Here is a 43773-nt window from a genome sequence, read left to right as displayed (position 1 = left end):
AAGATGATCATCGAGAAGTGCAACAAAGCCCGCAAAGTGGTCATCACCGCCACCCAGATGCTGGACTCCATGATCAAGAACCCGCGTCCGACCCGCGCCGAAGCCGGCGACGTGGCCAACGCCATCCTGGACGGTACCGACGCAGTGATGCTGTCCGGTGAGTCCGCCAAGGGCAAGTACCCGCTGGAAGCCGTGACCATCATGGCCACCATCTGCGAGCGTACCGATGCCGTGATGCCGTCCAACCTGTCCGCTGCCAACGACAGCAACAAGCTGCGCATCACCGAAGCGGTTTGCAAAGGCGCGGTAGAGACCTCCGAGAAGCTGGACGCCCCGCTGATCGTGGTTGCCACCGAAGGCGGCAAGTCTGCCAAGGCCATCCGCAAGTACTTCCCGAAAGCCTGGATCCTGGCCATCACCACCAACAAGAAGACCGCTGCCCAGCTGGTGCTGACCAAGGGTGTGGTTGCTCACGTGGTTGACTCCATCGCCTCCACCGACGACTTCTATCGCATCGGCAAAGAAGCCGCGCTGGCCAGCGGCATGCGTCTGAAGGGTGACGTGGTTGTCATGGTCTCCGGTGCCCTGGTACCGAGCGGTACCACCAACACCGCCTCCGTTCATATGCTCTGAGCATCTTCTAATCACCAAGATCCTCCGATGTGGTACATCGGGGGTTCTGTATATCGGGGGTAATATGGTCTCCCTAGCTGTGATCTCTCTGCAGGTTGTTCACTCGGGGCATTACCGGAGAATTGGAGGCGCCAACCAAACTAATCGTCGGAGATGTGCGAGTGAACAACCATAAAAATGTCCACTTAACCGTCTTTGGTCGACAGCTTCTTGTCCGGCGCGTCCTTGAACAGGGCCTGCGTGTTGAAGAGGCGGATCACGCTGCCGAGTCACTATCCGAGCAACTGACAAGTGGCTCACTCGATATCGCAAGGAGGGACCTGATGGCTTGCTCGGTCACTCTTCTTGCCCCCATGCCATTGATGACCAGCGCCAACAGGGATTATCGAACTGCGCAAGCATCAACAAACCTATCGACCCATCAGTCATGGGCTGGTGGTGCTAGCCTGCGTGTAAATGTAAACCATCATGCCGCATCAATCGTGCCATCGGGCGTTTCCCACAGGTCTCACCCATCTCTCGCAGCTAAGCGTAAGAACTAGCTAGGCAGGATGTGGCGGAAGCGCCATTTGGTGTTTCTGGCATGGGGTCGACCCGGCAAGCGGCGAGATATTGTTCGGTCTATTGCTGGGCCGGGATGGCCGAATGCGGTTGGTCTATGGGCTGTTGATTGGTGCTTTCTACAGAGATGAGCATTGAGGACTCGTTTGGTTTTGTTTGAATTCTACTGCAATGCATTGAAATATAACTACAAATTGAACTTCTTCTGTTTATGGTCACGAACTTCTGCATGTTGTGTTTCACATATGAAACAGCGGACTGGCTTTACTGGTTTTTTTGCGGCCAAAGCGGATGAAGTCCTGACCCTTCAGTTACTCACACGAACAGCGTTGCTATCTGTAGCAATGCCCTCAAATTTCACCATGTCCCAATTGTGTACCAAGCTCACCGGCATTAAAGCCATAAGCCCATGCAAATCAAAGTATTAAAAAAGAGGTATTGCAAAACGTGGAAATAGAACGTGGGCCCGCTGGCCGGGTGCGCTGATGTGCTCATGTTGCTCGAAAGGAGTATCCGATGACGGCGGCGCCTGGCGCCTGGGTGGGGGTGCCATGCACCGCAATGGCCTGCATGGTAAACCATCGCGCTGGCAGAGCGAAGTCCGGGGCGTTCGCCTGGCGCTTTAATGGGCAGTGGGCGTTGTCCGTGAGCCTGGTCATCCCATCGGTCCGGCTCAGGGCTGGGGAAAGTGAGGAGTCAGGGTATTGAGGTCCAGCAGGGTGAAGTAGCCGCCCTCCTCGGGATACCAGCCGCCGGTGTCGATGTAGTGGACGTTGCCAAGGCGCACCGGCACCCTCACCGGGGTGTGGCCCACCACCAGGGCGGCGAGATCCGCGACCCCGCTCTCGTCCAGCCGTTCGATACGGCGCCTTGACCAGAGGCAGACGTTCTTGATGGCCCGAAGCCGTCCGCCGCTCACCCCGGCATCGAGTTGGTCCAGCAGCCCCTGCCAGGAGGAGAAGGGGCAATCGGCGTGAAGCAGCCCAACGGGGCCGGCCGGGGTGGCCACCTCGATGGCCAGGGGCAGGCTGCGGTAGTGGACGGCGAACGCCGCCTGCTCGGCAGGGGTCAGGTGCTGAAACCAGCCGCCGCCGTTTCGGATCCAGTTCTCCCGATCGCAGCTCTCGTAACGGCAGACGTAGTCGTCGTGATTGCCGCAGACCGGGTGAAACCAGGGCCTGGCCAGCCAGTGGATCACCTCGCTGCACTCGGGCCCGCGATCCGCCAGATCCCCGACGCTGAAGAGACGGTCCCGGGCGGGATCAAAATCCAGGGTGTCGAGGGCCTGCTGCAACAGGGCGAAGTGGCCGTGGATGTCGCCGACGGCCAGATCGCGCCCCTGGGCGTTTTGGGGGAAGCGTCTTATCAGGGGGGAGGGTGTCATGGCGTCTCCTGCCTCTATCCCGGACGGGGATGTTTTGTCTGCCTGTACATAAGGTTACAGAAGAAAAGTGGCGAGCGGGCAGGGCCTGGTAAATCATAGGATTGCCCCCGTGAACGTGCGGCGTCACGCGCCGCCTGTGGGGGAGTCACTCCGGGAGGGCGCCTTGTCCGCCCGCTTTCGGAGGCTCTCTTTCTCCACGCTTTTTGACAGGAATCTTGAATGCGGCGTCAGCTGTTGATCTGGATAGGCCCCCTGTGCAGCCTGCTGCTGCTGGGGGCGGCCTTGACCGTCCTCTATCATTTGACCCACCTGTGGCACTGGCACGACATCCGCCAGGCCATCTGGTCACAACCCTTGCCGCAGTTGGGGGGCGCCCTGCTGCTCACCCTGCTCAGCTATGGCTGCCTCTGCTGCTACGATCTGCTGGCCCTGAAGGTGCTGGACAAACGCCTGCCCTGGCAGCAGGTGGGGATGACCTCCTTCATCGCCTACACCTTCTCCAACACCCTGGGCTTTGCGCTGCTCACCGGCTCCTCGGTACGCTACCGGCTCTACTCCTCCCTGGGGCTTGGCACCGGAGAGGTGGCCAGGGTAATCCTCTTTTGCTCCATCACCTTCTTCCTCGGTCTGCTGGGCTGGGGGGGCAGAGCCCTGCTGCTGGGGCAGGGGGCGGCCCTGCTGGTGGACTGGCCCCGCTGGGCGACCGGGTTGTTGCAACTGGCGGGGGGCCTGGCCCTGCTGACGGTGCTGGCGTATCTGGTGTGGCCGGGGGCAGCCCTGGTCTGGCGCGGGCACCCGCTGTTCCTGCCGCGCATCAGATACCGCCTGCTGCAACTGCTCATCGCCCTGCTCGACTGGATGGCCGCCGCCGCCGTGCTCTATGTGCTGCTGCCATCGGGCAGCGTGCCCTATCCGGTACTGCTCAGTGCCTTCGTGCTCTCCAGCCTGCTCGGGGTGCTGGCCCATGTGCCGGGGGGCATCGGGGTCTTCGAGGCGAGCATGAGCCTGCTGCTCACCCACTATCTGCCGGTGGACAAGCTGCTCGCCTCCCTGCTTATCTACCGCTGCACCTACTACTTCCTGCCCTTCCTCTGTGCCCTGCTGCTGTTCGCAGGTCAGGAGCTGCTGCAACAGCGGGCCCGCCTACACCGGTTGCAGGGAGTGATGATGGCGACCCGGGAGTTTGTGCCCGCCCTGGTGAGCATGGGCACCTTCGCGGCGGGCACCCTGCTGCTCTGCTCCGGGATGATCCCGACCATGAAGGGGCGCATCGAAGCCTTCCTGCAGGTGCTGCCCCTGCACCTGCTGGAGCTCTCCCATGTGCTCGGCAGCGTCAGCGGCGTGTTGCTGCTGTTGCTGGCCCACAGCCTCTACCGCCGTCATGACGGGGCATTCAGGATCACCCAGTGGCTGCTGGGGCTTGGCATGCTGTTCTCCCTGTTCAAGGGGTTTGACTGGGAGTCGGCCCTGCTGCTCGGGGGCTTCTTGCTCATCATCACCCCCTGCCGCCCTCTCTTTTATCGCAAGGGTTCCCTGCTTCACGCCCGGTTCACCCCTTCCTGGCTGATGTCGGTGGGGGCCGTGCTGCTGGGGGCCTTGTGGTTGCTGCTCTTCTCCTACCGCCATGTGGAGTACGACCCCTCCCTCTGGCTGCACGTCTCGGCCCACGGGCCCGGGGCCGCCTCCCGCGCCCTGCGCGCCATGGGGAGCGCCATCGGGGTGCTGGCGGTGGTCGGGGTGGCCCATCTGCTGGCTCCCTTGCGCCTGGCCGTCGGCAAGCCGGATGCCGAGGCGCTCTCCCGTGCCCATGGGCTGGTGATGCGGGCAGGGGGAGGCCACGGCTACCTGGCCCAGCTCGGGGACAAGTCCCTGCTGTTCCACCCAAGCGGCGAGGCCTTCCTCATGTACGGGGCCGAGGGCAGCAGCTGGATAGTGATGGGGGATCCCGTCGGTCAGCCCTCCCTGGTGGAGGAGCTGCTCTGGCAGTTTCGCGAGCGCTGTGACGAGCACGACGTCAGCCCGGTCTTCTACCAGGTGTCGGCCCGTTATCTGCCTGTCTTTCTGGATCTCGGGCTCATCCCCTTCAAGCTGGGGGAGGAGGCCATCGTGGATCTGCCGAGCTTCGATCTCGCCGGCAGTCGCCTGCGCAACCTGCGCCAGAGTCACGCCAAGGGCAAGCGGGAAGGGCTGCGCTTCGAGGTGGTGGCACCCGGTGAGATTGCCGCCTTGCTACCCGAGTTGAAGGGGATCTCCGACAGCTGGCTGCACAGCAAGCAGGGCAGGGAGAAGGGCTTCTCCGTGGGCAGTTTCGATCCCGCCTACCTCACCCTCAACCCGATGGCGCTGGTGCGGCGCGAGGGGCAGATCGTCGGGTTTGCCAACCTATGGACCAGCGACAACAAGGAGAGCCTCTCCATCGATCTGATGCGCTACAGCCTCGACACAGGGGCGGCGCCGGTCATGGATTTCCTGTTTGTCGAGCTCCTGCTGTGGGGCAAGCAGGAGGGTTATGCCAGCTTCAACCTGGGGATGGCCCCCATGTCGGGCTTCAACGACAATCCCCTCGGCGGTTACTGGGCCCGCCTTGGCAACACCCTGTTCACCCGGGGCAGCCGTTTCTACAACTTCCAGGGACTGCGGCGTTACAAGGAGAAGTTCGGCCCAAGGTGGGAGCCCCGCTACCTGCTCTGTACCGGTCATCTGGTGCTGCCCCGCACCCTGACCCATCTCGTCTCCCTCATCAGTCGCGGCCCCTTCGGGCTCATGAAGAAATAGGAGTTGGCCCATGAGAGCCATGTTGTTGCTGTTGATTTGCTGTTTCGTCTCTTCGTTCACCTTGCCGGCGGTGGCCGCCCAACCGGGGCGGGTCGGCGCGGATCTGGGGCTGGTGGAGTTGCCCGTGGCGCAAGCCTCGTCTTCCCCCATGGTGGTCTTCATGAGCGGGGATGGCGGCTGGGCGGCGCTGGACAAGGGGCTCAGCGCCCAGTTGCAGGCCCACGGCATGCCGGTGGTGGGTTGGAGCTCGCTCTCCTATTACTGGAAGAAGAAGACGCCGGAGCAGGCGACGGCGGATCTGGTGCGCATCCTCACCGAGTACCAGTCCCGTTGGGGGCGCCAGCGCTGGTTGCTGGTGGGTTTCTCCTTTGGTGCCGAGATAGTGCCCTACGTCATCAATCGTCTGCCGCCGGCCTATCGCGACAGCCTGGCGGGGGCCGTGATGCTCTCCCCCTCGACGGCGTCGGATTTCGAGATCCACGTCAGCGACATGGTGGTGCACGACAAGGGGGGCCGCTATCCCACCCTGCCGGAGGTGACACGGATCCAGACTCTGCCGCTGCTCTGCGTGCAGGGCGCGGAGGACGACTCCCCGGTCAAACTCTGTCCGCGCTTGCAGCAGCCGAACGTGACGACGATGACCCTGCCGGGTTCCCACCACTTCGACGACAACTACCAGACCCTGTACCAGCAGATTGCCGGGCACCTGGGCCTGGCCCAATAACGGCGAGAGGCCGGGAAAACGACACAGGGCGGCCAATGGCCGCCCTGTTGCCGTGGCCCCTTGCAACTGTCCAGGGGGCCGGCATGCCGGGATCAGAGCAGATCTTCGAGCTGGTACTTCTTGAGCAGGGAGTTGAAGGTGCCGTCGGCCTTGACGCTCTCGATGGCGGCATCGAAGCGGGCCTTGAGCTTGTCATCGTGCTTGCGAAGGGCCACCGCCACCCCTTCTCCCAGGATCTTGTCCTGGGTGCCGTTGAACTGGGGACCGACGAAGGCGAACTGCTTGCCCATCTCCTTGTCGAGGAAGCCCACCTTCAACTGCACCATGTTGCCGAAGGTGTAGTCGGCGCGGCCGGACTGCAGATCCAGCATGGGGGACTGGGCATTGACGTAGCGCTTGATCTTGGCCACCTCACCGTAGCGGGCGGTGATGAAGTTGTCCTGGGGAGTGCCCTCCTGCACCGCGATCACCTTGCCCTTGAAGTGGGCCGGATCGTCTGCAAAGTCGGCCGCCTTGTCGCTGCGCCCCACGAAGCGGTTCTGCATCATGTAGTAGACCTGGCTGAAGTCCACTTTCTGGCGCCGCTCGTCCGTGATGTTCATGGAGGACATGATGGCGTCGTACTTACGCACCTGCAGTCCCGGCAGCAGGGCATCCCAGGGCTGGTTGATCACCTCGCACTCGGTCTTCATGGCCGCGCACAGGGCATAGGCCAGATCGACCTCGAAGCCGCCGAGCTTGCCGTTGCTGTCGACCATCTCGAAGGGGGGATAGGTGGCATCGGTGGCGATCACCAGGGGTTTGGCGGCGGCCTGGCCGGCGGTGGCCAGGGCCATCAGCATCATCAGTGTGTTGAGTTTCATGGTCAGTCCCTTGAAGTGTGGTGTCATTCCTAGCGTGCTAAAGGGTGCCGGCCTCAAGGGCCGACGGCTATCTTGCGATGGGTGAGGGCCGGCAACTGGCTGCGCACCGTGCGCTGCGCTGCCAGATCCAGGGTGGCGATGGCCATGCCCTGACCCTCCTCTACCTGGGCCAGTATCCGGCCCCAGGGATCGATGATCATGCTGTGGCCGAAGGTGCGCCGCCCACCGGGGTGGTGTCCCCCCTGGGCACTGGCAAACACGAACGCCAGGTTCTCTACCGCACGGGCCCGCAGCAGCAGCGTCCAGTGCGCGAGCCCGGTGGTGTGGGTGAAGGCCGCGGGCAGGGCGATGAAATCGGGGGCGGGCCCCAGGCGAAACAGCTCCGGGAAGCGCAGGTCGTAGCAGATCCCGAGGCGCAGCACGCCCCAGGGCAGGGGATGGCTCACCACCTCCCGGCCCGGGGTCATGGTCGCGGCCTCATCATACTGCTCCTGCCCGGTGCAAAAGCCAAACAGGTGCAGCTTGTCGTAGCGGCTTGCGAGCTGCCCTTGCGGGTCGATGAGCAGGCTGCTGTTGTGCATCTTGCCGGGCTCGTGGCTGGCAAGCGGCAATGTGCCGGCCAGGATCCAGACGCCGAGCTCCCGGGCCAGCCCCTGTACCCAGGCAAGCAGGGGGTGATCGTCAACGGGGGCGGCCAGGGCCACCCGCGCCCGCTCATCGACCGGCATCAGGTAGAAATATTCGGGCAGCAGTGCCAGCTCGGCCCCCTCGGCCGCGGCCTGACGCAGCAGCGCCTCGGCCTGGGCCAGGTTGTGGTCAAGGTCATCCCCGGAGACCATCTGGAGGACGGCAACGCGCAGTGAATTCATGGTGCCCCCTAGACGGTGCACAGGCGCTCGGCGCCCGCCAGCAGGGTGTCGTCATCCTTGGAGAAGGAGAGGCGGATGACCCGCTGATCCGTGCCGTCGTGATAGAAGGCGGAGACCGGAATGGTGGCGACCCCGTGATCGCGGATGAGCCGCTGCACGAAGAGGCTGTCCGGCTCGTCGCTTACCCGCTCGTAGCTCGCCAGCATGAAGAAGCTGCCCGCCGAGGGGAGCAGGGTCAGGCGCGAATCTGCCAGGGCCGTGGCGAGCAGGTCGCGCTTGCGCTGGTAGAAGGCTGCCAGCCCCTGATAGTGGGCCGGTTGCTGCAACAGGTGAGCGAAGCCGTACTGCATGGGGGTGTCGGCGGCGAACATGGCGAACTGGTGCACCTTGCGGATCTCCTCCATCAGGGGGCGGGGCGCCACGCAGTAGCCCACCCGCCAGCCGGTGACGTGGAAGGTCTTGCCGAAGGAGAAGACGGCGACGGAGCGCTCCACTAGCTCCGGATAGCGGATGACGCTCTGGTGCAGGGCGCCGTCGAACACCACGTGCTCGTACACCTCGTCCGAGAGGATCAGGATGTCGGTGCCGCGCACCAGGCGGGCGAGGCGCTCCTGATCCCCTGCCTGCCAGACGGTGCCGGTGGGGTTGTGGGGGGTGTTGAGCACTATCATGCGGGTGCGGGGGGTGATGCGGGCGGCCACCTCGTCCCAGGGAATGGCGAAATCCGGCGCCTTGAGGGCGATCACCACAGGGGTGGCTCCCTGCAACTGGATCATGGGGCGGTAGCTGTCAAACGCCGGCTCGAACATGATCACCTCGTCGCCGGGGTGAACCAGGGCGGTGATGGCGCAGAACAGGGCTTCGCTGGCGCTGGCGGTGATGGTGATTTCCTCGCCCGCGTCATAGTGATGGCCGTAGCTGGCTGCAATCTTGGCCGCCAGTTGTTCGCGCAGGGCAGGCAGCCCCGTCATGGGGGCGTACTGGTTTTCACCGGCCAGCATGGCCTCGTGGGTCACCCGGATGAGCTCGGGATCGCAGGGGAAGCTCGGCGCCCCCTGGGAGAGGTTGATGCTGGGGTGGCGGGCGGCCAGATCCCCGATCACGGTGAAGATGGTGGTGCCCACCTGGGGCAGTTTGCTGGAAACCTGGGGGATGGACATGGGGCCGTCACCTGCGTGTGTGAAAGAGGTCCCTTTTTAGCCCCCCCAAGGCTTGCCGGACAACGGATTATTCGGCATGGTACGCATGAGTTTTTCTCAAGCATGGAGGCTTGTCATGTTGTCTACCCAGCCGCGTACTCAGTTGCCTCTCTATGGCCTGCAGGTCTTCGAGTGTTCTGCCCGCCACCTGAGTTTTACCCTGGCTGCCGACGAGCTGTGCGTGAGCCAGGGGGCGGTGAGCAAGCAGATCGCCCAGCTGGAGGCGCGCCTGGGCCACCTGCTGTTCGTGCGCGGCACCCGTTGTCTCACCTTGACCCCCGCCGCCGAGCGGCTGCTGCCTTTCGTTCGTGAAGGGCTGGCCCGCATGGGGGAGGGGCTCAGCGCCTTGCAGGCCCTGCCCCACGAGCAGGCGATCAGCATCAAGGTGCCCTCCTGCGCCAGCCGCTGGCTGCTGCGGCGGTTGCAGGCGTTCGAGGGGGAGGCGGTGGAGGTGCGTGGCAGCCACAGCCATGGCATCGACTTCTCCCGGGAGCCCTTCGATCTCGCCATCGTCTACCAGCCCTGCCTGGGGCGTTATTCCCACAGCCAGCCCCTGTTTCGGGAACGGTTGACCCCGGTCTGCGCCCCGGCGTTTGCTGCCAAGCATCGTCTGTTCGAGCGCGACCTGAACGAGCTGCCCCTGCTGCCCCTCATCCATGCCAGCGCCGATAGGCGGGACTGGCGCAACTGGTTTGCCGCCTTCCTCGACATCCCCTGGCAGCCCCAGGGGGGGCAGCTGTTCGATACCCTGGACTTGGCGATGAATGCCGCCTTGCAGGGGTTTGGCCTCTCTCTCGGGGATCCCACCATAGTGGCCGAGGAGCTGGAGAGCGGCGCCCTGGTCGCTCCCTTTGCCCCCGTGCTGGAGACGGATCACGAATACGCCCTGCTCGCCCGGCCCGACAGCCAGCGCCACGGGGTGCAGCGGGTCTGTCACTGGCTGCTGGAGGGGGAGGGTCATCCCTGAGGGGACGCGAAATGAAACAGCCCCGCGGGCGGGGCTGTTGTCATGGTGATGGCCGCTGGCCGATTAAAGGGTCACTGGCAGATCTTGTAGTAGACCTCGTTCCAGCGCAGTTGCTCCTTGAGCGCGGGGATGCGGGTGTGCTCGTCGATGACCACAAACTCGATACCCATGATGTCGGCGAAGGTGCGCAGCTGCTCGATGTCCACCGCCTGGGTGAACACCGAGTGGTGGGCGGCGCCCGCCAGGATCCAGGCCTCGGCGCTGGTCTGCAGGTCCGGCAGGGGTTTCCACAGGGCGCTGGCCACCGGGAGTTTCGGCATGGCCTCTGGCAGGTCCACCACTTCCAGCTGATTGACCACCAGGCGGAAGCGGTTGCCGAGATCGATGAGGCTGGCGTTGACCGCCTTGCCCGCCGGGGCCGCGAACAGCAGGCGGGCCGGATCGGCCTTCTTGCCTATGCCTAAGTGCTGGGCGTCCAGCACGGGTTTGCCTGCGGCGATGGAGGGGCAGACCTCCAGCATGTGGGCCCCCAGCACCAGGTTGTTGCCCGCTTCCAGATGGTAGGTGTAGTCCTCCATGAAGGAGGCGCCCCCCGCAAGGCCATATCCCATCACTTTCAGGGTGCGCAAGAGGGCCGCGGTCTTCCAGTCCCCTTCTGCCCCAAAACCGAAGCCTTGCTCCATCAGGCGCTGGCAGGCGAGGCCCGGCAGCTGGTGCAGACCATAGAGATCTTCAAAGGTGGTGGTGAAAGCGCCAAAACCACCGTCGGTGAGGAACTTCTTCATCCCCAGCTCCTGGCGCGCCGCCTCATACAGGGAGGCACGAAGCCCCCCACCCGCCTGCACCGCCTCGGTCAGGGTGTAGGTCGCCTCATACTCGGCCAGCAGCGCCTCGATGTCGCTCTCGGGCACGGCATCGATCACCTTGACCAGATCGCCGACCGGGTGGTAGTTCACCTGATAGCCGAACTGGATCTGGGCCTCAATCTTGTCGCCCTCGGTGACCGCCACGTTGCGCATGTTGTCGCCAAAACGGGCGATTTTGAGGTGGCGGCTGTCGTGGATGGCGGCGGCGATGCGCATCCAGTTGCCAATCTTCTGTCTTGCCTCTTCATCCTGCCAGTGACCCACCACCACGGTGCGGGGCAGCCGCAGGCGGGCCCCCATGAAGCCGAACTCGCGTCCGCCGTGGGCGGTCTGGTTCAGGTTCATGAAGTCCATGTCGATCTCGCTCCAGGGGAGATCCCGGTTGAACTGGGTGTGGAACTGCAACAGGGGCTTTTGCAACTGGCTCAGCGCCGGGATCCACATCTTGGCGGGGGAGAAGGTGTGCATCCATACCATGAGCCCGGCGCAGCGCTGGTCGTGGTTGGCATCCCGGGCCACCGCGCTGATTTCATCCAGGGTGGTACCGGTGGGTTTGAGCACTATCTTGAGGGGCAGGTTCGCCCCCTCGTTGAGCTGGCTGGCGATGGTGTGGGCGTGATCGGCCACCTGCTTCAATGTGGTTGCGCCATACAGGTGCTGGCTGCCGACCAGGAACCACACTTCCAGCTGTTTCATCAATTCCATGAGTTTGTCCTCTTTTAGGCTTTTGTCTGGCCGTAATAGGCGTGTTTGCCATGCTTGCGCTGGTAGTGCTTCTCCAGCAGGTAATCGGGCAGGGGGCGGGCCCCCGGGTTGATCTGGCCGGTGAGCCAGGCCATGCGGGCCACCTCTTCCAGCACCACGGCGTTGTGTACCGCATCCTCGGCGCTCTTGCCCCAGCTGAAGGGGCCGTGGTTGGCCACCAGCACCCCCGGCATGGTGAGGATGGGGGTCTGCTTGAGGGTTTCGACGATGAGATGACCGGTCAGCCCCTCGTAGTCCTCCTCCACTTCGCCCGGGGTGAGCAGGCGGGAGCAGGGGATCTCGCCGTGAAAGTAGTCGGCCTGTGTGGTGCCGAAAATGGGGATGGCGCGCCCCGCCTGGGCCCAGGCGGTGGCGTGGGTGGAGTGGGTGTGCACCACGCCGCCAAGCTCCGGATAGGCGCGATAGAGCACCAGGTGGGTGGCGGTGTCGGAGGAGGGGCGCAAGGCGCCCTCCACCTGCTTGCCCGCCAGATCCAGCACCACCATGTCCTCGGCCCGCATCCGCTCGTAGCTGACGCCGCTCGGTTTGATGACCACCAGACCTTGTTCCCGGTCTATGCCGCTCACGTTGCCCCAGGTGAAGGTCACCAGGCCATGGCGCGGCAGATCCAGGTTGGCGGCGAGCACCTGCTCCTTGAGGGTCTTGAGGTTCATGCCGGCACCCCCCGATTGTAGAGCGGTTCGGCGGCGCTGCCCCAGGCGAGGTAGCGCTGGTAGAGGCGTTCATACTCGGCGACTCGCTCGGGGTGTGGCTGGTGGGTGCGCTCCACGGCGCTCGCCATGTGGTGCTGGGCCTTGGCCACATCGGGATGGATCCCGGCCGCCACGGCGGCAAAGATGGCCGCCCCCAGGGCGCAGCACTGATCCGAGGCCACCACCTGGATAGGCCTGTTCATCACGTCGGCGCAGGTCTGCATCACGGTGGCGGACTTGCGGGCGATGCCGCCAAGGGCGATCACCTGCTCCACCGGCACCTGCTGACTGGTCATGCACTCCATGATGCTGCGAGCACCGAAGGCGGTGGAGGCCACCAGGGCGCCGAAGAGATCGGGGGCATCGGTGCCGAGGTTGATCCCCGTGAGGGTGCCCTGCAGGCGCTGGTTGGCATAGGGGGTGCGCCGGCCGTTGAACCAGTCGAGCACCACCGGCAGGTGCGCCAGGTCGCGCTGCTGATCCCAGGCGGCGGCGAGGCTGGGTAACAGGGCCTGCTTGTGGCGCTCGATGGCGGTGCGAAGCTCCGGATACTGGGCGGCGAGGCTGTCAAGGGGCCAGCCTAGCTGGCGCTGATACCAGGCATAGATGTCACCGAACGCGGACTGTCCCGCCTCCAGCCCCACCATGCCCGGCACCACGCTGCCATCCACCTGGCCGCAGATCCCGGCAATGGCCCGATCACCTATGGTGGCCTCATCTGCGATCAGGATGTCGCAGGTGGAGGTGCCTATCACCTTCACCAGCGCATTGTTGCCGGCCCCGGCTCCCACCGCCCCCATGTGGCAGTCAAAGGCGCCGCCGGCGATCACCACCTCGCAGGAGAGGTGCAGCCGCTCCGCCCACTCCGGGGTCAGAGTGCCGACCGGGAGATCGGCGGTCCAGCTGCCGGTAAAGAGGGGGAAGTCGAGATCCTCCGTCAGCAGGGGATCCAGGGCATTGAGGAAGTCGGCGGGCGGCAGGCCGCCCCAGCTCGGGTGCCAGAGGGACTTGTGGCCGGCGGCACAGCGCCCGCGCTTGAGGGTGGCCGGGGCCTGGGTGCCGCTCAGGACGGCGGGGACCCAGTCACACAGCTCGACCCAGTTGCAGGCGGCGGCGCGCACGGCGGCATCGGCGCGGGAGACGTGCAGGATCTTGGCCCAGAACCACTCGGAGGAGTAAATGCCGCCGATGTAGCGGCTGTAGTCGGGGAACTGGCCGCCGTGGCACAGGGCGGTGATGGCCTCCGCCTCCTCAATGGCTGTGTGATCCTTCCACAGCACGAACATGGCGTTGGGGTTGTCGGCAAACTCCGGACGCAGGGCCAGCACGCGCCCCTCTCTGTCGATGGGGGCGGGGGTGGAGCCGGTGCTGTCCACCCCGATGCCGCGCACGGCGGTGCGCTGACTCGGCGTGAGCTGGCTCACCACCGCCACCACCGCCTGCTCCATGGACTCCAGATAGTCGAGGGGGTGGTGGCGGAACTGGTTGTTGACCGGTTGGCAGTAGTGGCCTGCCTGCCAGCGCGGGTAATAGACGACATGGGTCGCCAGCTCGGCGCCGTCCTGGCAGCGCACGGCGAGTGCCCTGACCGAGTCGCTGCCGAAATCGAGTCCGATGACGATGTGTTCAGACATAAGTGCTCCTGACCATCAATGAGGGGTGACTGGGGGGAACCATAGGAGATGGGCAGGAGGGGCGGTTAGCCATTGGCTGCTGGAAATATGGATTTTAACGCTGTCAGTGCGACAGGGTGACGGCTCTCTAAAATTCAATATGTGACGAAATTGCTAATTATATAGACGAAATGGCTGCAATCTCATGGCGTGATCCTGCTCTCCATTTTTAATTGTGAAAACGATTACAACTTGGTTCGCTCAACCAGCAACAACAATAACGTCCTGTTTAAGCATGTTTTTATATGGCTGCGACTTGATTGACTCAACGAGTAGCACTGCGTGGATACATGGATTGATAGAACCGTTGGAGACATTCGCATGAACAAAATCGTTAAAGGCATGATCGCAATGGGGTTCGCCCTTGGTATGGCAAATTCTGCTTTCTCGGCCGAAGCGCTGAAGCTGGGCTACCTGGTCAAGCAGCCCGAGGAGCCCTGGTTCCAGACCGAGTGGAACTTCGCCGACAAGGCGGGCAAGGATCTGGGCTTCGAGGTGATCAAGATAGCCGTCCCCGACGGGGAGAAGACCCTCAATGCCATCGACAGTCTGGCGGCGAATGGCGCCAAGGGTTTCGTCATCTGTACCCCGGATCCCAAACTCGGTGCCGCCATCATGGCTAAGGCCAACAGCATGGATCTGAAGGTCATCACGGTGGATGACCAGTTCGTCAACGCCAAGGGCCAGCCCATGGAGCAGGTGCCGCTGGTGATGATGGCCGCCACCAAGATTGGCGAGCGTCAGGGGCAGGAGCTCTACAAGGAGATGCAAAAGCGCCAGTGGGACGTAAAGGCGACCGGGGTGCTCGCCATCACCGCCGACGAGCTCGACACCGCCCGTCGCCGGGTCGAGGGCTCCCTGGGCGCGCTCAAGGCCGCCGGTTTCCCCGAGGGCCAGATCTTCCGCGCGCCCACCAAGAGCAACGACATCCCGGGGGCGCTGGATGCCGCCAACTCCATGCTGGTGCAACACCCCGAGGTCAAGAACTGGCTCATCGTCGGCATGAATGACAACACCGTGCTCGGCGGCGTGCGCGCCACCGAAGGGCAGGGCTTCAAGGCGGAGAACGTCATCGGCATCGGTATCAACGGGGTGGATGCGGTGAACGAGCTCTCCAAGTCCAGCGCCACCGGCTTCCTCGGCTCCCTGCTGCCCAGCCCGGACGTACACGGCTACAAGAGCATCCAGATGCTCCATGACTGGGTCGTCAACGGCGCCGAGCCTGCCAAGTTCACCGAGGTGACCGACGTGGTGCTCATCACCCGCGACAACTTCAAGGCCGAGCTGCAAAAGAAAGGGCTGTGATCCCCATCCCTTGATACCCATGCCGGCATGGCGGAGTGCGCCGTGCCGGCTGGCTGGAGTCATCTCATGAATCAAGTTCCATATCTGGAGTTTTGCGGCATCAGCAAGGAGTTTCCCGGCGTCAAGGCGCTGCAGAACGTCTCCTTCGCCTGCCAGCAGGGCACGGTACACGCGCTGATGGGAGAGAACGGGGCCGGCAAGTCCACCCTGCTCAAGATCCTGAGCGGTTTTCAGGCGCCCACCCGCGGGGTGGTGAAGCTGGCGGGTCAGGAGAAAGTGTTCCAAAACACGGTCGATGCCCTTGAGAGCGGGATTGCCATCATCTATCAGGAGCTGCACCTGGTCCCTGAAATGAGCGTGGCGGAGAACATCTACCTGGGGCAGTTGCCGACCCGGCGCGGCGTCATCGATCGGGAGAAGCTCTATCAGGATGCAGCCAGGCAGCTGGCACGCCTCGGGATGGATGTCTCCCCCGAGACGCCGCTCAAGTACCTGTCCCTGGGTCAGTGGCAGATGGTGGAGATCGCCAAGGCCCTGACCCGGGACGCCAGCGTCATCGCCTTCGACGAGCCGACCAGCAGCCTCTCGTCCCGCGAGATTGAGCAGCTGTTTCGGGTCATCCGCCAGTTGCGGGACGAGGGCAAGGTCATTCTCTACGTCTCCCACCGCATGGACGAGATCTTCGCCCTGTGCGATGCCATCACGGTGTTCAAGGATGGCCAGTTCGTGCGCACCTTCGCTTCCATGGCCGAGGTGGACCGGGATCTGCTGGTCAAGACCATGGTGGGGCGCGAACTGACCGACATCTATGGTTACAGCCCAAGGCCGCTTGGCGAGGCGGGCCTCAAGGTGGAGCACCTGATGGGACCCGGCCTCAAGGCGCCGGTGTCGCTCGAGGTAAAGAGAGGGGAGATCCTCGGCATCTTCGGGCTGGTGGGGGCCGGGCGCAGCGAGCTGATGAAGCTTATCTTCGGCGCCGAGACACCTCGGGGGGGCGAGATATCGGTGTTTGGCAAACAGGTGGTCATTCAGAGCCCCATCGATGCCATTCGCAGCGGCATCATGCTCTGCACCGAAGACAGGAAGGCGCTCGGCATCATCCCCATCCATTCGGTGCAGGAGAACATCAACATCAGCGCCCGCCGCCACCACGCGTGGGGAGGCTTCTGGATCAACCAGAAGTGGGAGGACGAGAACGCGAGGCTGCGGATCCGCGACATGCGGGTCAAGACCCCGTCTCCCCAGCAGGCCATCATGAACCTCTCCGGCGGCAACCAGCAGAAGGCCATTCTGGGACGCTGGCTGTCGGAAGACATGAAAGTGATCCTGCTCGACGAGCCGACCCGAGGCATCGACGTCGGGGCAAAGAACGAGATTTACAACGTGATTTACGATCTGGCCAAGGTGGGCATTGCCGTGGTGGTGGTCTCGAGCGAGCTGCCGGAGGTGCTGGGCATCGCGGATCGGATCCTGGTCATGCGGGAGGGGGAGATCGCCGGCGAGCTTTCCCACGACGAGGCCAACGAGGTCAAGGCGCTCAATCTGGCCATGCCGGCCCGTTGATCTGCTGACCGCAACGAGATAGCACCCGGAATTTTCAGGAGAAATACCATGACAACAACGACCTCGGTCGGCCAAGCCGCCAACGACACCGCGGCGAGCGGTACCTGCCTGCAACTGACCCGCATCTGGGATCAGTACGGCATGCTGGTGATCTTCGCCATCCTGTTCCTGCTCGCCTGCGTGCTGGTCCCCAACTTCGCCAGCCTGATCAACATGCGGGGGCTCGGGCTTGCCGTCTCCATGTCGGGCATGGTGGCCTGCGGCATGCTGTTCTGCCTCGCCTCCGGCGAGTTCGACATGTCGGTGGGCTCCGTGGTGGCCTGCTCCGGGGTTGCCTGCGCGGTGGGCATCAACGCCACCGAGAGTATCCCCCTCGGCATTCTGGCCGGTCTCTCGGTGGGCCTTGTCTTTGGCCTCATCAACGGCATCGTCGTGGCCAAATTCAAGATCAACGCCCTCATCACCACCCTTGCCACCATGCAGATGGCGCGCGGGGTGGGCTACATCATCTCCGACGGCAAGGCGGTGGGCATCGTGGAGGAGGGCTTCTTCGAGCTTGGCAACTCCGCCCTGCTTGGCATCCCGACGCCCATCTGGCTGACGGCTGTCTGCTTCGTATTGTTCGGTCTGCTGCTCAACAAGACCACCTTCGGGCGCAATACCCTGGCCATGGGGGGCAACGAGGAGGCGGCGCGTCTGGCCGGGGTCAACGTGGTGCGCACCAAGATCATCATCTTCACCATGACCGGGCTCATCGCCTCGCTCGCCGGCATCATCCTCGCATCCCGCATGACCTCGGGCCAGCCCATGACCTCCATCGGCTTCGAGCTGGTGGTGATCTCCGCCTGCGTGCTGGGTGGGGTCTCCATGAAGGGGGGGATCGGCAAGATATCCTATATCATCGCCGGGGTGCTGATCCTGGGGCTGATGGAGAACGCCATGAACCTGCTCAACATCTCCCCGTTTGCCCAGTACGTGGTGCGTGGCCTCATCCTGCTCGCCGCCGTGCTGTTCGACCGCTACAAGCAGGTGCGCAAAGCCCGTATCTGAGCGATGTCTTTCCTCGTCACCGGGCCGGCCTCGCGCCGGCCCGGTGTTTTCCCCGGCAAGCTGTGAGCCAGTTCAACAATTTCACAACGAACAGCTTGCGAACATAGGGGGTTCCTACGCCGGATCTCTACAATGGCCCATGTCGACTTTTTTACCGAAACCCTGTTTTCCGCCATGTCCTCGATGCAAAAAGAGAAGCCGAAACAACTCAATCCCCTGCTGCCTGGCTACGCCTTCGACGTCTTCCTGGTCTCGGGGATGACTCCCATCGAGCAGGGGAGCGCGCTGGATTTCACCATCGACAGGCCCCACGGCATGAAGGGGTTCATCGTCAATCTGACCATCAAGGGCAAGGGGCAGATCTTTCAGGGGGACAAGGCCTTCACCGTGGAACCCGGCGACCTGCTGCTCTTTCCACCAGCGGCGGTGCACCATTACGGCCGGGCGCCGGATGCCCGGGAGTGGTATCACCGCTGGGTCTATTTCCGGCCGCGGGCCTATTGGACTGACTGGCTCAAGTGGCCCCAGGTGACGGAGCAGGTGGGGCGACTGCAACTGGCGGACAACCAGCTGCTCACCGAATTCGACGCCCTCTTCCTCGACATCGAGGAGACCCACAAGCAGCTGCGGCCCATGTCGGAGCAACTGGCCATGAACCTCTTGGAGCGGTTGCTCATCCGCTGCTACGAGGCATCGTCCCAGAATGCCTATCCCGCCATCGATCACCGTGTCCACGAGGCGTGCCAGATCCTGAGCGAGTCCCTCTCGGCCGAGATCTCGGTGGAGGCGCTGGCGGAGCAGGTGTTCTTGTCCCCCTCGCGCCTCGCGCACCTGTTTCGCGAGCAGGTGGGGGTGAGCATAGTGCGCTGGCGTGAGGATCAGCGCATCATGCGGGCCAAGCTGCTGCTGCAGACCACGCCGCTGTCGGTCGCCACCATAGGCCAGCAGGTGGGCTATGACGATCAGCTCTACTTCTCGCGGGTGTTCCGAAAGCGGGTAGGGGTCAGCCCCACCGAGTACCGCAAGTGCGCCACCCCGCTGTGAGCAGAGCCCAGAGATGACAAAGCCCTCATGACGAGGGCTTTTGTTATCCATGAGGGGCGGATGCGCAATCAGCCCTGACGAGCCTTGAACCTGGGATTGCTCTTGCAGATGACGAACAACTTGCCGCGCCGACGCACGATCTGGCAGTCCGGGTGACGCGACTTGGCGGATTTCAGGGAGGCGAGGACTTTCATTGTTTCTCATTTCCTTTGCTGAAGAACTGACCGAATCGCTGGCCGAAGCGAGCGACCTGACCTTCCTTGCCGACCTGCTTCTGTTTGCCGGTATAGAAGGGGTGGGACGCGCTGGAGACATCCAGCGTCACATAGGGGTAGGTGTTGCCATCTTCCCACTCTCTGGTGCGATCGGTGGCCAGCGTGGAGCCGATCAGAAAGTAGGTATTGCTGGCGAGATCGTGGAACAGAACCTTACGGTATTCAGGGTGAATATGGGGGCGCATGATTGCCTCTTTTGTTATGTTATAACATGAGGTGGATGATGCGATGGATGAGAATCAATATCAACTGTTTTTTCCATGATGACAGCGATGGGGGAAAATCGGGGTCGTTCGGCTGCACATCGTCAGCGAGCAGGCATGGACGGTGAGGGCCTATGTGCAGCCACCATCTTTACTTTTCAAGATTACTGTATAAAAATACAGTTAATTATCATGGAGACGTACCCTATGCGCCTGGAAATCATCATCGACAGAAAACACCAGATCCCCACCTCGACCATGGAGGCCTTGCGCCAGGAGCTGCTCAAGCAACTGGGTGAGCGCTTTCCCGATCTGCATGTGCGGGTGGCACCGGGTAGTGCCATGGCTCTGACGGTCAGTCGCGCCAGCAAGGAAGACAAGGAGCTGGCCGAAGCCATGGTGCAGGAGGTGTGGGAAAACGCTGATAGCTGGATGCCGGAAGAAGAGGCTCTGGAGGCCTGAAGATAAGCTCTCAGCGGCAAACATCGTCGTGATCCGCCAGGGCGCGAGGAGGAACCTCCAGCCGGATGATGATCCCTGTACCGGCTTTGCCGAACCGCTCTTCAAAACACGCAGCCATGGGCTGCGTGTTGCGTTGATGGGGTAAGCGCATGACCATGAAGGCGAAAGGCGAAAGGCGAAAGGCGAAAGGCGAAAGGCGCAAGAGTAATGTCTCTGGCTGCGCTCAGAGTCCCGCCCAGCGCTTGAGGCTGTCGACCTGCACCCGTTGGGTGGCCTGTGCGATGTCGCCATTGACGCGCAGTGCCTTGAGGGCCACGGGGAGCGCCGCGCGCACCTCGTCCGCCGTCATCCCCGGTTGCAATGCCGGGTGGTAGGCAAGCCTGAGCAACACGTAGTCGAGCCCGGTCAGAAAGCTGTCGATGCTGTTGTCATTGAAGATGGAGGGGAACACCTTGTCCGAGTCGTTGGGCAGTCCCATCACCTGGCTCAACTCTTCCACTACGCAATCCAGAAAACGGCCCTTTGCCCGGCTGTAATCCACCGGAATGATGATGGTGGCACGGGTGATCTCGTAGCGAGCGTTGGTGGCGAAATTGGCCAGGCAAATCCCCTCCTTGAGGGCGATGCGCACCGATTCGTCCTGGCGCATGGTGCGCGCAGCCCAGCTCGCCATCTGTTTGTGCCGGGTCATGATGAGGGTGAGATTGGGGTTATCGCTGACAATCTCGATGGGGTGACCGGTGATCCTGCTCAGGTGACGGGTCTGTACCTTGACGACCTCGGCCTGCAGCGGCTTGTCGCCGAATTCGTTGACGAGCTTGAGACGCACGGGGCCCGGCCAGCGGGAGAAGTGCTCCTGTTGTTCATGGCCATACTCCCGTTTCATGGCGATTTCCATGAAGCTCTGGACAAGGTAGTCATCACGCTGCCAGCGTTCGGTGGCCGACAGCGGCAGTGAGAAGAGCCAGAGCATCAGCCCCGGGAGCAACCAGTGCCCATGGCGAACGGACTGGAGAGGTGTGTGCCATGGGCGCATCTTGCCTCCTTGCAAGGGGATCAGCGGGTGGTACGCTCGATATCACGCCAGGTGAGCCAGAGCCTGAGATCGAACTCCAGTTGATGATAGTCCGGTTCCATGTGCTGGCAGAGCTGGTAGAAAGCCTTGTTGTGATCCTTCTCCTTCAGGTGGGCCAGCTCGTGCACCACTATCATCTTGAGAAAGGCGGGATGGGCCTCCTTGAACAGGGCGGCGATGCGGATCTCGTTCTTGGCCTTGAGCTTGCTGCCTTGCACCCGGCTGACATAGGTGTGCAGTCCCAGGGCATCCTTGATCACGTTGATCTTGCCGTCGAAGATCACCTTGGAAAGTGGCGCCGAGCTTTTCAGGTAGCGGTTCTTCAACTCCATGGTATAGGCGAGCAGCGCCTTGTCACTCTGGACGAGGTGGGTTTGCGGGTAGCGTTTGGCCAGCATCTCGCCGAGTTTGCCCGTCGCAATCAACTGCTGCACCTGAGCCTTGAGTGGCTCCGGATAGCCCCCCAGATAAGTCAGCTCCGCCATGATTCTTCCCTCTGCCGCAAAAAAGAGCGCCATTGTAGTCAGGATGGGGCGCCTTGAACATGGTCGGCCCCCTCTTTATGACGACAACGAAAAGGGGCCATCACCAGGATGGCCCCTTCTGTGTGCCTGATTAGCGGCGCCGGTACAGGCCCGGGTCCACCTCTTCATACTGACCTGCCAGATACTGGTAGAAGGCAAGGTGGGAGGGGGAGGTCGGAGTCTTGAGCTCCTGTGCCACCCGTTCCGGTTTGGCGATGATGAATTTGGGTTGTTGGCGCTGGATGTCAGCCAGCACCCGCTCGCGCACATCGTAGGGCGGGTTGACGTTGGCAAAAAACAGATAGGCGGAGGCCGGCTGGCGATCGGTCCAGAGGTAGTATTGCGGCTGGATGCCATCGACCCAGATCTTGTCGGTAGGCGCCGTCTCGGCGAGGATACGGTCAACCCTGACCTGGGCGGGGGGATTGAACGGCCTGCCCTTGAGATTGCCTTCCCAGGCGTTGTTGACCAGCAGCGCCAGCATGGCCAGCGAGGCGAGCCAGGGGGTGGCGCTTCGCACGTCCCAGGCGCGCCAGAGCGGGACCAGAATGAGCACGGGCAAGGCCCACAGCAGGCTGTTGCCGAGCACCTCGCGCACCCGCTCCAGAGACCACTCCTTGGTGCTCCACCCGTAACCAAGCTGCTGGGCCAGCAGCCAGCTGGCGGTCAGCACCACCAGGGAGATGCAGAGCAGCCCCAGTGCATCGGATCGCTGCTCGCTTCTGTCCAGCAGGCAGGCGAGCGGCAGCAGGCCAAGTTGCAGATAGAGCACGTCATAGTGATCGAACACATGGCCGGAGACCGAGTTGGCGATCAGGGTGAACAGCACCCCCAGGAGGGTGGCGCACAGCGCGGGGAGATACCACTCCTGGCGGCGCCCGAGCATCAGGACGAGGAAGGCGGGCAGCAGCATGATGAGGCCGGTGCGCAGCAGACCGACGGCGCCGACCTCAGGAGAGAAACCGTTGCCGTAGCTCCCTTCAAAGAAGATGCCGAAGGCGTAGTATTTGAACTCGGCCAGCACGTCGTGGTGCTGGAAGTAGGCATAGAGCGGACCGCCGACGAGAGCCAGTCCAAGCAGGCTGGAAAAGAGCAGGGCAAAGGCGCAGCGCCACTGCTCGCGCAGGCACCAGTGACAGAAGAGCACCAGATACCAGGCCCCCCAGAAGGCGCCGTTGTTGGTGCGCATCCAGGCCACGATGGCGAAGGTGAGTGCGGCGACCAGGGCCGGTCCCCAGCTGAATCGCTTGTCCAGCAGCATGGTGATGAAAGCCCACTGGGCGATGAGGGCCAGATGGAATGTCCAGTCCTCTGTCATGTTGCCGTAGTAGTAGCGAGTGCTGTAGAGCGCCAGCAGGGCCAGCATGCTGCCAAGTCGCGCCCGCACCGAGAGCCCGAGCTGCGCAAAAGCCTGCCAGCTCGCCATGAGGCCCAGCCAGCAGAGCACCCACTCCAGCAGCCAGATCCCGAAGAAGCCACCAAGGCCATAGCCCAGTGCATCGAGGGCGAAGATCATGGGACCCTTGATGTCGATCATGTCCCGATAGAGTACGCCCCCCTCGCTCCACATCTTGCCCATCACCGCAAACAGGGAGGCATCAAATCCCGGGGCCATGCCGTGGAACAGCGGATTGCGCAGACAGAACAGCAGAGCCATCAGGGCGGTGAGCAAGATGACCGACGGCCTGATCCCGGGATTGTGGCGGTGCGGGGTAAAGCGGATGGCATGATTCATGGGTGACCTGTTCCTGCGGGAAAGACTGAAAAAGCGGGCTTATCTTGCCGAGCCGGGCTGCACGATGCAATGGAAGAAGTGTAGGCACCTGAAATAATTCGTAAAAGTATCGTTTTCACGCCTCTGGCTGCACTGGCAGGCCCCATCACAAGACAGGGCTGGCGCAGTCGGGCGTCACAGCCTGAGGTTGCATGGTAGGGGGCCTGCGCCTGGGAGCGGATCAGGATTCCCCTATGCGGGGGAAAGGCGGCACCGACCCGGGATGGGCCGGTGCCAGATTCACTGGCCGTGATACTCCACCAAGGCCGGCAGGGGGCTGAGTTCCGGCAGGTGGCGTGCCCAGCGCAGGAAGGCATCCGCCAGGGTAATGCCGAGCTCCTGATTGTGCTGGGTCAGGGTGCGGGCAAGGGCCGTGTAGCCCTCCTTGCCGGAGGCGGTATAGGCACTGGAGACCCCGCGATAGATGGCATCCGGCTCGACGTGCTGCCACTGACCCGGGCTGGCTTCCCATTCCAGGCGAGTGATCCTCTCCCCTTTGGGTCTGTCGGCCTGATAGCAGAAGCGCACCCCGGCGGTATAGGGGAAGCTGCCGCTGCCATTGCCCGTCACCCCGTTGTTGGTGGCGTTGTCGATGGCCCCCTCCAGCGCTTCGGCCAGTTCATGGCCGTGCACCCGGTAGAGGGTGAGGGGAATGGCAAAGGGCAGCAGGCGTCCGGCAACGTCTGCTTCGGTCAGGGGGCCGGGCTCGAGGGAGCAGCGTACGCCCCCGGCATTGTGCAGGGCAAAGTCCACCTGACCCACCTGTTCGCGGGCACTGGCCAGCATGGCACTCGCTACCAGGGGGGCGACCTGGCTGCCGGCGGGCAGGCTGTCATCGGGCAGGCGCTGATGATGGAGCGGATCAGCGAGCCGGGTCACCACGCGCCGGGTCATGGTTTCGAGCTCGGGGCGATAGCGTCTGGCCAGATACTGCTCGAGCTCGGGGGCCGGTTCGCAGAAGTGCAGCCCCGCAGGAGGCTGGGAAGCAAAGGGCCAGGGATCCCAGGGTAACCACTCCAGCTGGCCGCGGCTTTGGCACACGCGTCCCTGCTCGTCGAAGGTGAGTTCGCACACCCCGAGACAGAGGGCGCTGTGGGCGGCGTGCAGGATGGCCACCCCGTTCACCATGAGGGGATAGCTGCCTTCGCTGTCGAGCCCGAGCGGTGCCAGATCCCCCAGCAGGCTGTGGGTGTGTCCGCCGACGATGAGGCTGAGCTCGGGGAAGCGGGTCGCCAGTCGCTTGTCCTGCGCCAGACCCAGGTGGCTGAGCAGGATAATGTGCTGGATGCCGGCGGCCTTGATCTCGCCGAGGGCACGGCTTAAGGTCTCTTCGATACCGTGGAAACGGGTGTGGGGATCGGGGCTCGCGATGGCGGCCATCTGCGGCAGCGTGATGCCGAGCAGGGCGAAGGGCACGTCGTCGATGACGCGCTTGTGCCAGGGGCGGCTTGCGTCAAACAGCTGCGGCAGTCCCTGCAGCCGCAGCGGGGCATCGGCGGGCTCCTGACGGTTGTCGATGTTGGCGGCGAGCACCGGGAAATCGAGCTGGCGCAAAAACTCCACCAGCGGCCCGTTGCCCAGATCGAATTCGTGGTTGCCGATCACCATGGCATCCGGTCGCAAGAGGGCCAGCAGGTCCGCATTGGCCCGCCCTTTGAAGCGGTTGAAGTAAAGTGACCCCTGGAAGGTATCGCCGCCATGCAGCAGCAGGCAGGTCTGGCCGGCTGCCTCGGCCTGTTGGCGCAGGGCGGTGAGCCGGGTCAGGATGCGGCCATAGCCGCCGCACTGGGTGCGCCATTCGGACTCGCCATCGGGGGAGAAGCGCATGGGGGCGCCATCGAAATGGGAGTGGCAGTCGCTGAAGTGGGCAAGTTGAACCGTCATACTCAAGGCTCGGTCCTCCTTAGGAAAAAAGAGCACCGAGTCTACTGCATGGGGTGGGGGGGATACCAGCCCGGCGGCAGCCGGGCCGGTAAAGAGTCAGGCGGGAACCATGATCTGGGTGGCGAGGATCACTACCAGCAGGCCGACGGCCACCGGCAGCGAGGTACGTTTGACCACCTCGAACGGAGAGAGATTGCCCATCCCCGCACAGGCGACCACCACCCCGGAGACCGGCGAGATGGTGCGGCCGAGGTTGGATGCCTGCAGCATGGGGATCACCAGATAGGCCGGGTTGACGCCGAGGCTGGTGGCCAAATGGGGGATGAGCTCAACGAAGGCGTAGAAGGGGGCGTTGCCGGAACCCGTGGTGAAGGCCGCCAGGGTGGTGATGACCACCAGCACCAGCATGATGACGATGCCGCCGGTACCGAAGCTCTGGGCCAGATCAAGGAGGTTGGCGATGAAACCAAGCCCCATCAGACCCTGGGCAAAGACCCCGGCACCCACCAGCAGCATCACCACGCCGGCGAAGGCGTCGGCCATGTTGCGCCAGCACACCTGCAGTCCGTCCAGCAGCTCGCGGCCGTTGCGCTTGCGCACCAGCTCCAGCAGGGCGGCCAGCACCAGGCAGATGACGATGATGGTGACGATGTCGAGCTTGGGCCCCAGTTTGCCGTCAAACAGCAGCACACCGATGATGGGGGTGAAGGGCAGGATGGCGTAGAAACCGGGGGCGTCGGTGACGAGATCGCTCGGGGCGACCGCGGCGTTGTGCTCCCCGGCCTTCTGATCCAGATAACGCTGCCAGAAGAAGTGGGTCACCGCCATGGCGGCGATGGCCACCAGGGAAATAGGCAGGGTCAGCTTGAAGGCAAACTCGATGAGCTCCATGTTCGCGGCCTGGGCGGCCATCACCACGTCCCCCGAGGTGGGGGAGAGGATGATGGCGGCCGGCGAGGCGCACACCGCCGCCGCCGCGCCACGTGAGATCCCCATGTTGACCATCAGCGGGAAGAGGGTGGCCATCAGCAGAACCCCGAGGCCGGTTGCGGAGCTCACCGCCAGCGACATGGCGCAGGCGACCAGATAGGCGGCCACCAGCAGGATGTAGGGGGACTTGATGACACCGAGGGGCTTGCTCGCGAGCTTCACCAGTATGGTGTTGGCACCGATGTGGCTCATGTAGCCAGCAAAGCCGCACAGCACCATGATGAGCATGCCGAGGCCACCCCCCCTGTCGACCAGCAGGAAGCGCACGTATTCGAAGATGTCGGTGGCCATGTGGCCGGTGGAGGGGACGCTCGCCGGCAGCACCGCCTTGCCCATCAGGGCGGTGATCGCCAGCAGCAGCAGGCCGCCGCTGAGCAGTACCCCGGTGGCGGAGTAGCCCTTGAAGATGTAGCGACCCACGGCCAGGGTGACCAGGGTGCCGATCAGGAGTTCTATCATAAAACCTTCCCAAGAGTTGAAGTGAGGGGGTGGCCTGCCAGGGCTCACCAGAGGGTTGCGCTGGACTATCCGGTATCGGCCAACAAAAACACTGCGGATATTACCCACTAAGGAGTATTTCACCATCCATTCGATGGCAGCTTGTGATCTCGACTGCAAATCCCCGCCTGAGCCGGGGTGATGACTCGCACGTTTGCAGCAACCGGGTGCCAAGAGCGGATGACAGGGGGCTGGATCAGGGGTAATCTCCCAATCGGGTTATTAATTCATTGATTATTAATTGAAATTAAGCCGGGACTCACAAGGAGCAAAGCCGCGGACAGATGGGACTCTTCAGCAAGACAGGGGTGACGGTGGCCCTCATTTATGCCGCCTCAATCGGTGCTGTACCTTCCCACTATGCCGGTGTGAAGGTCGCCCCCGATATCAAGGTCGACTTCCAGTTCTATCGGGTCTCCGGGGCCGATGTGGGGGCCGTGATGCGCCAGATCACCGCCTTGTCGCCCACCCAGGCGGACGGGCACATCGGCAAGGCCAGTTATCAGCTCTCCTGGCAGTTGCAGACGAAGGCGACGGCGGCGCGCTGCGAGCTGGAGCAGGCCAGCGTCCGTGCCCGCATCCAGGTCAGGGTGCCCAACTGGATGGACAAGGCCCGTGCGCCCGCGAAGGAGCGCCAGAAGTGGGACAAGCTGGTGGCCGCCATGTTTGACTACGAGAGCCGTCACAAGGACATCCTGCTGGAGAGCGTGAGCCAGCTTGGCACGCGCCTCGCCCAGTTGCCGGTGACCCGGGATTGCCCAACCCTGGAGCATCAGGGCTGGCAGGCAGGGCAGGCGGTGCTGGAGGCCACCCGGGCGCGGTTCGACACCCTGGCCAGCCAGACCGATCAGGGGCGCAAGCTGGGGGTCGTCTGGCCCAGGGCTGGCTGATGACACGTGTACAGGCCCATGGACGCTCATGGAAAACATAAAAAACGGGCTGATTGAGCCCGTTTTTTATTGGTGCGCCCAATGGTGTGGAGGCGGGCAGCCCCGGCTCCTGGGGAGTTAGTCGCGCAGTGGCTTGCCCCTGCGCAGCCTTCGCACCCAGTAGCGGGCGGGATGGAGCGCCTCCAGCAGATCGGCGGCCAGCGGCAGGGGATCGCCGCAGATCTCGCTGGCGACCAGTTCGCCGCACAGGGGCGCCGAGCACAGACCCCGGGAGCCGAGCGCCCCCAGCACGTAGAGGCCGGCGTGCAGGGGTAGTGCGCTCTGCTGATCCGCGGGGGCGTGGACGTCATGATCCGCCAGCGCCGCCAACCGGGCGACGGGCCCGGCGACCGGCAGGTGATCCCGGCTGGCGCAGCGCACCCCGATGCGGGCCTGAGCGCCGCTCACATCCACCTCGGCGGGCCAGCGCTGCTGGGGCACACAGGCTTGCAGCCGCGCCCTGTTCTGGTCCTGCTCGTCGGCGCGGTAGGCAAGGTCGGTCTGGTTGCGGCCATAGCTGGCCCCGATACAGTGCGCACCGTTGTGGGCCGGGGTGAGGTAGCCATCGTAGCAGAGCACGGTCTTGAGCTGGCTCAAGCTCGCCGTGGTCGGCACATGGCTCACCTGGCCGCGCACCGGATAGAGGGGAAGCTCGGCAAAGGGGAGAAGGGTTGGCAACTGATGCCCGGCCGCCACCACCAGATTGGGGGCGTGCCACTGGCGGCCATCCCGGCTCTCCAGGTGCCAGCCACCGTCCTCTTCGGCAATGCGGGTTACAGCGGCATTGAACACCACTTCCAGCCGCCTGCTGGCCTGCGCCTCCCTGATGGCGGCGCGGGTGAGATCCGCCGGACAGAGCCAGCCCCCCAGGGGATAGCTCACACCATCCGCATCGCAGGGCAGGCCGACCACCTGCTCAACCTCCGCTGCCGAGAGTGGGTGCATCAGCTCGGGGGGGAAGGGGCCCTGGCTCATCTTGGCAAGCTTGGCGGCGGATTTGTCGTCGTAGCCGAGTTGGGTGACGCCACACAGCGAGAAGGCGACGGGGTGGTGCTTTGCCAGGGCCAGCAGCCGGTTTCTGGCAAAGCCAAAGGCCAGCGAATAGAAGCGCGACAGGGCATCGTGCTCGCCGTTGAGCAGGGGGTAGAGGGCTCCTTGTCGATTGCCGGAGGCGCCGCTGGCCGGTTCGCCATTTTCGCACAGCAAGGTGACGTGCCGACCCCGCTCCACCAGAGAGAGCGCCGTCATGGCGGAAGCGATGCCGCCACCGATGATGAGCACCTCTCCCTCCCGCCCTGCGGGGCGGGCATACCAGGGGGCGATGCTCTGCTGCGGCACTTTGCCTTCCCGAACACCCGCCAGCATCTCCCGCTTGCTGCCATGGCCCTTCACCTTCTTCATGGCAAAGCCGGCGGCAATCAGCCCCCGTCGCACGAAACCGGCGCAGGTAAAGGTCGAGAGGGTGGCATCGGGGCGGGCGAGGCGAGCGAGATTGTCGAAGAGCTCCTGGGTCCACATCTCTGGGTTCTTGGCAGGGGAGAAACCGTCCAGATACCAAGCGTCCACCAGACCGGTTGCCGGATGGGGCACGTGAGGCAGCATCTCCTTGATGTCGCCAAACCAGAGATCGAGGCGGATGCGGCCATCGGCAAAGAGCAGGCGATGGCAGCCGGAGACCGGCAACGGCCACTGGTCGATGAGAGGCTGGCTCAAGGGGGCGAGCTCGGGCCAGGCGGCCAGGGCCTTGCGCAGATCGGCCTGGGTAAGGGGGTATTTCTCGACGCTGATGAAGTGCAGCCGGGATCCGTTGCCGGACAGGGGGGCCTGTTCCAGAAAGGCGGCCATTGTGGCCAGAAAGTTAAGTCCTGTACCGAAACCTGTTTCACCAATCACGAAACTGTCACTATCGTGATGCGAAAATCGCTCTGGCAGTCGATTTTGCTGCAAAAAGACGTAGCGGGTTTCACTTAGACCGTTATCATTGGAAAAGTACACATCCCCGAACTCACTGGAGACTGGAGTTCCCGCTTCGTTCCAGTCCAATCGGGCATGATGTAAGGATGTTTGACTCACGTTTTCCTCGGCTCGCGTCACAAAATCGCGGGCATTCTACGTGAAAGCAGACCAGTTTGGCAGCCGAAAGCGGGTAGACTCGGTGCCAGTTTTTCCAGACGAGATGAATTAATGAGAAGAGCAGTGATCACCGGTATCGGCGTCATCTCCAGTATCGGCAACAACAAGGAAGAGGTGCTGGCCTCCCTGAAAGCAGGTAAATCCGGCATCACCTATTCCGAGCAGTTCGAGCAGTACAACCTGCGCAGCCGTGTCTGGGGTAACATCAAACTCGATCCGTCTGAACTGATCGACCGTAAAGTCATGCGTTTCATGGGTGACGCCGCGGCCTACGCCTACCTCTCCATGCAGCAGGCCATCGAAGATGCCGGCCTGCCGGAAGAGATGGTCTCCAACGAGCGTACCGGCATCGTGACCGGTTCCGGCGGCGCCTCCGGCAAGAACACCTCCGAGTCTGCCGATATCGCCCGTGAAAAGGGCGTCAAGCGGGTGGGTCCCTACATGGTGCCGCGTACCATGTCCTCCACCACCTCCGCCTGTCTTGCTACCCCATTCAAGATCAAGGGTGTCAACTACACCATCAGCTCCGCCTGTGCGACCTCTGCCCACTGCATCGGTCATGCCTTGGAACTGATCCAGCTTGGCAAGCAGGACATCATCTTTGCCGGTGGCGGCGAGGAGCTGGACTGGTCTTCCACCATCCAGTTCGACGCCATGGGCGCGCTCTCCACCAAGTACAACGACAACCCGGAAAAAGCGTCCCGCACCTATGATGCGGACCGCGACGGCTTCGTCATCTCCGGTGGCGGCGGCATCCTGGTGGTCGAGGAGCTGGAACACGCCCTGGCCCGTGGTGCCCACATCTACGCCGAAATCACCGGTTACGGTGCGACCTCCGACGGCTACGACATGGTGGCCCCGAGCGGTGAAGGCGCCGTGCGTTGCATGAAGATGGCGATGCAGGGGGTCGGCAAGGTGGATTACATCAACACCCACGGTACCTCCACTCCGGTCGGTGACACCAAGGAGCTGGAAGCCATTCAGACCCTGTTTGGCAGCAATGCACCCAAGCTCTCCGCCACCAAGGCGATGACCGGCCATGCTCTGGGCGCCGCCGGCGTGCACGAGGCCGTCTACTCCCTGCTGATGATGGAACACGGCTTCATCGCCCCCAGCATCAACATCGAGAATCTGGACGAGAAAGCCGTGGGCCTGCCCATCGTGCGTGAATACGAAGCGGCCGACCTCAATACCGTCATGTCCAACAGCTTCGGCTTTGGCGGTACCAACGCCTCTCTGGTGTTCAGCAAGTTCAAGGCTTGATGCTCACCGGATTGACGACATAGAAAAAGGCGCCGAAAGGCGCCTTTTTTATTGAACTCTTTTTATTGAACTCTGCTGATGGTTCTCGGTTCTGGACCGTTGTCTGCCAGGGGCAACCGCATATAGACCGCCCCGTCACCATACTCCACCAGCGATTTGCCGGTGTCGGCGGGCACAAACCCCTGCTTGCGCCAGAAGGCGGGGGCATCCTGAACCGCCACCAGGCCTGCATGGCGATATCCAGCATGGCTCGCGAAAGCGAGCGCCCTTGCCAGCAGCCGCTGTCCGACACCCAGGCCGCGTGCCTTGCTCGAGACAGCGAGATCGTGCAGATAGAACTCGTCGTGACCGGCCAGCGCCTTCATCGGCACCGAGAGGGGCGGGGGCTGGTGGGCACGCCAGGGGTGGCAGAGCAGGTAACCCAGCACTTTGCCCTGACGCTCGGCCACCCAGCAGGAGGCGGGGGCCAGCTCGGTTTTGTTCTGCATCACTTCGAGGGGCTCGGGTTGGAACTGGTGATAACACTCGTGCTGGATGGCCATGATGGCGGGCCAGTCTGGCGTGCGGATGGTGCGGATCGTGATCATGATGCGGGTCGGGTCCGTACTCAAACCGTGGCAAAAAGGGGTGACAGCATACCCCAGAGAACACACAAACGAAACCGGGTCACCTGTCAGCGACTCGTCAGCGAACCGGCTCCTTGCTCACGACCTTGATCAGCTGGTAGCGCAAGGAAGGGGCATCGGCCGGCACATCGGTAAGTTGCTCCTTGGTCACTTCCAGCTGGTAGCGGTAGCCCGGCTCGAAGGTGAAGCCCTCGATCTGCTGATAGAAGAGGCTCCAGTTCTCGCCCGGCTGACTGCGTACCTGCATGCACTTCATGGGGGCGACACCGACGCAGTCTGCCAACTTGTCCTGGATATAGAGGGTTTCGGTAGTCGGGGCGCTCTGGCAGGCGCTGAGCAGGAGGGCGGAGCTGAGGAGCAGGGGAGATTTCATGATGAGTGTCCTTGGCGTAAAAGGGCGCGATTAAACCTGCAAAAGAAAAGGCGGTCAATGACCGCCTTTGTAACAAACCATGACAGATCGGGCTCAGCGCTGATCGAGGGGCACGAACTCGCGCAGGGGCTGACCGGTGTAGAGCTGACGGGGACGGCCGATCTTCTGATCCGGGTCCGAGTGCATCTCGTTCCAGTGGGCAATCCAGCCGATGGTACGGGAAATGGCGAAGATCACGGTGAACATGGACATGGGGATGCCGATGGCCTTCATGATGATGCCGGAGTAGAAGTCCACGTTCGGGTAGAGCTTCTTCTCGATGAAGTAGGGGTCGGACAGCGCGATGCGCTCCAGCTCCATGGCCACGTCCAGCAGCGGATCTTTGATCTGCAGCTCGGTAAGCACCTCGTGGCAGGTTTCGCGCATCACGGTGGCACGGGGATCGTGGTTCTTGTAGACCCGGTGGCCGAAGCCCATCAGACGGAACGGATCGTTCTTGTCCTTGGCGCGGCCGATGTACTCGGGAATGCGATCCACGGAGCCAATCTCTTCGAGCATCTTGAGGCAGGCTTCGTTGGCACCGCCGTGGGCCGGGCCCCACAGTGAGGCGATCCCCGCGGCGATACAGGCAAACGGGTTGGCACCGGAAGAACCGGCCAGACGCACGGTGGAGGTGGAGGCGTTTTGCTCATGATCCGCATGCAGGGTGAAGATGCGGTCCATGGCGCGCTCGACGATGGGGTTGACCTTGTACTCTTCGGTCGGCACGCCAAACATCATGTGCAGGAAGTTGCCTGCATAGGAGAGGGCGTTGCGCGGTTGCATGAAGGGCTGGCCGATGGAGTACTTGTAACACATGGCGGCCAGGGTCGGCATCTTGGAGAGCAGACGGAAGGCACAGATCTCGCGATGCTCCTCGTTGTTGATGTCGAGGGCGTCGTGATAGAAGGCGGACAGCGCGCTGACCACGCCGCACATGACGGCCATGGGGTGGGCGTCGCGGCGGAAGCCGCGGAAGAAGAAGGCGATCTGCTCGTGCACCATGGTGTGGCGGGTGACCAGACGTTCAAATTCCGCATATTGGGTCTTGGTGGGGGCCTCGCCGTACAGCAGGATGTAGCAGACTTCGAGGTAGCTGGCCTGGGTGGCCAACTGGGCGATGGGGTAACCGCGGTGCAGCAAGACACCCTGGTCGCCATCGATGTAGGTGATGGAAGATTTGCAAGAACCGGTGGCCATGAAGCCGGGGTCGAAGGTGAAATATCCTTGCGTGCCCAGCTTTCTGACATCGATCACATCGGGTCCAACGGTACCGGAGAGGATCGGCAGTTCAACCGGCTCTTTTCCGGGCAGATGTAGGGTGGCTATCTTATCAGCCATAGCACGTCTCCTTTGCTCTTTTATAATTTGGTTCCAGCCCTACTTTATTACGACTGTTATGACGCTGGCAAAGGTTCTTACCCGTACCACGGCGGCTGGAGCGCCTTATTTGAACCAGAGAACCATGTCTTTGTCAATTTTGCTGGATGTTCATTAATGACTTGTTAAAGCTGTTGTGAGATCTGGTTTACGGTTTTGGATTTTCTGTGTAGCTATTTGATTGTCATTGGTTAAGGCCGCCGATATACTGCGCCACGTGGGTGATGGTCGTCGGTGTTTGAAACGCTTTCGCAAAGCCAGATGTGATATCGAAAATGTTATTTTTGGCTTTCCTGAGTTGTTTTGGTAACAAAAACCTAACAAATGCCACTCCTCGCCCTCAAAGCGTGTGAAAACAATAACTAACGTGCTCAATGGAGCTGAGTGGGCAAAGCCGTGAAAAACAAACAGAGACCTGTAAACCTCGACCTACAGACGATCAGCTTTCCTGTCACCGCCATCGCTTCCATCTTGCATCGTGTCTCAGGGGTCATCACCTTTGTGGCATTGGCCATCTTGCTGTGGATGCTTGGTACTTCACTCGCCTCTCCCGAAGGATTTGAATCGGTCGTTGCCATCATGGACAACTTCCTGGTCAAGTTCGTGCTGTGGGGGATCCTGACCGCGCTGGCTTACCACATCGTGGGCGGTCTGCGGCACCTGGTCATGGACATGGGCTATTGGGAAGAGCTGGAATCCGGTAATCAGAGTGCCCGTGTGGCCTTCGTGATCACCGCGGTTTTGGCGGTATTGGCGGGGGTACTGTTATGGTAACCAATTCTGCAACTTTCGGGCGCAGCGGTGTTCATGATTACATCCTGATCCGCGCCACCGCCCTCATCATGACGTGCTACGTCCTCTATCTGGTTGGCTTTGTCGCGTTCAACGACATCACCTACGAGGTGTGGACCGGCTTCTTCTCCAACACCTTCACCAAGGTCTTCACCCTGCTGACGCTCGTATGCGTCTTGATCCACGCCTGGATCGGTCTGTGGCAGGTGCTGACCGACTATATCAAGCCGGTCGGACTGCGCGGTGCGCTGCAGTTTGTGCTGGTGGTGGTGCTGTTTGTCTATGTGATGACTGGTTTCGTCGTGCTGTGGGGTGTGTAAGGTGACTATTCCAACTCGTGAATTTGATGCGGTCGTGATCGGTGCCGGTGGTGCCGGCATGCGCGCCGCGCTGCAGATTGCCCAGTCCGGCAAGAGCTGCGCCCTGTTATCCAAGGTTTTCCCGACCCGTTCCCACACGGTCTCCGCCCAGGGCGGGATCACGGTCGCCCTGGGCAATGCCCACGACGACAACTGGCAGTGGCACATGTATGACACCGTCAAGGGCTCCGATTATATCGGTGATCAGGAAGCCATCGAATACATGTGCAAGACCGGCCCCGAGGCCATCTATGAGCTGGAGAACATGGGCTTGCCTTTCTCCCGCTTTGACAACGGTACCGTCTACCAGCGTCCGTTCGGCGGTCAGTCCAAGAACTTCGGCGGCGAGCAGGCTGCCCGCACTGCGGCGGCAGCCGACCGTACCGGTCACGCCCTGCTGCACACCCTGTATCAACAAAACGTCAAGAACAAGACCACCGTCTTCTCCGAGTGGTATGCCCTGGATCTGGTGAAGAACCAGGATGGCCATATCGTCGGCTGTACCGCCATCGACATGGAGAGCGGCGAAGTCGTCTACTTCAAGGCCAAGGCCACCGTGCTCGCCACCGGCGGCGCTGGTCGCATCTATCAGTCCACCACCAACGCCCACATCAACACCGGTGACGGCGTCGGCATGGCGCTGCGCGCCGGGGTCGGCGTGCAGGACATGGAGTTCTGGCAGTTCCACCCCACCGGTATTGCCGGGGCAGGGGTACTGGTGACCGAGGGTTGCCGTGGTGAAGGCGGCTACCTGCTGAACAAGGACGGCGAGCGCTTCATGGAGCGTTATGCGCCAAACGCCAAGGATCTGGCCGGTCGCGACGTGGTGGCCCGTTCCATCATGATCGAGATCCGCGAAGGCCGTGGCTGTGACGGTCCCTGGGGCCCGCACATCAAGCTCAAGCTGGATCATCTGGGCAAAGAGGTGTTGGAATCCCGCCTGCCGGGCATCTGCGAGCTCTCTCGCACCTTCGCCCACGTGGATCCGGTCAAAGAGCCCATCCCCATCATCCCGACCTGCCACTACATGATGGGCGGCGTGCCGACCAGCGTGAACGGCCAGTGCCTGACCCAGGACAAGGATGGCAATGACGTGCCGGTGGTCGGTCTGTTCGCGGTGGGCGAGATCGCCTGCGTCTCCGTGCACGGTGCCAACCGTCTGGGCGGCAACTCCCTGCTGGATCTGGTGGTGTTCGGTCGTGCTGCCGGCATGCACCTGGTGGAGACCCTTGGCTCGATGGAGCACGGCGTGGAAGCCACCGACGCCGACATCGCCAAGGCACTGGAGCGCTTCAACCGCTGGGAAAACAACCGTGACGGGGAAGACCCGGCCCAGATCCGCAAGGACCTGCAGCGCTGCATGCAGAACAACTTCTCCGTGTTCCGGGAAGGGGATGCCATGGCAGAAGGGCTGGCCGAGCTGAAACTCATCCGCGAGCGTCTCAAGAACGCCCGTCTGGACGACACCTCCAAGGAGTTCAATACCCAGCGCATCGAGTGCCTGGAGCTGGACAACCTGATGGAGACCGCCTATGCCACCGCGGTGGCGGCGAACTTCCGTACCGAGAGTCGTGGCGCCCACAGCCGCTTCGACTTCCCGGAGCGTGACGATGAGAGCTGGCTGTGCCACAGCCTCTATCATCCGGACACCGAGTCCATGACCCGTCGCGCTGTCAACATGTCACCCAAGACCCGTGAGGCGTTCCCGCCCAAGGTCCGGACTTACTGATTGCGGAGCCAAGCACAATGAACGTCACATTCTCTGTCTACAGATACAATCCGGACGTTGATAACGTCCCGTATATGAAGGATTATCGTCTTGATATTCCTGAAGGTTCCGACATGATGGTGCTCGACGCACTGATCCAGCTCAAGGAGCTGGATCCCACGCTCGCCTTCCGCCGCTCCTGCCGCGAAGGGGTATGTGGATCTGACGGTCTCAACATGAATGGCAAGAACGGTCTGGCCTGCATCACGCCGCTCTCCGATCTCTTGAAGAAGGGCAGCAAGGTCGTCATTCGGCCCTTGCCCGGTCTGCCGGTGATCCGGGATCTGGTGATCGACATGACCCAGTTCTACACCCAGTGGGAGAAGGTCAAACCCTTCCTCATCAACGACGAAAAACTGCCGCCCGTGCGTGAGCACCTGCAATCCCCCGAAGAGCGCGCCAAGCTGGATGGCCTGTACGAGTGCATACTCTGTGCCTGCTGCTCCACCTCTTGCCCCTCCTTCTGGTGGAACCCGGACAAGTTCATCGGTCCGGCCGGCCTGCTCGCCGCCTATCGCTGGCTGGCGGACAGCCGCGATACTGCGGCCAGTGAGCGACTGGGCAACCTGGATGACGCCTTCAGCGTGTTCCGCTGCCACGGCATCATGAACTGCGTGAACGTCTGTCCCAAGGGCTTGAACCCGACCAAGGCCATCGGTCAGATCAAGTCGATGTTGCTCAACCGAGCCGTGTAGTATCGGGGCCAGGGCGCCTTGCGCCGGGCCCGACCTCTGGATAGCCATCCCGCCCCGGGATGGCTATGACCCTACAAGCTGCAGTGCAGCGAACAAGATGTACAAGGGATAGAAATGCATAACGGCGTGATGAAGGCCTGGTTGGAGTCATCTCACCTGGCTGGTGCGAATGCAAGCTACATTGAGGATTTGTACGAATCCTTCCTGGAAAACCCCGACTCCGTTGCCGACGAATGGCGCAGCCTGTTCCAGTCGCTGCCCCAGGTCAACGGACATGCAGTAGAACAACCCCACTCCCAGGTTCGCGACTATTTCCGCCGCCTGGCCAAGGACTCCTCCCGTTACAGCGCTCCCGTCTCCGATCCCCAGGTGGATGCCAAGCAGGTTCGCGTACTGCAACTGATCAACGCCTTCCGCTTCCGCGGTCACCAGAACGCCAACCTGGACCCCCTGGGTCTGTGGCAGCGCGAGCCGGTCGCCGAGCTGGACCCGGCCTTCCACAACCTGCAAGGTGCAGACATGGAGGCCACCTTCAATGTGGGCTCCTACGCCATCGGTCGCGAGACCATGGTCCTCTCCGATCTGTATGCCTCGCTGAAGAAAACCTATTGCGGCAGCATCGGCGCCGACTACATGCACCTCACCTCCACCGAGGAGAAGCGCTGGCTGCAAGACAGGCTGGAATCCATCGAAGGGACGGGCAACTATACCCTCGAAGAGAAGACCCGCTTCCTCGAGAGCCTGACCGCCGCCGAAGGGCTGGAAAAATACCTGGGTGCCAAGTTCCCGGGGGCCAAGCGTTTCTCCCTGGAAGGGGGCGATGCCATGGTGCCCATGCTCAAAGAGCTTATTCGCCGCGCCGGTGAGCAGGGTTGCAAGGAAGCCGTCATCGGCATGGCCCACCGCGGTCGCCTCAACGTGCTCATCAACGTGCTGGGCAAGCGCGCCCAGGACCTGTTCGACGAGTTCGCCGGCAAGCACGGCGAATCCTGGGGAACAGGGGACGTGAAGTACCACATGGGCTTCTCCTCCGACTTCGCCACCCCGGGCGGCAACGTCCACCTGGCGCTCGCCTTCAACCCGTCGCACCTCGAGATCGTCAACCCCGTGGTCATCGGCTCGGTGCGTGCCCGTATGGACCGTCGCGGTGACAAGGACGGCTCCAGCGTCCTGCCCATCACCATCCACGGTGACTCCGCCATCGCGGGGCAGGGGGTTGTTGCCGAGACCTTCAACATGTCCCAGACCCGTGCCTATGGCGTGGGCGGCACGGTGCGCATCGTCATCAACAACCAGGTGGGCTTCACCACCTCCTATATCCGTGACCTGCGCTCCACCGAATATTGCACCGACATCGCCAAGGCGGTGCAGGCCCCTGTGCTGCACGTCAACGGGGATGACCCGGAAGCCGTGGTGCTGGTGACCCAAATTGCCCTGGATTACCGCAACACCTTCAAGCGCGATGTGGTGATCGAGCTGGTCTGCTACCGTCGTCACGGTCACAACGAGGCCGACGAGCCGAGCGCGACCCAGCCCCTGATGTATCAGAAGATCAAGCAGCACCCGACTCCGCGCAAGATCTACGCCGATCAGCTGATCGCCGAAGGAGCCATCGCACCGGAGCTGGCCACCACGCTAGTCAACGACTATCGCGATACCCTGGATCGGGGCGAGCGGGTGAGCAAGGAGTGGCGCCCCATGGAGCTGCACTCCGTGGACTGGACCCCTTATCTGGGTCACGACTGGGCCATGGCCTATGACAGCACTGTGCCCATGGATCATCTGAAGGCCCTGGGCGAGCGCATCAGCCAATACCCGGCGACCCATGTGCTGCAACGTCAGGTCGAGAAGATCTACGAAGACCGTCGCCTGATGGCCGCCGGTGAGAAGCTGGTGGACTGGGGCTTTGCCGAGACTCTGGCCTACGCCACCCTGGTGGACAAGGGATCCCGCATTCGCTTTACCGGGGAAGACTCCGGCCGCGGTACCTTCTTCCATCGCCACGCCGTGCTGCACAGCCAGACCGATGCCAGCACCTACACCCCGCTGTGCAACCTGCACGACGAGCAGGGCCCGTTCGAGGTGTACGACTCCGTGCTGACCGAGAACGCGGTACTGGCGTTTGAATATGGCTACGCCAGCGCGGAGCCGGCCGGTCTCACCATCTGGGAAGCCCAGTTCGGTGACTTCGCCAACTGCGCCCAGGTGGTGGTGGACCAGTTCCTCTCCTCCGGCGAGCAGAAGTGGGGCCGGATGTGCGGCCTGACCATGCTGCTGCCCCACGGTTACGAGGGCCAGGGCCCGGAGCACTCCTCTGCCCGTCTGGAGCGTTACCTGCAGATGTGCGCCCAGCACAACATGCAGGTGTGCGTGCCCTCCACCCCGGCGCAGGTGTTCCACATGCTGCGTCGCCAGGTGGTGCGCCCCATGCGCCGTCCGCTCATCGTGATGACGCCCAAATCCCTGCTGCGCCACCCGCTGGCGGTGAGCAAGCTCGAAGAGCTGGCAGAGGGCACCTTCCAGAACGCCATCGGCGAAATCGATGCGCTGGATCCCAAAGGCGTCAAGCGCGTGGTCTTCTGCTCCGGCAAGGTTTACTACGACCTGCTCGATGCCCGTCGCAAGGCCGAGCAGCAGGACGTGGCCCTGGTACGGATCGAGCAGCTCTACCCCTTCCCGGAAGAGGAAGTGCGCGCCATCCTGGCCGATTACAGCCATGTCACCGACTTCGTCTGGTGTCAGGAAGAGCCGCAGAACCAGGGCGCCTGGTACAGCACCCGTCATCACTACGACAGCGTGCTGCCAAGCCATGCCCGTCTGCGTTATGCCGGTCGCCCGGCCTCGGCCTCACCGGCTGTCGGTTACATGTCCGTCCACGCCAAGCAGCAAAAAGCCCTGGTGGAAGACGCCCTTACCCTGGAATAACGAGTTGTGGATGAGAGGGCCCGTGTCGGGACCCTCTCTGACCTGGAACAAGCCTGCTGGCCAAGAAGTAACAAGGAACTGATTACATGACTATCGAGATCAAGGTACCGGACCTGCCGGAATCAGTGGCGGATGCCACCATCGCGACCTGGCACAAGAAACCGGGTGATCTGGTTGCCCGTGACGAAGTGCTGGTTGACATCGAAACCGATAAAGTCGTGCTGGAAGTGCCCGCGCCGGAAGCCGGCGTACTGGGCGACATCCTGCAGAGCGAAGGGGCCACCGTGCTCTCCCGCCAGCTGATCGCCATGCTCAAGCCGACCCCCGTTGCTGGTGAAGCGACCAGCGAAAAGCCGATGGAAGCCGTGGCCGATGACGCTGCCGATGGCCTGAGCCCTTCCGTGCGCCGCATGGTGGCCGAACACGACATCGACGTCGCCAAGCTGACCGGCACCGGCAAGGGTGGTCGTGTCACCAAGGAAGACGTGGAAGCCTTTATCAAGAATCTGGGCAAGGCTTCTGTGGCTGCACCGACTGCTGCCGCTCCCGTGGCTGCCGCACCGGTCGCGCCGCTGGCCGGTCGCACCGAGAAGCGTGTGCCCATGACCCGTCTGCGCAAGCGCATCGCCGAGCGTCTGCTGGAGGCCAAGAACACCACCGCCATGCTGACTACTTTCAACGAGATCAACATGGCGCCCATCATGAAGCTGCGCAAGCAGTACGGCGAGATCTTCGAGAAGAAGCACGGCATCAAGCTCGGCTTCATGTCCTTCTATGTGAAGGCCGTGGTCGAATCCCTCAAGCGCTACCCGGAAGTGAACGCAGCGCTGGACGGTGACGACATCGTCTACCACAACTACTTCGACGTCAGCATCGCCGTCTCCACCCCCCGTGGTCTGGTGACCCCGGTGCTGCGCGACTGCGACAACATGAGCCTGGCGGACATCGAGAAGGCCATCAAAGACCTGGCCGGCAAGGGCCGTGACGGCAAGCTGACCGTGGATGAACTGACCGGCGGCAACTTCACCATCACCAACGGTGGCGTGTTCGGCTCCCTGATGTCCACCCCCATCATCAACCCGCCCCAGAGTGCCATTCTGGGCATGCACAAGATCCAGGACCGCCCCATGGCCGTCGACGGCAAGGTCGAGATCCTGCCGATGATGTACCTGGCGCTCTCCTACGATCACCGCATCATCGACGGCCGCGAGTCCGTGGGCTTCCTGGTCTCCATCAAGGAGCTCCTGGAAGACCCGACCCGTCTGCTGCTGGATGTCTGAGCAAGCGTGACTGAAAGATAACGAGGGGCCGCCCAGGCCCCCATTCACAGGGGATTGAGAAACACGAGCCCCGGACGGAAATACCTACAACACGGATAGAGCATCTATGAATCTGCATGAATATCAGGCAAAACAGCTGTTTGCCGAGTATGGCCTGCCGGTCTCCGAAGGTTATGCCTGTGCTACCCCGCAGGAAGCGGCCGAAGCGGCCGACAAGATTGGCGGCAACACCTGGGTCGTCAAGTGCCAGGTCCACGCCGGTGGCCGCGGCAAGGCGGGCGGCGTCAAGCTGGCCAAGAGCAAGGACGAGATCCGCGCCTTCGCCCAGAACTGGCTCGGCAAGAATCTGGTGACCTATCAGACTGACGCCAATGGTCAGCCGGTTACCAAGATCCTGGTGGAGTCCTGCACCGACATCGCCAAGGAACTGTACCTGGGCGCCGTGGTCGACCGTGGCTCTCGCCGCGTGGTCTTCATGGCTTCCACCGAAGGTGGCGTGGAGATTGAGAAAGTCGCCCACGAAACCCCGGAACTCATTCACAAGGCTGCCATCGATCCCCTGGTAGGCCCGCAGCCCTACCAGGCCCGCGAGCTGGCCTTCAAGCTGGGTCTGGTCGGCGATCAGATCAAGCAGTTCACCAAGATCTTCATGGGCCTGGGCCAGATGTTCCTGGACTGCGACTTCGCCCTGCTGGAGATCAACCCCCTGGTCATCACCGACAAGGGCAACCTGCACTGCCTGGACGGCAAGATCAACATCGACGCCAACGCCCTGTACCGTCAGCCCAAACTGCGCGAGATGCACGATCCGTCCCAAGATGACCCCCGCGAAGCGCACGCCGCCCAGTGGGAGCTGAACTATGTGGCCCTCGATGGCAACATCGGCTGCATGGTCAACGGCGCGGGCCTGGCCATGGGCACCATGGACATCGTCAACCTGCACGGCGGTTCACCGGCCAACTTCCTGGACGTCGGCGGCGGCGCCACCAAGGAGCGCGTGACCGAGGCCTTCAAGATCATCCTCTCCGACAGCAAGGTACAAGCCGTGCTGGTCAACATCTTCGGTGGCATCGTGCGCTGCGACATGATCGCGGAAGGCATCATCGGTGCCGTCAAGGAAGTGGGTGTGAAAGTGCCCGTGGTGGTGCGTCTGGAAGGCAACAACGCCGAACTGGGTGCCCGTAAACTGGCCGACAGCGGCCTCAATATCATCGCCGCAACGAGTCTGACTGACGCAGCTCAGCAAGTGGTAAAAGCAGCGGAGGCCAAATAATGAGCGTTCTGATCAACAAAGACACCAAGGTGATCTGCCAGGGCTTCACCGGCGGTCAGGGTACCTTCCACTCCGAACAGGCCATTGCCTACGGTACCCAGATGGTCGGCGGCGTGTCCCCGGGCAAGGGTGGCACCACTCACCTGGGCCTGCCGGTGTTCAACACCGTCCGTGACGCCGTGGAAGCCACCGGCGCCACCGCCTCCGTCATCTATGTCCCGGCCCCGTTCTGCAAGGACGCCATCCTGGAAGCCATCGATGCCGGCATCAAGCTCATCGTCACCATCACCGAAGGCATCCCGACCCTGGACATGCTGGACGTCAAGGTGAAGCTGCAGGAAACCGGCGTGCGGATGATCGGCCCCAACTGCCCGGGTGTCATCACCCCGGGTGAGTGCAAGATTGGCATCATGCCGGGCCACATCCACAAGCCGGGCAAGGTGGGCATCGTCTCGCGCTCCGGCACTCTGACCTATGAAGCGGTCAAGCAGACCACGGACGAGGGCTTCGGCCAGTCCACCTGCGTCGGTATCGGTGGCGACCCCATCCCGGGTTCCAACTTCATCGACATTCTGGAGATGTTCCAGAATGACCCGCAGACCGAAGCCATCGTGATGATCGGCGAGATCGGCGGCAACGCCGAGGAAGACGCGGCGGCCTACATCAAGGCTCACGTAACCAAGCCGGTGGTCTCCTACATCGCGGGTGTCACCGCCCCGGCTGGCAAGCGCATGGGTCATGCGGGCGCCATCATCGCCGGTGGCAAAGGCACCGCGGCCGAGAAATTTGCCGCCCTGGAAGATGCCGGTGTGAAAACCGTGCGCTCCTTGGCCGATATCGGCAAGGCCCTGCGTGAAGTAACCGGCTGGTAAGTTCTTTCGGTCCGTTATCTCTGATAAAAATGCCGCCCGATGGGCGGCTTTTTTATGGCAACAGATTACTGAGCGCCATCTAGTAAAAGCAATTGCCTATGGTTTGATTCAAGTCAACTATCAATGCAAGATGCATGAACTAGATTAAAGTGAAATCTATCGAAAAACAGGAAGGTGCTACGTGCCATATGATTTAACTAAGAGATTAGTTGTTGGCCTTTCTTCTAGGGAAGGTGCGAATAAGCGGGGAAATTCTTCTCGGCTGACTCAGTCATTTCATTTCTTCATGTTTGAGCCGATTTTTTTCTCCCGTAAATGCCTTGAATCAGCCTATTTAGACCGTTTCTTCGCCATTTAAGGCGTTATTCCCAGTTTTTAGTGAGATCTCTCCCACTGACGTATCATTTGGTCCGCCCGAAACAGGTTGGCCAGCGTGAATAACATCGCC

General features: G+C 62.4%; 37 protein-coding genes and 1 pseudogene. 20 read left to right on the top strand and 18 right to left on the bottom strand.

All coding sequences use genetic code 11. The annotated features are described in order from the left end of the window. Together J9893_RS21695 and J9893_RS12370 are read left to right on the top strand one after the other, a co-directional pair. The coding region (locus J9893_RS21695) for a pyruvate kinase (RefSeq protein ID WP_246875574.1) at window positions 1–633 on the top strand (633 nt) is incomplete at its 5' end. 161 nt (window positions 634–794) lie between these two features. Continuing rightward, window positions 795–1059 (top strand): annotated as a pseudogene (locus tag J9893_RS12370) (leucine zipper domain-containing protein); the annotation flags it as partial. 808 nt (window positions 1060–1867) lie between these two features. On the opposite strand, the gene J9893_RS12365 reads toward J9893_RS12370, so the two are convergent. After that, window positions 1868–2578, bottom strand: a complete 711-nt coding sequence (locus J9893_RS12365) for a metallophosphoesterase (RefSeq protein ID WP_201984295.1) — start codon at window positions 2576–2578, stop codon at window positions 1868–1870. A 219-nt stretch (window positions 2579–2797) separates the two neighbouring features. Between J9893_RS12365 and mprF the strand changes: the two genes are divergently transcribed. Both mprF and J9893_RS12355 read left to right on the top strand, forming a co-directional pair. Then, window positions 2798–5353 carry a bifunctional lysylphosphatidylglycerol flippase/synthetase MprF gene (gene mprF, locus J9893_RS12360; RefSeq protein WP_201997494.1) on the top strand — a complete coding sequence of 852 codons (2556 nt, stop codon included), beginning with the start codon at window positions 2798–2800 and terminating at the stop codon, window positions 5351–5353. A gap of 10 nt (window positions 5354–5363) precedes the next feature. Further along, a complete protein-coding gene (locus tag J9893_RS12355; RefSeq protein ID WP_201984291.1) occupies window positions 5364–6077 on the top strand; it encodes an AcvB/VirJ family lysyl-phosphatidylglycerol hydrolase in 714 nt (237 codons plus the stop codon). Window positions 6078–6169: 92 nt separating this feature from the next. On the opposite strand, the gene J9893_RS12350 is transcribed toward J9893_RS12355, so the two are convergent. The 3 genes from J9893_RS12350 to J9893_RS12340 are packed head-to-tail and all read right to left on the bottom strand — an operon-like array spanning window position 6170 to window position 8969. Next, window positions 6170–6940, bottom strand: coding sequence for an ABC transporter substrate-binding protein (locus tag J9893_RS12350; RefSeq protein ID WP_041215306.1), 771 nt, complete (start codon window positions 6938–6940; stop codon window positions 6170–6172). 53 nt (window positions 6941–6993) lie between these two features. Further along, window positions 6994–7809, bottom strand: a complete 816-nt coding sequence (locus J9893_RS12345) for a carbon-nitrogen hydrolase family protein (protein ID WP_201984290.1) — start codon at window positions 7807–7809, stop codon at window positions 6994–6996. Between the two features lie 8 nt (window positions 7810–7817). Then, on the bottom strand, window positions 7818–8969 hold the full coding sequence (locus J9893_RS12340) for a methionine aminotransferase (protein WP_201984289.1): 1152 nt from the start codon (window positions 8967–8969) through the stop codon (window positions 7818–7820). Between the two features lie 115 nt (window positions 8970–9084). Here J9893_RS12340 and J9893_RS12335 point away from each other — a divergent pair, with 115 nt between their 5' ends. Further along, the gene (locus tag J9893_RS12335) at window positions 9085–9975 is read left to right on the top strand and encodes a LysR family transcriptional regulator (protein WP_114522985.1); all 891 of its coding nucleotides are present in this window, start codon (window positions 9085–9087) and stop codon (window positions 9973–9975) included. Between the two features lie 71 nt (window positions 9976–10046). Here the strand turns inward: J9893_RS12335 and araA are convergent, their stop codons facing one another. Genes araA through J9893_RS12320 form a run of 3 tightly spaced genes read right to left on the bottom strand, consistent with a single transcriptional unit; the run spans window position 10047 to window position 13932 of the window. Continuing rightward, a complete protein-coding gene (gene araA / locus J9893_RS12330; RefSeq protein ID WP_167826327.1) occupies window positions 10047–11546 on the bottom strand; it encodes an L-arabinose isomerase in 1500 nt (499 codons plus the stop codon). 14 nt (window positions 11547–11560) lie between these two features. After that, complete coding sequence (locus tag J9893_RS12325; RefSeq protein WP_128273519.1) at window positions 11561–12259, bottom strand: L-ribulose-5-phosphate 4-epimerase; 699 nt, start codon at window positions 12257–12259, stop codon at window positions 11561–11563. After that, window positions 12256–13932 carry a ribulokinase gene (locus J9893_RS12320; RefSeq protein ID WP_167826328.1) on the bottom strand — a complete coding sequence of 559 codons (1677 nt, stop codon included), beginning with the start codon at window positions 13930–13932 and terminating at the stop codon, window positions 12256–12258. The genes J9893_RS12325 and J9893_RS12320 overlap by 4 nt, the downstream gene beginning before the upstream one ends. A gap of 360 nt (window positions 13933–14292) precedes the next feature. Here J9893_RS12320 and J9893_RS12315 point away from each other — a divergent pair, with 360 nt between their 5' ends. From J9893_RS12315 to araC, 4 genes are all read left to right on the top strand, one after another. Next, window positions 14293–15276 carry an arabinose ABC transporter substrate-binding protein gene (locus J9893_RS12315; RefSeq protein WP_039040094.1) on the top strand — a complete coding sequence of 328 codons (984 nt, stop codon included), beginning with the start codon at window positions 14293–14295 and terminating at the stop codon, window positions 15274–15276. Between the two features lie 66 nt (window positions 15277–15342). Further along, window positions 15343–16839 carry an L-arabinose ABC transporter ATP-binding protein AraG gene (araG, locus tag J9893_RS12310; protein ID WP_010674476.1) on the top strand — a complete coding sequence of 499 codons (1497 nt, stop codon included), beginning with the start codon at window positions 15343–15345 and terminating at the stop codon, window positions 16837–16839. Between the two features lie 48 nt (window positions 16840–16887). After that, window positions 16888–17889 carry an L-arabinose ABC transporter permease AraH gene (gene araH / locus J9893_RS12305; protein WP_202040805.1) on the top strand — a complete coding sequence of 334 codons (1002 nt, stop codon included), beginning with the start codon at window positions 16888–16890 and terminating at the stop codon, window positions 17887–17889. A gap of 132 nt (window positions 17890–18021) precedes the next feature. Then, complete coding sequence (gene araC / locus J9893_RS12300) at window positions 18022–18933, top strand: arabinose operon transcriptional regulator AraC (RefSeq protein ID WP_010674478.1); 912 nt, start codon at window positions 18022–18024, stop codon at window positions 18931–18933. A 68-nt stretch (window positions 18934–19001) separates the two neighbouring features. On the opposite strand, the gene ykgO is transcribed toward araC, so the two are convergent. Continuing rightward, a complete protein-coding gene (gene ykgO / locus J9893_RS12295) occupies window positions 19002–19127 on the bottom strand; it encodes a type B 50S ribosomal protein L36 (RefSeq protein WP_010674479.1) in 126 nt (41 codons plus the stop codon). Then, window positions 19124–19393, bottom strand: a complete 270-nt coding sequence (locus tag J9893_RS12290; protein ID WP_210600551.1) for a type B 50S ribosomal protein L31 — start codon at window positions 19391–19393, stop codon at window positions 19124–19126. The genes ykgO and J9893_RS12290 overlap by 4 nt, the downstream gene beginning before the upstream one ends. A 225-nt stretch (window positions 19394–19618) precedes the next feature. Here J9893_RS12290 and J9893_RS12285 point away from each other — a divergent pair, with 225 nt between their 5' ends. Further along, entirely contained in the window at window positions 19619–19873 is a 255-nt protein-coding gene (locus tag J9893_RS12285) for a DinI family protein (protein WP_010674481.1), read from the top strand. A gap of 223 nt (window positions 19874–20096) precedes the next feature. On the opposite strand, the gene J9893_RS12280 is transcribed toward J9893_RS12285, so the two are convergent. From J9893_RS12280 to dcuC, 5 genes are all read right to left on the bottom strand, one after another. Beyond that, window positions 20097–20909, bottom strand: a complete 813-nt coding sequence (locus tag J9893_RS12280; RefSeq protein ID WP_050498226.1) for a DUF2927 domain-containing protein — start codon at window positions 20907–20909, stop codon at window positions 20097–20099. Between the two features lie 20 nt (window positions 20910–20929). After that, a complete protein-coding gene (locus J9893_RS12275) occupies window positions 20930–21433 on the bottom strand; it encodes a M48 family metallopeptidase (RefSeq protein WP_041211354.1) in 504 nt (167 codons plus the stop codon). 130 nt (window positions 21434–21563) lie between these two features. Continuing rightward, window positions 21564–23207 (bottom strand): hypothetical protein, encoded by a 1644-nt coding sequence (locus J9893_RS12270; protein WP_041211355.1) that lies wholly within the window; start codon window positions 23205–23207, stop codon window positions 21564–21566. 279 nt (window positions 23208–23486) lie between these two features. Next, entirely contained in the window at window positions 23487–25136 is a 1650-nt protein-coding gene (locus J9893_RS12265) for a bifunctional UDP-sugar hydrolase/5'-nucleotidase (protein ID WP_210600550.1), read from the bottom strand. A 90-nt stretch (window positions 25137–25226) separates the two neighbouring features. Continuing rightward, window positions 25227–26579, bottom strand: a complete 1353-nt coding sequence (gene dcuC / locus J9893_RS12260; RefSeq protein WP_010674486.1) for an anaerobic C4-dicarboxylate transporter DcuC — start codon at window positions 26577–26579, stop codon at window positions 25227–25229. 323 nt (window positions 26580–26902) lie between these two features. Here dcuC and J9893_RS12255 point away from each other — a divergent pair, with 323 nt between their 5' ends. After that, window positions 26903–27508 (top strand): DUF922 domain-containing protein, encoded by a 606-nt coding sequence (locus J9893_RS12255; protein ID WP_010674487.1) that lies wholly within the window; start codon window positions 26903–26905, stop codon window positions 27506–27508. A 117-nt stretch (window positions 27509–27625) separates the two neighbouring features. Here J9893_RS12255 and mnmC read toward each other — a convergent pair whose 3' ends face one another. Further along, window positions 27626–29641 (bottom strand): bifunctional tRNA (5-methylaminomethyl-2-thiouridine)(34)-methyltransferase MnmD/FAD-dependent 5-carboxymethylaminomethyl-2-thiouridine(34) oxidoreductase MnmC, encoded by a 2016-nt coding sequence (gene mnmC / locus J9893_RS12250; RefSeq protein WP_210600549.1) that lies wholly within the window; start codon window positions 29639–29641, stop codon window positions 27626–27628. A gap of 90 nt (window positions 29642–29731) precedes the next feature. Between mnmC and fabB the strand changes: the two genes are divergently transcribed. After that, entirely contained in the window at window positions 29732–30943 is a 1212-nt protein-coding gene (gene fabB / locus J9893_RS12245; RefSeq protein WP_029314417.1) for a beta-ketoacyl-ACP synthase I, read from the top strand. A 62-nt stretch (window positions 30944–31005) separates the two neighbouring features. Here fabB and J9893_RS12240 read toward each other — a convergent pair whose 3' ends face one another. From J9893_RS12240 to J9893_RS12230, 3 genes are all read right to left on the bottom strand, one after another. After that, on the bottom strand, window positions 31006–31530 hold the full coding sequence (locus J9893_RS12240; RefSeq protein ID WP_201997502.1) for a GNAT family N-acetyltransferase: 525 nt from the start codon (window positions 31528–31530) through the stop codon (window positions 31006–31008). A 97-nt stretch (window positions 31531–31627) separates the two neighbouring features. Further along, the gene (locus J9893_RS12235) at window positions 31628–31942 is read right to left on the bottom strand and encodes a DUF4377 domain-containing protein (protein ID WP_201997503.1); all 315 of its coding nucleotides are present in this window, start codon (window positions 31940–31942) and stop codon (window positions 31628–31630) included. A gap of 93 nt (window positions 31943–32035) precedes the next feature. Next, window positions 32036–33322 (bottom strand): citrate synthase, encoded by a 1287-nt coding sequence (locus J9893_RS12230; RefSeq protein ID WP_010674492.1) that lies wholly within the window; start codon window positions 33320–33322, stop codon window positions 32036–32038. Window positions 33323–33745: 423 nt separating this feature from the next. On the opposite strand from J9893_RS12230, the gene sdhC reads away from it, so the two are divergent. The 8 genes from sdhC to sucD all read left to right on the top strand — a co-directional run bounded on the left by sdhC (window position 33746) and on the right by sucD (window position 43325). Then, window positions 33746–34135: a succinate dehydrogenase cytochrome b556 subunit gene (sdhC, locus tag J9893_RS12225; protein WP_210600548.1), complete on the top strand. Its 390-nt coding sequence runs from the start codon at window positions 33746–33748 to the stop codon at window positions 34133–34135. Further along, window positions 34129–34473 (top strand): succinate dehydrogenase, hydrophobic membrane anchor protein, encoded by a 345-nt coding sequence (gene sdhD / locus J9893_RS12220; RefSeq protein WP_010674495.1) that lies wholly within the window; start codon window positions 34129–34131, stop codon window positions 34471–34473. Before sdhC ends, sdhD begins: the two co-directional genes overlap by 7 nt. 1 nt (window position 34474) lies before the next feature. Beyond that, a complete protein-coding gene (gene sdhA, locus J9893_RS12215) occupies window positions 34475–36241 on the top strand; it encodes a succinate dehydrogenase flavoprotein subunit (protein ID WP_029314421.1) in 1767 nt (588 codons plus the stop codon). A gap of 17 nt (window positions 36242–36258) precedes the next feature. After that, window positions 36259–36975: a succinate dehydrogenase iron-sulfur subunit gene (locus J9893_RS12210; RefSeq protein ID WP_010674497.1), complete on the top strand. Its 717-nt coding sequence runs from the start codon at window positions 36259–36261 to the stop codon at window positions 36973–36975. Window positions 36976–37089: 114 nt separating this feature from the next. Next, window positions 37090–39900 carry a 2-oxoglutarate dehydrogenase E1 component gene (gene sucA / locus J9893_RS12205; RefSeq protein ID WP_069785453.1) on the top strand — a complete coding sequence of 937 codons (2811 nt, stop codon included), beginning with the start codon at window positions 37090–37092 and terminating at the stop codon, window positions 39898–39900. Between the two features lie 86 nt (window positions 39901–39986). Then, the gene (gene odhB, locus J9893_RS12200; protein WP_210600547.1) at window positions 39987–41180 is read left to right on the top strand and encodes a 2-oxoglutarate dehydrogenase complex dihydrolipoyllysine-residue succinyltransferase; all 1194 of its coding nucleotides are present in this window, start codon (window positions 39987–39989) and stop codon (window positions 41178–41180) included. Between the two features lie 106 nt (window positions 41181–41286). Continuing rightward, the gene (gene sucC, locus J9893_RS12195) at window positions 41287–42453 is read left to right on the top strand and encodes an ADP-forming succinate--CoA ligase subunit beta (protein ID WP_005300220.1); all 1167 of its coding nucleotides are present in this window, start codon (window positions 41287–41289) and stop codon (window positions 42451–42453) included. Beyond that, window positions 42453–43325, top strand: coding sequence for a succinate--CoA ligase subunit alpha (gene sucD, locus J9893_RS12190; RefSeq protein ID WP_005300222.1), 873 nt, complete (start codon window positions 42453–42455; stop codon window positions 43323–43325). Before sucC ends, sucD begins: the two co-directional genes overlap by 1 nt. Window positions 43326–43773: the final 448 nt, after the last annotated feature.

It is taken from the genome of Aeromonas sp. MaB10011B, from assembly GCF_017939325.1.
Taxonomy (GTDB): domain Bacteria; phylum Pseudomonadota; class Gammaproteobacteria; order Enterobacterales; family Aeromonadaceae; genus Aeromonas; species Aeromonas caviae.
This window is presented reverse-complemented; position numbering and strand designations above follow the sequence as displayed.

Coding starts and splice junctions, on each gene's coding strand:
- sdhD (WP_010674495.1), top strand. CDS start 34,129: ATGGTAACCAATTCTGCAACTTTCGGGCGCAGCGGTGTTCATGATTAC.
- fabB (WP_029314417.1), top strand. CDS start 29,732: ATGAGAAGAGCAGTGATCACCGGTATCGGCGTCATCTCCAGTATCGGC.
- J9893_RS12320 (WP_167826328.1), bottom strand. CDS start 13,932: ATGTCTGAACACATCGTCATCGGACTCGATTTCGGCAGCGACTCGGTC.
- odhB (WP_210600547.1), top strand. CDS start 39,987: ATGACTATCGAGATCAAGGTACCGGACCTGCCGGAATCAGTGGCGGAT.
- J9893_RS12280 (WP_050498226.1), bottom strand. CDS start 20,909: ATGCGCCCATGGCACACACCTCTCCAGTCCGTTCGCCATGGGCACTGG.
- J9893_RS12365 (WP_201984295.1), bottom strand. CDS start 2,578: ATGACACCCTCCCCCCTGATAAGACGCTTCCCCCAAAACGCCCAGGGG.
- dcuC (WP_010674486.1), bottom strand. CDS start 26,579: ATGATAGAACTCCTGATCGGCACCCTGGTCACCCTGGCCGTGGGTCGC.
- araA (WP_167826327.1), bottom strand. CDS start 11,546: ATGGAATTGATGAAACAGCTGGAAGTGTGGTTCCTGGTCGGCAGCCAG.
- J9893_RS12340 (WP_201984289.1), bottom strand. CDS start 8,969: ATGTCCATCCCCCAGGTTTCCAGCAAACTGCCCCAGGTGGGCACCACC.
- J9893_RS12210 (WP_010674497.1), top strand. CDS start 36,259: ATGAACGTCACATTCTCTGTCTACAGATACAATCCGGACGTTGATAAC.
- J9893_RS12240 (WP_201997502.1), bottom strand. CDS start 31,530: ATGATCACGATCCGCACCATCCGCACGCCAGACTGGCCCGCCATCATG.
- mprF (WP_201997494.1), top strand. CDS start 2,798: ATGCGGCGTCAGCTGTTGATCTGGATAGGCCCCCTGTGCAGCCTGCTG.
- J9893_RS12285 (WP_010674481.1), top strand. CDS start 19,619: ATGCGCCTGGAAATCATCATCGACAGAAAACACCAGATCCCCACCTCG.
- J9893_RS12230 (WP_010674492.1), bottom strand. CDS start 33,322: ATGGCTGATAAGATAGCCACCCTACATCTGCCCGGAAAAGAGCCGGTT.
- sucD (WP_005300222.1), top strand. CDS start 42,453: ATGAGCGTTCTGATCAACAAAGACACCAAGGTGATCTGCCAGGGCTTC.
- J9893_RS12235 (WP_201997503.1), bottom strand. CDS start 31,942: ATGAAATCTCCCCTGCTCCTCAGCTCCGCCCTCCTGCTCAGCGCCTGC.
- J9893_RS12255 (WP_010674487.1), top strand. CDS start 26,903: ATGGGACTCTTCAGCAAGACAGGGGTGACGGTGGCCCTCATTTATGCC.
- J9893_RS12335 (WP_114522985.1), top strand. CDS start 9,085: ATGTTGTCTACCCAGCCGCGTACTCAGTTGCCTCTCTATGGCCTGCAG.
- J9893_RS12270 (WP_041211355.1), bottom strand. CDS start 23,207: ATGAATCATGCCATCCGCTTTACCCCGCACCGCCACAATCCCGGGATC.
- J9893_RS12355 (WP_201984291.1), top strand. CDS start 5,364: ATGAGAGCCATGTTGTTGCTGTTGATTTGCTGTTTCGTCTCTTCGTTC.
- araH (WP_202040805.1), top strand. CDS start 16,888: ATGACAACAACGACCTCGGTCGGCCAAGCCGCCAACGACACCGCGGCG.
- araG (WP_010674476.1), top strand. CDS start 15,343: ATGAATCAAGTTCCATATCTGGAGTTTTGCGGCATCAGCAAGGAGTTT.
- J9893_RS12345 (WP_201984290.1), bottom strand. CDS start 7,809: ATGAATTCACTGCGCGTTGCCGTCCTCCAGATGGTCTCCGGGGATGAC.
- J9893_RS12350 (WP_041215306.1), bottom strand. CDS start 6,940: ATGAAACTCAACACACTGATGATGCTGATGGCCCTGGCCACCGCCGGC.
- araC (WP_010674478.1), top strand. CDS start 18,022: ATGGCCCATGTCGACTTTTTTACCGAAACCCTGTTTTCCGCCATGTCC.
- J9893_RS12290 (WP_210600551.1), bottom strand. CDS start 19,393: ATGCGCCCCCATATTCACCCTGAATACCGTAAGGTTCTGTTCCACGAT.
- J9893_RS12325 (WP_128273519.1), bottom strand. CDS start 12,259: ATGAACCTCAAGACCCTCAAGGAGCAGGTGCTCGCCGCCAACCTGGAT.
- sucC (WP_005300220.1), top strand. CDS start 41,287: ATGAATCTGCATGAATATCAGGCAAAACAGCTGTTTGCCGAGTATGGC.
- J9893_RS12275 (WP_041211354.1), bottom strand. CDS start 21,433: ATGGCGGAGCTGACTTATCTGGGGGGCTATCCGGAGCCACTCAAGGCT.
- ykgO (WP_010674479.1), bottom strand. CDS start 19,127: ATGAAAGTCCTCGCCTCCCTGAAATCCGCCAAGTCGCGTCACCCGGAC.
- sucA (WP_069785453.1), top strand. CDS start 37,090: ATGCATAACGGCGTGATGAAGGCCTGGTTGGAGTCATCTCACCTGGCT.
- J9893_RS12315 (WP_039040094.1), top strand. CDS start 14,293: ATGAACAAAATCGTTAAAGGCATGATCGCAATGGGGTTCGCCCTTGGT.